Genomic DNA, 53,662 nt, shown 5'->3' with positions numbered 1-53,662 from the left:
GACTTTCCGAACAAGGAACCTAGATTGATCACGAGCGTACTCCCTCAGCTGCTGTCTGCCTGGCAGACCAATGTTTCAACGCCCGCGCGGGGAAAATGTCTTGTTGAGATACAGTAACTTGATGCACATTTATGAGGCACTGCATGAAATCGTAGCGAGAATAGTGCGTGGCGACAAGATATTTCTACATTGGAACATTACAATCCGTCAGGGACGCCACACTCTGATATTTCCTTGGTAATACCCCTTGTCAGGCAGATCACAAAGCGGGTGTCCTGCCGAGTCCGCGCCATACGCAGATACCGTGCCTTATAATGAGGCGGATCAACACAGTGAACTCAGCATGAAATCCTCCCAATCAAAGAATGCTCCGGCAACGAACAAGTACAGCCCGAAACGGCTGATCCTGCTGGCGATCGCCGGCTTGGGCGGCCTTGCACTCGTCGGCATGCTGCTGGTGGTGTTCGCACTGGCCATGGCCTACCCGAACCTGCCGGCGCTCGACACGATCACCGATTACCGGCCGAAGATGCCGCTGCGGATCTTCACGGCCGATAACGTCCTCATCGGCGAGTTCGGCGAGGAGCGCAGGACGCTGGTGCGTTTCAAGGAAATCCCGGACGTGATGAAGAAGGCGGTGCTGTCAATCGAAGACGACCGCTTCTACCAGCACGGCGGCGTCGATTACTGGGGCGTGCTGCGCGCCATGCTGCACAACGCCACCAGCGGCTCGCGCCAGGGCGCCTCGACCATCACCCAGCAGGTGGCGCGCAACTTCTTCCTGTCGAGTGAACAGACCCTGAAACGCAAGGCGTATGAAGCGCTACTGGCGTGGAAGATCGAGAAGAACCTGACCAAGGACCAGATCCTCGAGGTCTACATGAACCAGATCTACCTGGGCCAGCGCGCCTTCGGCTTCCAGTCGGCGGCCCAGATCTATTTCGGCAAGGATCTGCGCGACATCACCGTGGCGGAAGCGGCCATGCTGGCCGGCCTGCCGAAGGCGCCCTCTGCCTACAACCCGGTGGTGAACCCGACCCGCGCCCGCACCCGCCAGCAGTACATCCTGACGCGCATGCATTCGCTCGGCTACATCACGGACGCGCAATTTGAAACCGCAAAGAACGAGGAACTGACCATCAAGACCGACAGCACCGCCTTTGGCGTGCATGCCGAGTACGTGGCCGAGATGGCGCGCCAGCTCGTCTACGAACAGTTCAAGGAAGACACCTATACGCGCGGCCTGAACGTCTTCACCACCATCACCAAGGCTGACCAGGACGCGGCCTACCTCGCCGTGCGCCGCGGCGTGATGGATTACGAGCGCCGCCATCCCTACCGCGGCCCGGAGTCGTACATCGACATCCCGAAGGACAAGACCGAAGCCGATGAGGCGATCGAGGCGGAACTGGCCGAAAAGCCCGACAGCGACGACATCGTCGCAGCCGTCGTGCTGGCGGCTTCGCCCTCAAACGTCACGGCCGTGCTGGCCTCGGGCGAAGAAATCAAGATCACCGGGCGCGGCCTGGCCTTCGCCTCGAACTGGCTGCAGGCCAAGGCCGCGCCGAACCGCCGCATCCGCCGCGGCGCCCTGATCCGTGTCATGCAGGACGAGGATGCGGCCTGGAAGATCACCCAGATGCCGCTGGTCGAATCCGCCTTTGTAGCGGCCAGCACCGAGGACGGCGCGATCAAGGCGCTGGTCGGCGGCTTCGACTACAACCGCAACAAGTTCAACCACGTGACGCAGGCCTGGCGCCAGCCGGGTTCTTCGTTCAAGCCGTTCATTTATTCGGCCTCGCTCGAGCGCGGCCTGTCGCCGGCGACCCTGGTCAACGACGCGCCGATTTCCTTCGACTCGGGCCAGACCGGCGGCCAGGCCTGGGAACCGAAGAACTACGACGCCAAGTACGAGGGACCAATGACGATGCGGCGCGGCCTGACCAAGTCGAAGAACATGGTCTCGATCCGCATCCTGAACCGCATCGGCGCGCGCTACGGCCAGGAATACGCGACCCGCTTCGGCTTCGAGGCCGAACGCAACCCGCCTTACCTGACCCTGGCGCTGGGCGCGGGTGCGACCACGCCGCTGCAGATGGCCGGCGCCTATGCCGTGTTCGCCAACGGCGGCTACCGCGTCAGTCCTTACCTGATCTCGAAGGTGACGGACAGCGCGGGCAAGGTGCTGTCGGAAGCGCGGCCGGAACGCGCCGGCGTCGAAGCGAACCGCGTGATCGACGCCCGCAACGCCTGGCTGATGGACAGCATGCTCCGGGACGTGGCGCGCTACGGCACCGCGGCCAAGGCCCAGCAGATCCTCAAACGCCCGGACATCGCCGGCAAGACCGGCACCACCAACGACTCGATCGACGCCTGGTTCGCGGGCTACCAGCCGAAGCTGGTCGGCATCGCGTGGATGGGCTACGACCAGCCGAAGAACCTGGGCAACAAGGAAACCGGCGGCGGCCTGGCGCTGCCGATCTGGATCGGCTACATGCAGACGGTGCTGAAAACCGTGCCGGTCGAGGAACGCGCCGTGCCGCCGGGGCTGATCATGATGAATGGCGAGTACTACTACGCCGAGAACCCGCCGGGGACCGGAGTCACTTCGCTGGATGTGGGAACGACGCCGGCGCCCGCGCAGCAGAAGGCGCAGGACGCGGTGAGGAATGAGTTGTTTTAAGTGATTTGAAAGAATATTTCAGCAGGAGCACCTGGTTGAAATATTCTTTCGTAGGGTGGGCACTCGGTGCCCACCCTACGAAAATCATCACCCCAGCCTGACCGGCGCCCCGCCCTGTTGCGTCGCCACATCCGACAGCGCCGCGAAGAACTCCGTATCGTCACGGGTATTGCGCCACTCGTCGCCCACGCGCTTGTAGTGGAAACCGCCCGAGCGCGCCGCCATCCACATTTCCTGCAGCGGCGCCTGGCTGTTGACGATGATCTTCGAGCCGTTGGCGATGAACTCGACCTCCAGCACGTTGCCGTTGCGCTTGCACTCGACATCCACGATGTCTTTGTCGTTGAGCTCGTCGAAGCAGGCTTCGATGCGGTTCAGGGTCGAATCGGCCAGGTCCAAAAATTCGGTATCGGTCATGCTACACTCCAAGGTCTTGATCAAACCCTGATTCTAATCGTGAAGTCACCTAACACGCTTCTCATCGCTACTGTTACTGCTGCCGTGCTCGTCGCCGGCTGTGGCCAGACCGGCCCGCTCTACATGCCGCAGCCACCAGCCAGGCCCGCCGCGCAGACCCCGGCGCCAGCCACGCCCGCACCTGCAGCCACGACGCCGGCCCCCGCGCAATCGAACGACCTGCCCACCCCAGTCCCCGTCCAATAAGATTTATGTCGCATTTCTCGTACCAGAACGGCGTCCTGAACGCCGAGAGCACCCCTTTGTCGCGCATTGCGGAGGAATTCGGCACGCCGACTTACGTCTACTCGAAATCGGCCCTGCTGCAGAACTTCGCGGCCTACAGCGACGCCTGCGCCGGCCGTGACGCCCTCGTCTGCTATGCGATGAAGGCCAACTCGAACCTGGCGATCCTCGACCTGCTGGCGCGCCAGGGAGCGGGCTTCGACATCGTCTCGGGCGGCGAGCTGCTGCGCGTGATCGCGGCCGGCGGCGACCCGAACAAGGTCATCTTCTCGGGCGTCGGCAAGACCGAGGCCGAGATGCGCCTGGCGCTGGAAAAGAATATCCTGTGCTTCAACGTCGAGTCGATCCCCGAGCTGCACCGCCTGAACGAGGTTGCCGGCAGCATGGGCAAGCGCGCGCCCGTCTCCTTGCGCGTGAACCCGAACGTCGACGCCAAGACCCACCCGTATATCGCGACCGGCCTGAAGGCGAACAAGTTCGGCGTCGCTTTTGATGACGCGCTGGCGACCTACCGTACCGCCGCTTCCCTGCCCCACCTGGACGTGGTCGGCATCGACTGCCACATCGGCTCGCAGTTGCTGGACGACGCGCCGCTGCTGGAAGCGCTCGACAAGCTGATCGAACTGATCGATACGCTGGACAGCGAAGGCATCCACATCCACCACCTCGACATCGGCGGCGGGCTGGGCGTGGACTACGGCGCGGCCGGCGACAAGCCGCCGGTGCCGGTCGGCGACTACCTGGGACGCCTGTTCGCACGCATCGATGCCTGGCGTACGCAGCGCCACGATGGCCGCGCCGTGAAAGTGATCTTCGAGCCGGGCCGTTCGATCGTCGCCAGCACCGGCGTGCTGCTGACCCGCGTCGAATTCCTGAAGCCGGGCGTGGAAAAGAACTTCTGCATCATCGACGCCGCCATGAACGACATGATGCGCCCGACCCTGTACGGCGCCTGGATGGACATGAAGGCCGTCACGCCGCGCGAAGGCGACGCGAAGAGCGTCTACGACATCGTCGGCCCGGTCTGCGAATCGGGCGACTGGCTGGCGCGCGAGCGCGCGCTGGCAATCGAGCCGGGCGACCTGCTGGCGATGATGAGCGCCGGCGCCTATGGCATGACCATGGCCTCGAACTACAACACGCGCGGCCGCCCGGCCGAAGTGATCGTCGACGGCGACCAGGTGCACCTGGTGCGCCAGCGCGAGAATCCGGCGGAGCTGTTTGCGCTGGAATCGATGCTCAAATAAGCAAGGACAGATCAAGCGCAAGCGCTTGTTAGACTGATAAGATGCTCCGGTTCAACTACCGGAGCATTTTTTTATGCGAGTAGCTGCTGCCGATGCCACCCCGGCGTCCGATTCGCCTGTCACCCCACGCATCGCGCTGCTGCGCACCGGTATCGGCCTGGTCCAGGGCCTGGTGCTCTATCTGCTCTATCTGGTGGGCGACTACGACGTCTGGCCCGCCATCGAGCCGCTGCTGTTCGCACCGATGCTGCTCGTTGCGCTGTTCTGCCCGATCCTGCTGGTGAGCGCCCTCGGCCACCTGACGCGGCGCCAGGCGCTGCTGTGGGTCGGCGGCGCGGCAGTACTGGTGGCCCTGCTCGCCGTGTACGACATCTGGCGCACCGGTACCGAATTGAATGTTGATCCCGGCTCGCATGTGGCCATGCCCTCGGGCCCGCTGATCGCCGTCCTGATCGCCGGCCTGTTCATCGCACATGCGCTGGTGCTGTCGGGCGCGCGCGACCGGCGCCGCATCGCCTCGTACGACACCTATTTCGACCTCGCCTGGAAGCTGGGCGTGCAACTGGCCTTCAGCGGCCTGTTCGTCGGCATCACCTGGCTGGCGCTGACGCTCGGCGCCGAGCTGTTCGAGCTGGTGAAGATCGAATTTTTCTCGGAGCTGATCCGCAAGCCCTGGTTCGCGATTCCGGTGACGGCCTTTGCCTTTTCCAGCGCCCTGCACCTGACCGACGTGCGCCCGGGCATCGTCCAGGGCATCCGCAACCTGCTGCTGGTGCTGGCCTCGTGGATCCTGCCGGTGTTCACGCTGTTTGTCGCCGGCTTTTTGGCCAGCCTGCCGTTCACGGGACTCGCCCCCCTGTGGGCCACGCGCCAGGCCGCCGCCGTGCTGCTCGGCACCGACGCCGCGCTCGTCATCCTGATCAATGCCGCCTGGCAGAATGGCGCCGCATCGGTTGCGCGCCCGATCCGCTTCAGTGCCCGCGTGGCCGCGCTGCTGCTGGCGCCGGTGACGGCAATCGCGGTCTACGCGCTGGCCTTGCGGGTGGGCGACCATGGCTGGACCGACGAGCGTATTTTCGCCGCCGCCTGCATGCTGGTGGCGCTCTGCTATGCGATCGGCTATGCGGCTGCGGCCATGCGCCGTGGCTGGCTTGCCTTGCTGGCACCCGTCAACATCGCCGCTGCGTTCGTCGTGCTGGGCACGGCGCTGCTGCTGTTTTCGCCCTTGCTCGATCCGGCGCGGCTGTCGGTGAACGACCAGCTGGCCCGGCTGGCTGCGGGGAAAATAACGGCGGCGAAATTCGATTTCACCTACCTGCGCTTCAGTGGCCAGCGCTTCGGCCAGGAGGCGCTTGCGCAGCTCGATGCCGATGCGCGGGGTGCGAACGCGGCCCTGGTGCGCTCCCGCATTGCGGCGGTACGCAAGATGGAATCGAAATGGGACAGGCAAGGAGTGGCGCTGGCGCCGCTCGATCTGGCCAGCAACCTGCGCCCGCAACCGGATGGCACCCGCCTGCCCGACAGTTTCATGAGGACGAACTGGAAGGAAGCATTGCAGGGCATTAGCTCGCCCGCCTGCCTGGACGAAGCGGGCGAGCGCTGCGACACCTATCTGCTCGACCTGAGTGGCGACGGCAAGCCCGAAGTGCTGGTGATCGACAAGGACACCGGGACCTCGCTCGTTGCTCAGGAAAATGCCGATGGGCGTTGGCGCGCGGCCGCAACGCTCAGGCTGCCCGGTGCAAACTGCGAGGGGACGGAGGCGATGTGGAAAAGTGGCATAGCACCGCGCGTCATCGCACCACAATTCGCGGACATCGAACTGGCCGGTCGCCGTTTCCAACCGGAGCTTGTTACCCCTGGCGAATTCGGCTGCGGCCGACGGCGCTGGCGCTGACCCGCGTCGCTCAGGCGCGCGCCGCCCCGCGCGCCTTGACCCGGCTCCAGTAAACGCGCAGCGCCAGCAGCAAGGCCACGATCACGGCAAACAGCATCGGCTGCGCCAGGTTGTTCTTGGCCGCCTTCATCCACCAGAAGTGCAGCACCGCGAGCGGCGCGACCAGGTAGATCAGGCGGTGCAGCCACTGCCAGCGCTTGCCGCCCAGGCGTTTGATCATCCCATTGGTGCTCGTTACCGCCAATGGAATCAGCAGCACGAAGGCGGTAAAACCGACCAGGATGAACGGCCGCTTCGCCACATCGCGCAGCATGGCCGCGATATCGAAGAAATGGTCGAACCAGAGGAAGGCGATGAAGTGCAGCAGCGCGTAGAAGAAGGTGAACAGCCCCAGCATGCGGCGCAGTTTCACCAGCCAGTTCCAGCCAGTCAAACGCCGCAGCGGCGTCACCGCCAGCGTGATGCACAGCAGGTAGAGCGCCCAGTCGCCCGTCTCGTGGGTGATGTACTCGAGCGGATCGACCGGCACCTGGCGCAGCACGAGCCAGAGTCCCCACAAAAACGGCAGCAGCGCCGCGACGAACACGGCGCCCTTGATGAGCGAGAGCTGCTTTGGCGAGGGATTGAATGCCATCAATCAGAAGAACTTTTTCAGGTCCATGCCGGCGTACAGCGAAGCGACTTCGGGATAGCCGTTGAACATGAGCGTGTCGCGCTTCTTCTTGAAAAAGCCGTCCTCGCCGATGCGCCGTTCGGTCGCCTGCGACCAGCGCGGGTGATCCACCTTCGGGTTCACGTTCGAATAAAAGCCGTATTCCGACGGCGCCGACACGTTCCAGGCCGTCTTCGGCTGGGTGCTGGTAAAACGGATGCGCACGATCGACTTGGCCGACTTGAAGCCGTACTTCCACGGCACCACCAGGCGCACCGGCGCCCCGTTCTGGTTCGGCAGCACCTGGCCGTACATGCCGACGGTGAGCAGCGCCAGCGGGTGCATCGCTTCGTCGATGCGCAGGCCTTCCACATACGGCCAGTCGAGCACGCCCGAGCGCAGGCCCGGCATCTGCTTCGGATCGGCCAGGGTGGTGAATTCGACAAATTTCGCGTTGCCCGTCGGCTCAACGTGCTTGACCAGATTCGACAGCGAGTAGCCGACCCAGGGAATGACCATCGACCAGCCTTCGACGCAGCGCAGCCGATACACGCGCTCTTCCAGCGGCGCCAGCTTGATCAGGCTGTCGATGTCGAGCCGCATCGGCTTTTTCACTTCGCCGTCGACCAGCACCGTCCAGGGGCGCGTTTTCAGGGTGTGTGCATTCTCGGCCGGGTCGCTTTTATCCAGGCCAAACTCGTAGAAATTGTTGTAGCCGGCCGCATCCTTGAACGGGGTGCGCGGTTCGGTCGTCGACAGGGCGGGATTCGCCTTTGCCGCGAGCTTCTGGCCGCCCGGCGTCTGGGCGAAGGCCTGGCGGTTCGCCATCTCCCACAGCGCGCCGCCGACGGCCGCGCCGGCGGCCATCCTGGCGATGAATTTGCGCCGCTCTTCGTACACCTCGCGCGGCGTGATTTCGGAAGACGACGGTGGATTCACACCGTCGCGGGATGGTTTGATGAGCATCGCTTACTCCAGGCAAGTTGAATCGTAACATTACACGATTTCGTCAAATTGCCTTGCCGCGCAGCCTCGCGCCCGGCAAATCCTCGCCGGGCCGGTTTTCAACGGTTCGGGGCTACCCTCCACACGGTGTTTGCCAGGTCATCCGCGACGATGAGAGCGCCGCGCGGGTCGACCGTCACTCCCACCGGCCGGCCACGGGTTTTACCTTCGCCATCGCGAAAGCCGGTAACGAAGTCGACCGGCGCACCGGAGGGACGTCCGTTTGCGAACGGCACGAAGATCACCTTGTAGCCCACCGGGTTGGCGCGGTTCCAGCTGCCGTGCTCGCCGACGAAGGCTCCCTGGGCAAACGCCGCGCCCATGGTCGGCCGGGAAAAGTCCAGGCCCAGCGCGGCGACGTGCGAGCCCAGGCTGTAATCGGGCTTGATGGCGGCGGCGACCTTCTTCGGGTCCTGCGGCATGACGCGTGGGTCGACGTTCTGGCCCCAGTAGCTGTACGGCCAGCCGTAGAACCCGCCCTCGCGCACCGAGGTCAGGTAGTCGGGCACCAGGTCCGGTCCCAGTTCGTCACGCTCGTTGACGACCGACCACAGCTGCCCGGTCTCGGGGTGCATCGCCAGGGCCGTCGGATTGCGCAGGCCGGTCGCGTACGGCTTGTAGGCGCCGGTCTGGACGTCGATCTGCCACACCAGGGCCCGGTCTACCTCGGCTTCCATGCCGCGCTCCGTGATATTGCTGTTCGAGCCGATCCCGACGTAGACGTAGCGCCCATCGGGGCTGATGGTCATTGCCTTGGTCCAGTGGTGATTGATCTCGGAAGGCAGCTTGGCGATGCTCTTCGGCGGGCCGCCGGCCTTCGTCTGGCCGGGCTGGTAGGCGAAGCTGACCAGCTCATCCTGGTTGGCGACATACAGCGTGTTGCTGGCGAAGGCCAGGCCGTAAGGGGCGTTCAGGTTTTCGGCAAATACGGTTTTCAGCTCGTACACGCCGTCGCCGTCGGCATCGCGCAGCAGGGTCAGGCGATTGCCGCCTTTGACCTTGGTATTGCCTTGCGCCTTGATATAGCCTGCGATCACATCTTTGGGCTTGAGCTTGGCCGCGCTGCCGCCCCGCCCTTCCGCCACCAGGATGTCGCCATTCGGCAAGACCAGGGTTTGGCGCGGGATTTTCAGGTCGGTCGCGATCGCCGTAATGGTGTAACCCTTGGGCACGGTCGGCTTTTGATTGCCCCAGGCCTCTGGCTCGGCAATCTTCATGCTGGGTAACAAGCCGCGTTCCGGCTCAGGCAGTTTGGGGTCTGCCCCGTATGCTTGCGTGCTCGCGCCTTCGTTGGTACAGGCGCTGATCAGCAGCATTATGCCGATCGATGTCAAAGTGTTCAGGCGCTTCATTGTGCACCTCCCGAACGCAGTTTCAGTCCCAACCAGGCTGCGGCGCAAGCCAGCACGGCAACGATGACCGACAAGACCAGGCCGGACGGCATCGCGGCCCAGGCGTCTTTTGCATGTTCAAAAGCATTGACCAATCCAAGCACGAAGGTCGCCAGCAGCAACAGAAAATACGTCATGGGGTGCCCGGCCTTGCGCTGGGCCCGCATCAGGTTTACCAGCGCAAACACCAGAGCGAGGCCGCAGAAGAGCAAGCCGCCGGCAATCAGCCAGGATGCGAAATTGCTCCACTGAATCTGGTAGCTCTTGAAATAGGCAATGTCACTCAGCAATGCACCAAGAAACAGCGGGACGGTCCCGCCAAGCAGGATCGCGTGCAGTGGGCCTGGCGGGCTTCGATAAGCCGGGTTGGCCGTGACTGAAGAAGACATTGAAGCGTCCTTGATGGTGGTTTAGTTAGTCGAATCATATCGACTCCATCAAGGACTTGTCGCAGCGCTGGTTCCAGGAAGATATTTCTCCGCACCACGTGCAGCCGCTTACAGTTCGCCGTAGGAATGCAGGCCCGACAGGAACATGTTCACGCCGATGAAGGCGAAGGTCGTCACGAGTAAGCCCACCACCGCCCACCAGGCCGCCACGCGTCCGCGCAGGCCGCTCATCAGGCGCATGTGCAGCCAGGCGGCGTAGTTGAGCCAGACGATCAGCGCCCAGGTTTCCTTCGGGTCCCAGGACCAGTAGCCGCCCCAGGCTTCGGCCGCCCACAGCGCCCCGAGGATGGTGGCGACCGTGAAGAAGGCGAAGCCGACGGAAATGGACTTGTACATCACGTCGTCCAGCACTTCCAGGCTCGGGATGCGGTCGGCCAGGATGCCGTGCGATTTCAGCAGGTAGGCGGTGCCGACCATGGCGGCCAGCGCAAAGGTGCCGTAGCCGATGAAATTGGCCGGCACGTGGATCTTCATCCACCAGCTTTGCAGCGCCGGCACCAGCGGCTGGATGGCGGCGGCGTCGCGCGACACCGTGTACCAGAGCAGGAAAGCGACGGCCGCGCCGATGATGAGCAGGACGAAAGCGCCCAGCTGGCGCGTCGCATAGTGCCCTTCGTAGTACAGGTAGAACAGCGCCGTGATCAGCGCGAACAGGATGAACACTTCGTACAGGTTCGACACCGGGATGTGGCCGATGTCCGGCCCGATCAGGTAGGACTCGAACCAGCGCACCATCATGCCGATAAAGCCCATCACCACCGCGGCCCAGCACAGGCGCGAGCCGATCGCGCCGCCCGTGTCCGACCTGGCCAGCAAGCCGATCCAGTAGAACACGGTCGAGAACACGAACAGCGCGCTCATCCACAGGATGGCCGACTGGCTCGACAGCATGTACTTCAGGACGAATTTTTGTTCCGCGGCGCCAAGCGAGCCGCCGTACAGCGACACCGCCCACAGCGACAGCAGGGCCACCAGCGGGATCAGCCAGCGCACCGGCTTCCAGTGCCAGCCGAGGGCGGCGAAGGTCGGCGCGGTGAGCAGCAGGATGACGCGCTCGTAGCCGTCCATGTAGGCGGCGTAGCGGTTCAGGGCGAACAGCACGGCGGCCATCAGCGCCGCACCGAACAGCCAGTCGATTGCCGTGAGGCGGCGGAAATAGCCGGGCGTTTCGGTGTAAGTCACGCCAGGCTTGGTCACGCCAGGGTTCGGTCGGGATGCTTCCATGCTTGTCTCCAGTGCTTTTTGTCTCGCCTGCGTTCTCGGCAGCGACTGCCAGCTTACGCCGATTGCGGCAGCTTGGCTGCCAGCTCGGCGAACTCTTTTTCGAAGTCCAGCGTCTTGCGCTGGGTGCTCATCGCCATCAGCGCATGGGCGCCGTTGTCGTTCTGCCGCACCCACACCCACAGGCGCCGCTCGCGGATATAGAACATCGCGAAGATGCCGGCAACGAGCAGCGTGCAGCCGAGGTAGACGATTTTCTTGCCCGGCGAGCGCGTCACCTGCAGCACCGAGGCTTTCACTTCGTTGAACTCTTCCAGTTGCAGGTAGACCGGGGCGCCGTAGAAGAAACTGTCCGACAGCGCATTGGTCGCCAGTTGCAGAAAGCGCGCCTGCGCGTCGTTGCCTTCGACCGGCGCCTCGCCGTCGCGCGCCCGCGCGGCCTGCCACAGGTCCCACAATACGCCGTTGAGCATCTTGATGAATACTCCCGCCGCCTTTTCCTGCTCGGCGGCCGGAATCTTTTCCAGGAACTGGGCCACGGCCACGAAACCGCCCGGCGTGCCGTCGCCGGCGAACATGCCCAGCGTGCGCTCGGCCGAGTGGCGCAGCTGCTCCGAAAATTCCGGCTGGGCTGCCTGGCCGGGGGACACGGCGCGCGCCGCATAGCGCCGCGCGGCCTCGGCGCGCAGCAGCGGGTCAGCCAGCGCCGCGCGCAGGCGCATCCATTCGCGCACGCCGTGCTTGTCGTCGGCAGGAATGCGCAGGAAGCGGAAGGATTCGTTCGGGTTGTCGCGCACGCCGGCCAGATACACCTGGGCGCCCTCGAGCGTCACCGGCTGCATGTAGTTCATGAATTCACGCGCCTGGCCGGTCTGGTCGCGCAGCTTGTACTGCACGCTCGGGCCGACGTTTTTCAGGTCCTTGTTGTCGGCGCTTTTCCCGGCCGAGCCGGAAGCCTTGCCGAGGGTCGCGGCGAACTGTTCGTTCAGCGACTGCCCTTTCGTGACCGCGCGCGGGTCGTTGACGGCGGTGTTCTCGACGTTGAACGGGCGGAAACCCGACCACTCGACCGAGAAGGTGCTGCCCGCCGCCTTCAGCTCGGTGGCGCCATTGACTTCGCCGGCGATGTCGAAGGCGCGCGCCTCCTTGCCGGCCATCGGGAAGCCGGTCAGTTTCAGCTTGGTGCCGCCATCCTCGAAACTCGACTGGTAAACGGCCACGCCCTTGTAGATCAGCGGCTCGTTGACCTTGATCGTCGCCGGGAAGGTCTTGCCCTCCGCGCGGTCGTGCACCACGACGTCGCTGGCGAACAGCTTCGGCATGCCGGTCGAGTAGAAATCGATGTGGAATTTCTTCAGTTCGATCGCGAACGGCAGTTCCTGCAGCAGCGAGCCGCCGCCTTGCGGGATGGTGGCGGTCTGCCCGGTCTGGCCTTCGGCCAGCAGGATGTTGCCGCGGTAGGTCGGGTTCGCGACGCTCAGGCGGTGCTGGCCCGGCACGTCGGCAATCAGGCCGCCGCCCGTGTAGGGGGTTTTGCCAAGAAACCATTGCTGGACGCGGATAGGCAGTTCGGAATCGAGCATCCCGCCCAGCAGGATCACGATGATGGCCGTGTGCGCGAAGATATAGCCGAACTTGTTGCCCGCGCCCTGCTTCGCCACCACCAGCGTGCCGTGTTCCTTCTCGACGATCCTGACCTTGTAACCGGCATGGCCCAGGCGCATGGCGGTCTGCCGGGCCAGCGCGTCCGGGGCCAAAGGCGCCGTCCATTCGGTCTTGTGGCGGAAATTGCGCAGCGACTCTTCACGCACCCCTTCGCGCCAGCTGCGCATGTCGCGCACCATTTTCGGGGCATTACGGATCACGCACAGGCTGGTGGAGACGATCAGGATCAGCAGGATGGCGAGGAACCACCAGCTCGTGTAGACGGTGTAGATGCCAAACGCGCGGAACACTTCGTACCAGAACGGCCCGAACTGGTTCACGTAGTTCGGCATGATGCTGTTCTGCGTGACGACGGTGCCGATGATGGCGGCAATCGACAGCAGCACCAGCAGGCTGATGGCAAAACGCATCGACGACACCAGCTCGACTGCTTCGGCCAGCCAGCGGCGGCGCGTCTTCAATTCAATTCCGGTGGTGCTCATTTCTTCTGGCAACTTCCTCGTGCGGTGGTGGATACCGCAGGCTTGCAGCAGCAAAAGAAAAGGGCGTTGGCTTACGCCGCCGCCCTTTTCTGTTCTTCCATCTTATGTATTACGCAAATTAATCAGCGCAGGCCGGCGATGTAATCGGCCACCGCCTTCATTTCGGCATCCGACATGCGCTGGGCCAGCGCCGTCATCTGCGGGCTGTTGCTGCGGGCGCCGGTGCGGAAAGCCACCAGCTGGGCCACAGTATAGTCCTGCAGCTGGCCCGCCAGGCGCGGATACTGGATCGGAATCCCGCCGCCGTTGGCGCCATGGCAGCTGGCGCAGGCCGCGACACCCTTGTCGGCGATGCCGCCGCGGTAGATCTTGCGGCCAAGTTCAATCGTATCCTTGTTCTTCGCTGCGCCCGGCTTGACCTTCTGGGTCGCGAGGTAAGCGGCAACGTTGCGCTTTTCCTCGTCGGTGAGCATCTTGGCGTAGGTGGTCATGACCGGGTTGACGCGTTGCGGTGTCGTGAAGTCGACCAATTGCTTGTGGGTATAGGCTTCGATCTGGTTCGACAGCTTCGGATTCACCGCGATGGTCGAGTTGCCATTGGCGCCGTGGCAGGACAGGCAGGCCGGCAGGCCACGGGCGGTGTCGCCGCTCTCGTACAGGGTCGCGCCCTTGGCGGCATCGGGTTTGGCGACGCGCTGTGCTTCGGCTGCGCCAGCAATGCCGCCGAGCGCCAGGCCTGCAACCAACAACGATTTCACGAACACCGCGCTAGCGGTCGATACAGACACACGATTCATTCGAGCACCCTGAAAAAGTCGACAACAAATTATTGTAAAGTACAGCGGCCTTGCTGGCACCCTCACAGAAGGGCATCGAGAACCGTCGCGAGCGGAAGGAGATTTGGCTGAGAAGCGCAGCTGTACGGTGGTACAGCGAGCATCGCAAGGCAAATATCCGACGCGCAGTAGGTTATTCGAGGTCCTTCATGGCGCGAACAATAGATAACCCCTTATTGTACAATAGCTTTGTTTCCCTATTGCTTCATTTCATTGCCTTTTTCACCTCTCCCCCCATGTCCAAACTCTGGCAAGCCCGCTTCTTCACGACCGTCAACCAGCTGCGCGATCTCCCCAACACCGTGGTGCCCGAGATCGCCTTCGCCGGCCGTTCCAACGCGGGCAAGTCGACCGCGATTAATATCCTGACCAACCAGAAGGGCCTGGCGTTCGCGTCCAAGACCCCTGGCCGCACGCAGCACATCAATTATTTTTCGATCGGCGGCGCCCACGTCGGCCAGCACCGCAAGGACCCGACCATCGTCGATGAAATCCGCGCCATGCTGGTGGACTTGCCGGGTTACGGCTACGCGGAAGTGTCGGGTAACGCCAAGCTCCACTGGCAAAAGCTGCTGGGCGACTACGTGCAGCGGCGCGAGCAGTTGGCCGCGCTGGTGCTGATCATGGATTCGCGCCGCCCGTTCACCGACCTCGACGTGCAGATGCTCGAATGGTTCGCCCCGACCGGCAAACCGATCCACTGCATCCTGACCAAGGCCGACAAGCTCAACCGCAACGAGCAGGCCAACGTGCTGCGCGAAGCGAAAGGCGTCCTGGAAAGCTATGTCGACGAGGATGGCGAAGGCTTCCCGTTCACGGTGCAGCTGTTCTCGGCCCTGAAGCGCATCGGCATCGAGGAAGCGGACGCCAAGATCCAGGAGCTGGTCGGGCTGGATCGCGAAGTCGAGTTTGACGATGACGAGCCTGCGGCCGACGATGCCGCCGCCGGCGAAGGCAAACCAGACGATTCCATCTGAAGAAAGCGACCTCGATGACCTCGATTACTGCCGCCATGTACCCCGCCACCCGCCTGCGCCGCATGCGCCGCGACCCGTTTTCGCGCGCCCTGATGCGCGAAAATACCGTCACCGCATCCGACCTGATCTACCCGGTCTTCATCCTCGACGGCGAGAACCAGCGCCAGCAGGTGGCCTCGATGCCGGGTGTGGAGCGGGTCTCGGTCGACGTGCTGATGGGCGTGGCCGAGGAATGCGTGGCCCTGGGCATTCCGGTACTGGCGCTGTTCCCTGTCGTCGACGCCTCGCTGAAAACCTATGATGGCGTGGAAGCGACCAATCCCGACGGCCTGGTGCCGCGCGCGGTCAAGGCACTCAAGCAACGGTTCCCGCAGCTGGGCCTGCTCACCGACATCGCGCTCGACCCGTACACCACGCACGGCCAGGACGGCCTGCCCGACGAGACCGGCTATATCGTCAATGACAAGACGATCGAGATGCTGGTACGCCAAGCGCTGACCCATGCCGAGGCCGGCGTCGACGTGGTGGCGCCGTCGGACATGATGGACGGCAGAATCGGCGTCATCCGCAATGCGCTGGAAGAGCGCGGCTTCATCCACACCCGCATCATGGCCTACTCGGCCAAGTATGCCTCGGCCTTCTACGGCCCCTTCCGCGACGCCGTCGGTTCGAGCGCCAACCTCGGCAAGGCGGATAAAAACACCTACCAGATGGACCCGGCCAACAGCGACGAAGCGCTGCGCGAAGTAGCGCTCGACATCGCCGAGGGCGCCGACATGGTGATGGTCAAGCCGGGCATGCCCTACCTGGACGTGGTGCGCCGCGTGAAGGACGAATTCAAGGTGCCGACCTTTGCCTACCAGGTCAGCGGCGAGTACGCGATGATCAAGGCCGCCGCCCAGAATGGCTGGCTGGACCACGACAAGGTAATGATGGAATCGATGATGGCGTTCAAACGCGCCGGGGCGGATGGGGTGCTGACCTATTTTGCGCTGGATATCGCGCGCAAGCTGAAGGCGGGCGGCTAAGTTTCTCTTCGCTCAACAAAAAACCGTGCCGAGGCACGGTTTTTTTACGCTCCAACATCCCTACCTTGCCGGCGGCCTGTACTCCGGGAACATTTCCTTCATCAGGAAAGCCTGCAACTCGGCCGTATCCGCCGGGCGCGCGCTCATCTTCACGACGCGTCCCAGGCGGTGCGAATCCCAGTCGAAGTCGCCGGTCTTTTCGCGCCTGATCAGCTCGATCATCTTCTTGACGACGGCCGTCTCGACATCCGGCTCGCTGCCCTGCTCCACCGTGACTGCGGTCAGCCAGCGGCGCTTGAAGTTCGGGTTCCAGCCGCGGAACTTCAGGTCCATGCTGTGGAAGGTCTTGTTCGAGATCGAGAAGACGCCGCCGGACTCATTGGCGTCATCGGCCCCGCGCTTATTGATCGCGGCGATGTTCGCCAGCGCGTTGCGGGTGCCGCGCGCGGCTTCGCTTTCCTCGGTCGTGGTGCTGGGGTCGGTAGCGCCGCGCGCCTGGCGGCGCTTGGCGAGATATTCCGACATGTCCATCTGGGGCGTGATCTCTTCGCGCTTCGGCTCCGGGGTCGGCTCCTCTTTGGCAACCTCGACCGGCTTTTCGTCGGGAATGGTAATCGTGTCGGGCAGGCGCTCGACACGCGGGCGTGTCGGCGGCGTGGTTTTCGTGGGCTCGGTGGGTTTGCGAACAGCCGACTTCTGCGGCGGCGGCGGCGCCGGTTTCGACAGCGGCGCGACGTAGACAATTTCCTCGCCGGTTGGGCCCGCGGCCTTTTTTTCAGGGCGTTCCGGTTGCCAGAAGTACAGCCCTACCAGCAGCAGGTGCAGGCCGATCGTGATCGCCAGGCCGGTCCGGCTGGTGCGCCGCTTGCCATATTCCAGCACGGTGCTTCCGGGCAGGGGCTGCCCGCAATGTGCGCAGACATCGCTCTCGTTCGTGCAGGTATGGGGGTCGTCACGCAAGTTCAATAGCACTTCCTGGGAAACGGAACTAAGTTGGCGAAAGGCGGCCAGTGCGAAAGTCTACCCGGTTTGGGTCCTTCCCGCACAGCCGCCTTTTACCAGAGCTTACCCGTCAGTCATCCTGACGGTTGTTACCAGATGTTTCAGGCCGCGCGCGACGGGTGCTTGATCGCGGGATGCTGCTCGTGCGCCGCGTGGGCGGATTCGGCCGCGGCTACGTCGTCGTCCGTCATCGGTCCGGTGCCGCTGTACTTGTCGAGGTACAGGTAGATCACCGGCGTGATGTAGAGCGTGATCACCTGCGAGAAGATCAGGCCGCCCACCACGGCCAGGCCCAGCGGCTGGCGCAGCTCGGCGCCGGCGCCAATGCCCAGCGCGATCGGCAGCGCGCCCATCATCGCTGCCAGCGTCGTCATCAGGATCGGGCGGAAGCGCAGGATGCAGGCTTCCCGGATCGCTTCTTCCGGCTTCATGCCCGCATTCCTCTGGGCGTCGAGCGCGAAGTCGATCATCATGATCGCGTTCTTCTTGACGATACCGATCAGCATCAGGATGCCGATCATCGCGATTAGCGTCAGGTCCATGTCGAACAGCCACAAGGTCAGCAGGGCCCCCACGGCCGCCGACGGCAGGCCGGCCAGGATGGTCAGCGGGTGGATATAGCTCTCGTACAGGACGCCGAGCAGCACGTAGATGACGCCAATGGCCGTGATGATCAGGATCAGCTGGCTCGACTGGGTGTCCTGGAACACCGCCGCGTCGCCGCCGTACTGGGTGATGACGGAAGCCGGCAGCTTCATCTCGCGGCCCATCTCATCGATGGCCGCGGTGGCGTCGCCCAGCGGCACGTCGGGCGCCAGGTTGAACGACAGCGTGATCGCCTGCAACTGGCCCTGGTGGTTGATCGCGATCGGGCCGACGGTGCGGCGCACGCTGGCAAAGCTCGACAATTTCACCAGCTCGCCCGACTTCGAGCGCACCGACACCTTGGCCAGCGCATCGTCGTAATAGCGGTCGGCTTCGGCCGCTTCCAGGATCACGTAGTAACTGGCCGCGCTCGAATAGATGGTCGAGACCTGGCGCTCGCCGAAGGCGGCGTACAGCACGGTGCGCACGCTGGCCATGTCGACGCCGAGCAGGGCCGCCTTGTCGCGGTCGATGTCGAGGGTCGCCTGCAGGCCGCGGTTCTGCGAATCGCTGGTGACGTCGCGGAAAATCGGATTGGCGCGCATGCGCTCGAGGAACTGGTCGGCCCAGCCGCCGATCTCGCCGCCGGACACGCTCTGCAGCGAATACTGGTAGCGGCTCTTGCTTTGGCGCCCGCCCAGCTGCAGGTTCTGCACCGGCGACATGTACACCTGCACGCCGGCGATGTTGCGCGTGGCCTTGCGCAACTCGTCAAGAACGACCGGCATCGCCGGACGCTCACTCCTCGGCACCAGCACCAGGAACATGCGGCCGGTATTGCCGCCGCCGGTGAAGGAGGTTACGTCCTGCACGTGCTTGTTGGCCCGCATGGCGTCCACGACATGGCCCTGCAGCTCCATCAGCTTGGCCGACGAGGTGTCTTCCGCCGCCTCGACGGTGACGCGCAGCTGGCCCAGGTCTTCCTCGGGGAAGAAGCCCTTTGGCATGGTCGAATACAGGATGACGGTCAGCACCAGCGTGCCGAAGGCCATCATCAGCACCAGGAAACGGTGGCGCAGCGCGGTATCGAGGGTGCGCGCATAGCCATTGCGCACGCGCGTGAACATGGCTTCGAAGCGGCGCCCGATCCAGGTCATCTCGTGCGGCTCGATGTGGCCGCCGCCCTTGATCAGGCGCGAGCACAGCATCGGCACCAGGGTCAGCGAGACCACCGCCGACACCAGCACCGCCAGACCCACCACGACTGCGAATTCACGGAACAGCAAGCCAATCACGCCCGGCATGAAGAAGATCGGGATGAACACGGCGACGAGCGAAATCGAGATCGAGATGATGGTAAAGCCCATCTCGCGCGAGCCGACCAGGGCCGCATGGAAGGGCTTCTTGCCCATCTCCATGTGGCGCACGATGTTTTCCAGCACCACGATGGCGTCGTCGACCACCAGGCCGACGGCCAGCGTAATGCCGAGCAGGGAGATGTTGTCGAGGCTGTAGCCGAAGGCGTACAGCAGCGACAGCGCGCCCAGCAGTGAAATCGGCACCGTCACGGCCGGGATCAGGGTCGCGCTCAAGCGGTGCAGGAACAGGAAGATCACCAGGATGACCAGGATGACGGTGCCGGCCAGGGTCAGGTTGACGTCGTGGATGGCTTCGCGGATCGAGATCGAGCGGTCGTTCACCAGGTGGATCTTGATCGATGCCGGCAGCTGGGATTCGAATTTCGGCAGCAGCGCGCGCACCGAGTCGACCACCTGCACGGTATTCGCGTTCGGCTGGCGCTGCACCATCAGCACGATCGAGCGCTCGCCGTTCAGGCTGCCCGCGGCTTTGACGGACTGGTAGCTGTCTTCGACATTCGCCACGTCCTGCAGGCGCACCGGCAGGCCGTCGCGGGTGGCGACGATCAGCTGGGCGAAATCGGCCGCCTTCATCAGCTGGCCGCCGCCCTGGATCGTCAGGGTCTGCTGCGGGCCGTCGAGCACGCCCAGCGGCGCATTCGAGTTGGCCGCGCGCAGGGCGGCGGCCAGTTCGTCCATCGAGATATTGCGAGCGTTCATCATGTCGGAACGGGCACGCACGCGCACTGCAAAGCGCTTGCCGCCATTCACCGTGACCTGGGCAATGCCCGGCAGGGTCGAGATGGCCGGCGATACCATGTTCTCGGCGTAATCGTTCAGCTCCGACAGGTTCATCGACGGCGAGGTCATGTGCATGAACAGGATCGGCGAATCGGCCGGATTGACCTTGCGGTAGGACGGCAGGTCCGTCATTTCCTGCGGCAACTGGCGCTGCGCGGCCAGCAGGGCCGCCTGCACGTCCACAGCCGCCTTGTCGACATCGATCTCGTTGGCGAATTCCAGCGTCAGGTTGGTATTGCCCTGGGTGCTGGTCGAGGTGATCAGCTGGATGCCGGCGATCGTCGAAAACTGTTTTTCCAGGGGCAGCGCCACCGAGGAGGCCATCGTCTCGGGGCTGGCGCCGGGCAGGTTGGCGCCGACGTTGATGACCGGGGTGTTATAGCTGGGGAGCGCGGCCACCGGGATGTGCAGGTAGGCCAGCACGCCGACCAGCACCAGGCTGATCGACAGCAGCACCACCATCACGGGGCGGCGGATACACAGTTCGGACAAATTCATGCCGCTTTATCCTTTCCCGCGGTTGCAGCCGGCGCACCCTGCGCGCCCTGTGGTTTGGCGGCTGCCAAACGCACCTTGCCGCCCGGACGCAGGTTCTGCTTGCCTTCGGTGATCACCTGCTCGTTGCCGGCCAGGCCGGTCACCGCCGCGTTCAGGCCGAATGCATGCTGGCGCGTCACCGGCACCATGCGTGCGGTGCCGTCCTGTTCGACGACGTAGACGAAGGTGCCCTGGGCGTTGATGATAATCGCATTTTGCGGGATGACGACGGCGTCCTTGATCGTGCGCACGGTGACGCGGGTATTCACGTACTGCCCCGGCCACAGCAAGCCGTCGCTGTTGTTGAACTGCGCCTTGACGCGGATGGTGCCGCTGGTCGCATCGACGGTGTTGTCCACGAACGACAGTTCGCCGGTGATCGGCTGGGCATCGGCCACGCCGGTGCTCGCTTCAACGGCGACCTTGCCCGCCCTTTGCGCGGCCAGCAGCGAGCCGAGGCTCGACTCCGGCAGCGTGAAGGCGACGTCGATCGGATCGAGCTGGGTAACGCTGGTGAGCGAGACCGACGGCTCGACCAGGCTGCCCGGATAGACGTTGATGGCGCCGACGCGGCCGGCCATCGGCGCGCGGATGCTCGTATAGCTGGCGCTGACCTGGCTGGCACGCACGGCGGCCGAGCTGGCGGCCACGGCGGCACGCGCCGCCTCGACCTGGCTACGCAGCGTATCGACGGCACTCTGGGCGAGGAATTTCTGGGCGACCAGTTCCTGGCTGCGCTTGTACTGGCGCTCGAGGTCGGCCAGGGTGGCGCGGCCGCGCTGGGCCTCGGCCTGCGCCTGGGCCACGCTGGCCTGGTTGCTGCGGTCGTCCAGCGAGAACATCAGCTGGCCAGATTTCACGAACTGGCCTTCCTTGATGTGCACCTGCCTGATCGTGCTGGTGGTCTGCGGGCGCAAATCGACCGTGCGCTGCGGCGTGACGGTGCCGTTGGCCGCCACGTCGACGCCGACATCCTGGCGTTGCGGCGCCACCACGTTGACCGTGGTTGGAGGCATGCCACCCTTGCCGCCAGGCCCGCCCTGCCCGCCCCCGGCTTCGGCCTGGGCATCCCGGTTCATGTACCAGGTGCCAGCCGCACCGGCGGCAACGACGATGGCGATGATTGCTAACGTATTCTTTTTCATTCAAGTCCCTTACCGCGCGTGCCGGCGGCTTTATCAATCAAAATGCAATGCGAAAAGTGCGATGCTACCAACTAAATATGACCGGCGCATGCCACGTTAACTTTTTACCCAGCCTTATTTTCCAGGATAGTACTCCGGCAGCATCAGCGTCACTTCCAGCCCCCCTTCCGGGAGGTTGGCCAGGGTGATGCTGCCGCCGTGCTGCTCCGCGATGTTGCGGGCGATCGTCAGGCCGAGACCGGTGCCGCCGGATTCGCGCGAGCGCGAGGTTTCGACGCGGTAGAACGGATCGAACACCCGCTGCATCTCCGCCTGCGGAATGCCGGGGCCGGCGTCGCGCACGCGGATGCGCGCCGCGCCGTTGACCCGGTCCACCACGACCTGCGCCTTGTGGCCGTACTTGACGGCGTTGTCGATCAGGTTGCCCAGGCAGCGGCGCAGGTCGAGCGGGCGGCCCAGCAGCGCCATGCCCGAGCGCCCGGCGAGCGTCACCGGCTGATTGGCGTCGGCGGCGTCGTCGCAGCTAGATGCGAGCAGCGAATCGAGGTCGAGCATCTGCATGCTCTCGGTGGTGTCCATGCTGCGCGCCAGGTCGAGCCCCTCGCGCACCATCGCCTGCATGGCCGACAGGTCGCCGATCAGGCGTTCCTGGAGCTCGTTATCCGATACTTTTTCCAGGCGCAGGCGCATGCGCGTGAGCGGCGTCTGCAGGTCGTGGGTGATCGCCGCCAGCATCTGCGTGCGCTGGAAGATGTACTTGCGGATGCGCGCCTGCATCGCGTTGAATGCCGCGCTGGCCTGGCGGATTTCGCTGGCGCCGGTGAGGTCGAGCGGTGCGCGGTTGATGTCGTTGCCGAGGTCCTGCGCGGCCTGCGCCAGCTGCTTGAGCGGGCGCGTCGTCATGCGCGCCACCAGGTAGGCGAGAAAGGCGGTGCTGACAAAAAACAGGGCGAGCACGCCGCGGTAGTCGGTCTCGGCCCCCACCAGGGTGCGCGGCGGCAGCACGGCCAGGTGCAGCTGCTCGCCGTCGCGCAGGCGCACGTTAAGGTTCTCGCAGGCGCCGCGCCATTCGGCCTTGAGCAGGCCGTACAGGATCGGCAGGCGTGGCGGATGGGCGCAGGCCGCAGGCGCCAGCGCCGCCGAGCTGATCAGGTAATTTTTCCCCAGGCGCTCGGACAGGGTCCTGGCGAAGGTGGAGGCCTGCGGCGCCTGCGGATGCGGGGCGCCGGCTTCGAGCTGCAGGCCCGGGCGGTTGGCCACGGCCAGGTAGGCGCGGCGCGTCGACGCCGGCACGATCTCGGTGGCCATGATGAGCTGTTCGGCGCGTTCGATCAGGGTCTGGTCGCGCTGGCGCTCGAGCACGCGCTGGCGCTCGACGTCGGCCAGCCACTGGGTCAGCGCGGCCGACACCAGGATCCCGAGCAGCAAGGTGACGAAGACACGGCCCGTCATCGAGCCGATGAAGGCTTTCACGTAGTCGGCTCCACCGTCACCTGGCCGGCCAGCACATAGCCGCCGTTGCGCACGGTCTTGATGATCTGCGGCATGCGCGCATCCTCACCCAGCTTCTGGCGCAGGCGGCTGATCTGGATGTCGATCGAGCGGTCGAACGGGTCGGCGTCGCGGCCCTGCGTGAGGTTGAGCAGCTGGTCGCGGTTGAGCACGCGGTTCGGGTGCTCGAGAAACACGCGCAGCAGGCGGAACTCGGCGCCCGAGAGCATGATCACGAGGCCGTCGGGGTTCACCAGGTGGCGCGCGGTGAGGTCGAGCGTCCAGTTCGAGAAGCGCATCTGCTGCACGTTCTCGGCCGGGGCATTCGAGGGCATCGCATGCGAGCGGCGCAGCACGCTGCGGATGCGCGCCAGCAGTTCGCGCGGCTCGAAGGGCTTGGGCAGGTAGTCGTCGGCGCCCATCTCCAGGCCCAGGATGCGGTCGAGCGGCTCGTTGCGCGCGGTCAGCATGATCACCGGCAGGCTGGAGGTGGCGCGCAGCTTGCGGCACAGGGTCAGGCCGTCGTCGCCCGGCAGGTTCAGGTCGAGCACGATCAGGTCGGGGCGCGACTCGTCGAGGATCTTCCACATCGCCGTGCCGTCGCCGGCGGCCAGCGCGCGGTAGCCATTCGACTCGAGGTAATCGGCCAGCAGCTGGCGGATGTCGCGGTCGTCGTCGACGATGAGGATAGTAGAGGGATTGTCCATGGACGCAATTATCCCTGCTTACTCCGGCAGTGCGCAGCCCATTTGTATCGGTATGTATATGGATTCAGGAAGGAAACATATTGATACAAAGTGCGTGGCAGGGGACATGCTGGGGTTACAGTTTTTCGCCATGATGGGTCCTGTGCAGCGAGCAGTAGATGGACACCTGCGGCACACACCGACTGACTCACACACTCAAGGAAACACATGAACACCCTTCGTAAAAATGTTTTGATCGCCCTGGCCGCCGTCGGTTTCGCCGGCGCCGCCTTTGCCCAGACCGCTGTGCAGCCCGCCGCGCAGCCGGCGGAAGGCCGTCATGGCCACGCCGTCAGCGTCGAGCAGCGCGCCGCCCAGAAGGCCGAGCGCCAGGCGAAACGCGCCGAGCGCCAGGCCCAGCGCGCCGCCAAGCTGCGTGCCGAGCTGAAGCTGACCGCGCAGCAGGAACCGGCCTTTGCCGCCTTCCTCGCCGCCGGCAAGCCGGCCCAGCGTCCCTTGGCACGGGACGGCGGCGAGCGCGCCAGCCTGGCCGCCCTGCCCGCACCACAGCGCATGCAGCAGCGCATCGAGCGCCAGAAGCAGCGCACCGCGCGCATGGAAGCACGCCTGGCGGCCCTGAACAGCTTCTACGCCGTGCTGACGCCCGAGCAGAGGCAGGTCTTCGATAGCAAGGCGCTGCGTTCTGGCGGCAAGCATCGCGGCCACCACGGTCGTCACGGCCACCACGGGCAGCGCGGTGCGGCGATGCAAAGCTAAATTGTTTAGTTGGTAAATCGGGAAAGGGATGCTTCGGCATCCCTTTTTTTGTTGACGTTGTCCCACCGCCGGGACACGAGGTGGACGGCCCGGCCAGGTCTGGCCCGCATTGAGCGCCGCCAAAGGAACGGCGCGCATTGATCCGTCTCGGCCAGGGAAACGCGTCGGCATCGCACAATACTTTCCGCTGAGAAATTCACGAGGCTTCGAAACGCATGCTGCTCCTGACCGCCTTCCTGACGCTTGCCGCCGCCCCTGCCGGGGACGAGGTGCGCCCCGTCGCCGCGGCCACAGCGGCGCGCCCACAGGCGCCGCAGCCGCTCAATGGGGTCGTGACCAACAGCACCGTCACGCTGGCGGGCCAGGCGTTTTACCGGCAGTTCTGCCTGGCCTGGCACGACAAGCCGCTCAACGAGATGTTCGCGATCGCAATCCGCGAGCGCACCTCGGCCCGGCGCGGCAACCAGGTCGTGGTCGAGCATGCCGGGCGGGTGCTGTTCCAGGGCGCCTTGCCGCCATTCGCGGCCGGGCTCAGGCAGGTCAGCCAGCAAGCAGTCGAAGTGTCGTATGAAGCAGTCGTCAACGCCGAGGTGCAGCGCCTGCTGTTCAGCCAGGACGAACTGGCCCCCGATGAAATCTAGCCCGGAGTGCAACATGCATCTGAACCACCCGCGCAGCAATGCCGCCGGTCACCCTATGGTTGCTGCCTTCGCCGTCCTGTGTATCGCTATCGCGATCCCGGCGCCGGCTACCGAACTGGTCTATGTTCCGACGAACCCCGTTTTTGGCGGCAGCCCGCTCAACGCCAACGGCTTCCTGAACGCCGCGCAAATGACCAACAAGCACAAGGAGCCGGTCGCTCCTGTGGGCCGGCAAAATGCGCTGCAGCAGTTCACCGACCTGCTCGAGCGCTCGGTCCTGAGCCAGTTGTCGGCGGCCGCCACCTCCGGGGTCATGGGCGCGGGCGGCAAGCTGCGCCCGGGCACGGTGGAGACGGGGAATTTTCGTATCGACATCGTCGATTCCGGCGGCGGCATCCTGACGATCACCACCACCGACAAGACCACTGGCCAATCCACCTCGTTCCAGGTCGGCGGGCCATGATGGCGCGCCTCATGAAGCCGGCGGCGCTGTTGCTGCTGGCCAGTGTGTTGTTCCTGGCCGGCTGCGTTACCCATCATCCCTCGGAAGCGAACAGCGGCGCGCAGCTGACGCCCGGCACGCGCATGACGCGCGACCTGGCGCGCCTGCCCGCCCCGAAGGGCAAGGTCGCGGTGGCGGTGTATGGTTTTCGCGACCAGACCGGGCAATACAAGCCGGCCCCGGACAGCTCGTTCTCGACCGCGGTGACGCAGGGCGGTGCGGCGATCCTGGTTCAGGCCCTGCTCGACTCGGGCTGGTTCATCCCGGTCGAGCGCGAGAACCTGCAGAACCTGCTCACCGAACGCAAGATCGTGCGCGCGCTGGAAGCGCCGGACAAGAATGCGGCGCCCCTGATCCCGCAACTGCAGCCGGCCTCGATCATCATCGAAGGCGGCATCACGGCCTACGAGAGCAACGTGCGCAGCGGCGGGATTGGCGCGCACTACCTCGGGGTCGGGCTGTCGACGCTGTACCGGGTCGACCAGGTGACGATCAACCTGCGCAGCGTCGACATCCGCAGCGGCAAAGTACTGGGCAGCGTGTCCACCACCAAGGCCATCTATTCCTACGAGGTGCGGCCGACCGTCTTCAAGTTCGTCAACTTCAAGGACCTGGTCCAGTTCGAGGCGGGCATGACGCGCAACGAGCCTGCCCAGCTGTGCGTGCGCGAGGCCATCGAAGCGGGCGTCATCCACCTGGTCGCGCAGGGCATCCGCGACGGTTTCTGGGAACTGAAGGATGAGCGCGACCGCAGCAGTTCCCTGCTCGCCCCTGCCGGCGACGAGCATGCGGCGAGCGCCGCCTTGCCGCCGCCCCCGCCTGAGGTTTCCACCCACGATTCTTCCACCACCTAGAAGGAGTTCCACATGAACGAGGACGACGAGGGCCGCGCCCGGGCCCTGTGGCGCGTGCCGCCCCTACGCAAGGCCTGGGTCCGCACGGCCGTGCTGGCATGGCTGGCCGGTTGCGTGCTGGCCGCCGGCCTGGCCTCGGCCAATGACCTGGCGGGACCGGAATTCGGCGGCAGCGGGCATGGCGCCAGCATCAGCCAGTATGGCCAGCTGAACATGGCGTCGATCGACCAGCGCGAGCCGGGACAATTCGCGCGCCTGGCGCAGGACGGCCTGGGCAACCGGCTGGAGGCCTGGCAGTCGGGCGGACAGGGAAACATGGTCCACGCGAGCCAGGCGGGCACGAACAACGCGGCAATGATTACGCAGTCGGGCAGCTGGCACGAGCTCACCCTCGACCAGCGCGGCGACGCCAATATCGCCAACGTCGCGCAGCATGGCGCCGGGCGCGTGGCGCTGATCGAGCAGTTTGGCAACAGCAACCGGGTGGACCTGGTGCAAGGCCCGTCCTCGCCCGCCATCGCGCTGCGCCAGTACGGAGACAACAACGTCGCAACCCTGATCCAGTACTAGGCCACCGGATCCTTGTCGGGAAGGCCTCTTTCCTTACTTTTCTTTATTGGAGTTCACCATGAAGCACATCACCTTCGTCATCGCCTCCGCCTGCTGCCTCTCGGCCGCCGCGCCCGCCCTCGCCAACGACACCGCCAAAATCGCCCAGGGCGGCACCGGCAACACCGTCATGATCGAGCAGATCGCCACGGCGGGCAACAACCACGCGTCGGTGCGCCAGGGGGAAGGCTGGTACAGCGGCAGCGGCAACCATGCGCAGCTGACGCAGCGCGGCGTCGACAACTCGCGTATCGACGTCGTGCAGTCGGGCTTCAACAACCAGCACATGGTGCACCAGTTCGACGGCACCAACCTGCAGGCGAACGTCAACGTGAACTCGGGGCAGTACGGCAATGGCGGCGGCGAAGGCAACATGGTCGATATCAGGCAGTCCGGTTCGAACGCGCATGCCTGGGTCGAGCAAAGCACCAGCATGTACGGCCGGGCCGAAATCTGGCAGAGCGGCTGGGGCGGATCGACCTACGCCGACATCAACCAGTCGGGGCACGCCAACCAGGCCCGCATCGAGCAGATGGGCGGCGACAACCAGGCCTCGGTCTACCAGTCGGGCAGCAACCTGAACGCGTCGATCATCCAGAATTCGAGCGGCTACCATGGTGGTGGCTACGGCAACAACGCCACCATCCGCCAGGGATTCTGATTGACTGTTTTACTGCTGCCGCGTGCGGGCGAGGTGTTCCTCGCCCTTTTATTTTTCACGCAACGGCCTGGCTCAGTTGAGCTTTTGCAGGGAGCCGAGGAACTTGCCGGCGTTCTGGTAACCGATCACGCGGCTGTCCGGGATCTCGGCGCCATTGGCGTCAAAGAAGATGATGCCCGGCGGTCCGAACAGGCCGAAGCGCTTGAGCATGGCCTTGTCGTGGGCGTCATTGGCGGTGACGTCGACCTGGAGCAGCACCGTGTTCGCCAGCTTCGCCTGCACCGCTGGGTCGACAAACGTCAGTTTTTCCATCTCCTTGCACGACACGCACCAGTCGGCATAAAAGTCGAGCATCGCCGTCTTGCCGCGGTTCGCCGCCAGTGCCGCGTCGAGGTCGGCGACGGTTTTGACCCGTTTGAACTGCAGCGCATGCTGGGGGGCGCCGGTCAGGTGCGCAAGCGGGGCCAGGGCGTCGCGCCCGCCGCTGGCCACACCCACCAGTTGCATCGCGCCCAGCAGGCCGAACGCCGCACCCAGGGCCATTGCCGGCCATGGCCCGCGCCGGCTCAGCAGCCAGGCGCCATAACCGAGCAGCAGTGCCGCCCACAACACCATCTGCAGCGCCGCCGGCAGCACGGGCGACACCAGCCACAGCGCCATGGCCAGCATGAGCACGCCGAAGAAGCGTTTTACCGATTCCATCCAGGCGCCGGCACGCGGCAGCAGGGAGCCGGCCGACACGCCCACCAGCAGCAGCGGAATGCTCATACCGACCGCCATCGAGAACAATGCTGCACCGCCAATCAGCACGTCGCGCGTCTGGCTGATGTAAACCAGGGCGCCGGCCAGCGGCGCGGCGACGCAAGGGCCGACGATCAGGGCCGAGATCGCTCCCATGGCGAACACGCCGGCCAGTTTGCCGGACGCCTGGCGGCTCGATGCGCCGGCCAGCTTCGTCTGCAAGGAGGCGGGCACCTGCAATTCATAAAAGCCGAACATGGACATCGCCATCGCCACGATCAACAGGGCGAAGGTGCCCAGCACCCAGGGGTTTTGCAGGGCGGCGGCGAGACCCTCTCCGATCAGGCCGGCGGCCACGCCCAGCGCGGTGTAGACGATCGCCATGCCCAGCGAATACGTCACCGACAGCATCAGGCCGCGCGAGCGTTTTACTTTACCGCCCTCGCCCACGATGATCGACGACAGGATCGGCACCATCGGCAGCACGCAGGGCGTGAACGCCAGGCCCAGGCCCAGCAGCGCGAACGCGGGCACGATCGCGAGCAGGCGTCCGCCCTGGAGGATGGCGTCGATGCCGGCCATCTCGGACGGCGCCTGGGCGGCGCTGACGGTCGCCGGAGGCGCTGGCGCTGTGGCCGGCGCCTGGCTCATGCCTGCGCTCCCAGGCCCTTCGCTCAGCGGACCGGAAGACAGGATGGACGACTGCTGCGCCGGTGCATTCGCGCCGATCGGCAGGCTCGCCATTGGCGCGGCGCCACCTGCGGCCAGCTGCAGGCTCGCTTCCTGCGGCGGATAGCACAGGCCGGCGTCGGCACAGCCCTGGCTGGCGGCAACCAGCGTGAACGGCCCGGTGCCGTCGACCGGAATACGGATCGTCACCGAGCCCTTGTAGGTCTCGACATCCTTCTGGAAAGTCTCGTCGTATTTCACTTTGCCCGCCGGGATCTGCGGCTCGCCGAGCTTCACGCCTGCCGCCGTGAACTTGAAGCGCTCGCGGTACATGTAGTAGCCGTCGGCGATGGCATAGGTCACGACGGCCGTGCTGTCGCCGTCCATGCGCGCGGAGACGCGGAAAGCGATCGACGGGTCGAGGAACTCCTCGGCGGCGCGAACAGGCGCAGCAAGCAGGGTCGCGAACAGGAACAACAGCGACAGCGCTGAGTACAACGCGGCGGCAAGGCCGCCCCGCGCATGGGACAGAAAACTGGGCATGGCTTCCTTTGGATTTGACTACGCAGCGGAATGGTACACCGCCTGCGTGCCGATGGGTAACGCCCTGGCTGGCCTTCCCGACAGAAAGCGGCAGGCGAAAAAAAACCAGGCACGAGGCCTGGTTTTTTCTTGTCGCACGGAGCGATTACTCAGCGGTCGGAGCTTCTTCAGCCGAGGTCACTTCCGGACGGTCCAGCAGCTCGACATACGCCATTGGCGCGTTGTCGCCCACGCGGAAACCCATTTTCAGGATGCGCAGGTAGCCGCCGTTACGGTTGGCGTAACGTGGGCCCAGTTCAGCGAACAGCTTCTGCACCATTTCGCGGTCGCGCAGGCGGGCGAATGCCAGGCGCTTGTTGGCCAGCGTGTCGGTCTTGCCCAGGGTCAGGATCGGCTCGATGACGCGACGCAGTTCCTTGGCTTTTGGCACGGTGGTCTTGATGGCTTCATGACGCAGCAGGGAAACGGTCATGTTGCGCAGCATGGCGAGGCGGTGGGACGAAGTACGGTTCAGCTTGCGAAGGCCGTGACGGTGACGCATGGTAGTTCCTTTCGAGTGTTTATATTCCAGTTCTTCGATCGTTCATGCACAAGGCATGACCGCGGACCGGTTAAATATGGGTTAATTACTACGGTTTTGTCATCCAAAAAGGATCTGGCTCTGCCAGTCCTTTTGGGCTGATCCCAGCCGAAAGTAGGTGTGTACTTTCGGCTGAATACTTTTTACTTCTCGAGGCCGGCTGGTGGCCAGTTCTCGAGCTTCATGCCCAGGGTAAGGCCACGCGAAGCAAGGACTTCCTTGATTTCGTTGAGCGACTTGCGGCCCAGGTTCGGCGTCTTGAGCAGTTCGTTTTCCGAACGCTGGATCAGGTCGCCGATGTAGTAGATGTTCTCTGCCTTCAGGCAGTTTGCCGAACGGACCGTCAGTTCCAGGTCGTCGACTGGACGCAGCAGGATCGGATCGACCAGCGGAGCGCGCGATGGCGCTTCGGCGGCGGCTTCCGTGCCTTCCAGGGCGGCGAACACGTTCAGCTGGTCAACCAGCACGCGGGCCGACTGGCGAATCGCCTCTTCCGGGGTGATGACGCCGTTGGTCTCGATGTTGATGATCAGCTTGTCGAGGTCGGTACGCTGTTCGACACGGGCCGATTCCACTGCGTACGACACGCGGCGCACTGGCGAGAACGACGCGTCCAGGATGATGCGGCCGATCGTCTTGTTGGTGTCTTCCGACAGGCGACGGACGTTACCAGGCACGTAGCCACGGCCCTTTTCGACCTTGATCTGCATGTCCAGCTTGCCACCGGCGGTCAGGTGAGCGATCACGTGATCCGGGTTGATCAGTTCCACGTCATGCGGCAGGTCGATATCCGATGCCAGGACGGCGCCTTCGCCTTCCTTCTTCAGGGTCAGCGTCACGGAGTCACGGTTGTGGACCTTGAACACGACACCCTTCAGGTTCAGCAGCAGGTCGACGACGTCTTCCTGCACGCCGTCCAGCGACGAGTACTCGTGCACGACGCCGGCGATGGTGACTTCGGTCGGCGCGTAGCCGATCATCGACGACAGCAGCACGCGGCGCAGCGCGTTACCCAGCGTGTGGCCGTAGCCACGCTCGAACGGCTCCATCACGACTTTGGCGTGACCGGCGCCGAGCGCTTCGACATCGATAATACGTGGCTTCAACAAACTATTTTGCATGAAATGTCCTTTTCAATACCCTCGGCTCGTTACACCGATAAGGCTGATGGCTTTGAATTCTCTGAACTGAAAGTACAAAAAGCAGAATCGCCCCCTCGCAAGCGAGCAGGCGAATCTGCTGATCTAACAATTAACGCGAGTACAGTTCGACGATCAGTGCTTCGTTGACGTCGGCGGCGATCTCGTTACGCTCTGGGAACGAACGGAAGGTGCCTTCCATCTTCTTGCTGTCAACCGACACCCAGCTTGGCATGCCAACCTGTTCAGCCAGCGACAAGGCTTCGACGATACGCACTTGCTTCTTGGCCTTTTCGCGAACGGCGATGACGTCGCCGGTCTTGACTGCGTACGAAGCGATGTTCACGACGTTACCGTTGACCGTGAAAGCCTTGTGGCTGACCAGCTGGCGCGCTTCGGCGCGGGTCGAGCCGAAGCCCATACGGTAGGTGACGTTGTCCAGGCGCGATTCCAGCAGCTTGAGCAGGGTCTCGCCGGTGTTGCCCTTGCGGCGCGATGCTTCTGCGAAGTAGCGGCGGAACTGGCGCTCGAGGATGCCGTACATGCGCTTGACCTTCTGCTTTTCGCGCAGCTGGTTGCCGTAGTCCGAGGTGCGAGCACCCGACTTGACGCCGTGCTGGCCTGGCTTGACGTCCAGTTTGCACTTCGAGTCGAGCGAGCGGCGTGCGCTCTTGAGGAACAGGTCAGTGCCTTCACGGCGCGACAGTTTTGCTTTTGGTCCGATATAACGTGCCACGTTGAATCCTTTGATGTATTAATCACGCCCCAGAGGCATCCCGAGGATGCGGCAGGCGCTAGTCCGACCCAGATATGAGCGGACGTGGCTAAAATAACACCCCGAGCAAGAGCCCGAGGCGACAACAGCCGGGCAGTATACCCGAATTCGGGTAACTGCACCGGCGTTTGATGCTGGCGCGGGTATTTAAAACCACAGGACTGCCTAAGCAGTCCGGCAATTATTAGATACGACGACGCTTTGGAGGACGGCAGCCGTTGTGCGGCACTGGCGTCACGTCCTGGATCTCGGTGATCTTGATACCCAGGTTGTTCAGTGCGCGGACAGCCGATTCACGGCCTGGGCCTGGGCCCTTGATGCGCACTTCCAGGTTCTTCACGCCGCTTTCCTGCGCGACCTTGCCGGCTGCTTCAGCAGCGACCTGAGCTGCGAACGGAGTCGATTTACGCGAGCCTTTGAAGCCTGCGCCACCCGACGTCGCCCACGACAGGGCATTGCCCTGGCGATCAGTGATCGTGATGATGGTGTTGTTGAACGAAGCGTGGACGTGGGCGATGCCCTCAGCCACGTTCTTCTTCACTTTTTTACGGACGCGCGCTGCTGCTGCGCTGCTTTGTTGCTTGGCCATGGTCGGTTCCTAGATTATTTCTTCAGCGATTGAGCGGCCTTGCGCGGACCTTTGCGGGTACGAGCATTGGTGCGAGTACGCTGACCGCGCACTGGCAGACCCTTACGGTGACGCATGCCGCGGTAGCAGCCCAGATCCATCAGACGCTTGATGTTCATGGACAGTTCGCGGCGCAGATCGCCTTCCACGACAAACTTCGCGACTTCGTCACGCAGCTTCTCGAGTTCGTTATCGTCGAGGTCCTTGACCTTCTTGTTGGTCGCGATTCCGGTCGCGTCGCAGATTTTCTGCGAGCGTGGACGGCCAACACCGTAGATCGCCGTCAGGCCGATAACAGTGTGCTGATGATTTGGGATGTTAACCCCTGCAATACGTGCCATTCGTTATTCCTCTTAACCTTGACGCTGCTTGTGACGCGGCTCGACGCAGATCACACGGACCACGCCCTTGCGCTTGATGATCTTGCAGTTGCGGCAGATCCGCTTGACTGAAGCATTAACTTTCATTTTGTACTCCTGGTGAGTTTACTTAATATTTTTTACTTGGTGCGGAATACGATGCGCGCCCGGGACAAGTCATACGGCGTCAATTCGACCGTTACCTTGTCTCCCGGGAGGATGCGGATATAGTTCATCCGCATTTTACCCGAGATATGCCCCAGAACCACATGCCCGTTTTCCAGCTTTACGCGAAATGTCGCATTTGGGAGATTCTCCAGAATCTCGCCTTGCATTTGGATGACGTCGTCTTTTGCCATTCGGTATCTTCGCTCCCCGCTTATCGCGTCGGAATCCCGCCCTTGAAATTCGCCTTCCGCAGCAGCGATTCATATTGCTGCGACATGACGTAGTTCTGCACTTGTGCCATGAAGTCCATCGTCACTACCACGATGATCAGGAGCGACGTGCCGCCGAAATAGAAAGGAACTTTCCAGTACGACTGCAGGAACTCCGGCACCAGGCACACGAGGGTGATGTACACCGCACCAGCGAGGGTCAGGCGCATCAGGATCTTGTCGATGTAACGTGCGGTCTGGTCGCCAGGGCGGATGCCCGGAACAAACGCGCCGCTTTTCTTCAAGTTGTCCGCCGTTTCCTTGCTGTTGAAGACCAGCGCGGTATAGAAGAAGCAGAAGAAGATGATCGCCGAAGCATACACCAACGCGTAGATCGGCTCACCGGTCGACAGCGAAGCAGCCAGGTCTTTCAGGAACCCGATGAACGGGCTGCTGGTGTCCTTGCCCCGCGTGTACCAGTCGACGATCGTTGCCGGGAACAGGATGATCGAGGACGCGAAGATCGGCGGAATCACACCGGCCATGTTCAGCTTCAGGGGCAGGTGGCTGGTTTGGCCACCGTACACCTTGTTGCCGACCTGGCGCTTGGCGTAATTCACGAGAATCTTGCGCTGCCCACGCTCAACGAACACCACCGCGTAAGTCGTAAGCGCCACCAGGACCACGATAATGATCGCGGCAATGCTGCTGATCGAGCCGTTCGAGACCAGGGTGAACAGGCCACCCAGTGCCGACGGCAGACCGGCTGCGATACCGGCGAAAATAATGATCGAAATGCCGTTGCCCAGGCCACGTTCGGTAATCTGCTCACCCAGCCACATGAGGAACATGGTGCCGGTCAACAGGGTCACGACCGTGACGAAGCGGAAGCCGAGACCCGGATCGAGCACGAGGCCCGGCTGGGTTTCGAGCGCGGCGGCAATGCCGAACGCCTGGAACAGTGCCAGCACCACCGTGAAATACCGGGTGTACTGGGTGATCTTGCGGCGCCCTGCTTCGCCTTCCTTTTTCAGCGCTTCCAGCTGCGGCGAGACGATCGACCCCAGCTGCATGATGATCGAAGCCGAAATGTAGGGCATGATCCCGAGTGCGAACACGGTAAAGCGTTCAAGCGCGCCGCCCGAGAACATGTTGAACATGCCCAGGACGCCGCTTTCGTTCTGCTTGAACAGCGATGCCAGCGCGACGGGGTCAATCCCGGGGACCGGGACGTGGGCACCGAGGCGGTACACGACCAATGCGCCAAGCAAAAACCACAGCCGACTCCAGGGGAAGCCGGCAGCGGCGCTTTTACCAAGTTGTGAATTAGTCGCCAATTTGTGCTCCGATCAGGGACAGTCGCTTTAAGCGACCGAACCGCCAGCTGCTTCGATAGCCGCTTTCGCGCCCGCCGTTGCCTTCAGGCCCTTGAGGTTCACCGCTTTGGTGATCTCGCCCGACAGGATGACGCGCACATCGCGCGCCAGCACTGGCAGGATGCCTGCTTGCTTGAGCACCAGGATGTCGATGTCGCCGACGGCCAGGTTGTTCAGGTCCGACAGGCGGATCTCAGCCTTGAACGTTGCGTTGAGCGACTTGAAGCCGCGCTTCGGCAGACGACGCTGCAGAGGCATCTGACCGCCTTCGAAGCCGACCTTGTGGAAACCGCCCGAACGCGACTTCTGACCCTTGTGACCGCGACCGGCGGTCTTGCCCAGGCCGGACCCGATACCGCGGCCGACGCGGCGCTTGTAGTGCTTGGCGCCGTCAGCTGGTTGAATGGTATTCAATTCCATTGTTTTCTCCGTTACGTAAGCCCGAAGGCTTACGCGACTACTTTAACGAGGTACGAGACTTTGTTGATCATGCCACGCACCGATGGGGTGTCCTGCAACTCGGCGACCGAGTTGACGCGGCGCAGACCCAGGCCGCGCACGGTGGCGCGGTGATCCTGACGGGTGCCGATCAGGCCCTTGACGAGCTTGACTTTGACAGTGTTTGCCATGTGTGTTCCCCTTAACCCAGGATGTCTTCAACCGACTTGCCGCGCTTGGCAGCGATGTCGGAAGCAGTGCTCATTTTCGACAGGCCGTCGAGCGTTGCGCGAACCAGGTTGTACGGGTTCGACGAACCGGTCGACTTGGCGACCACGTCCGTCACGCCCATCACCTCGAAGATAGCGCGCATTGCGCCACCAGCGATCACGCCGGTACCCGGCTTGGCCGGCATCATCATGACGCGCGAGGCGCCGTGACGGCCAGTAACGGTGTGGTGCAGAGTGCCGTTCTTGAGAGGAACCTTGATCAGGTTGCGACGGGCTTCTTCCATTGCCTTCTGCACACCAACCGGAACTTCCTTCGACTTGCCCTTGCCCATGCCGATGCGGCCATCGCCGTCACCGACCACGGTCAGCGCTGCAAAACCCATGATACGACCACCCTTGACCACTTTGGTCACGCGGTTGATCGCGATCATTTTTTCGCGCATGCCATCATCCGGCTTGTCGCTTGCCATTTTCGCTTGCATTTTTGCCATGACAATTATCCTTAGAACTTCAGACCGGCTTCACGCGCGGCTTCAGCCAGCGCCTTGACACGGCCGTGGTAACGGAAACCGGAGCGGTCGAACGCAACTTCGGTGATCCCTGCTTGCAGTGCTTTCTCTGCGACACGCTTGCCAACCAGGGCAGCGGCAGCGGCGTTGCCGCCCTTGCCAGTCTGGCCTGCCAGTTCGGCGCGCACGTCTGCTTCCAGCGTCGAAGCCGAAACCAGGACCTTCGCATCCGGGCTGATCAGGTTCGCATAGATGTGCAGGTTGGTGCGGTGAACCGACAAACGGTTCACGCCCAGCTGCGCGATCTTGATGCGGGTTTGGCGTCCGCGGCGTAGACGCGATTCTTTCTTGTCCATCGTCAGCTCCGATTATTTCTTCTTGGTTTCTTTAAGCTTGACCACTTCGTCCGAATAACGGACGCCCTTGCCCTTGTAAGGCTCAGGGGAGCGGTAAGCGCGCACTTCTGCAGCAACCTGGCCAACCACTTGACGATCGATACCCTTGATCAGGATCTCGGTCGGGGTCGGGGTAGTTGCAGTGATGCCTTCAGGCATCGCGTGCAGCACCGGGTGCGAGAAGCCCAGGGACAGGTTCAGGGCGTTGCCCTGCACTGCTGCCTTGTAGCCCACGCCGACCAGGTTCAGCTTCTTTTCGAAGCCCTTGGTCACGCCGGTCACCATGTTGTTGACCAAGGCGCGCAGGGTGCCCGACATGGCGTTCGATTCACGGGAATCGTCCACCACGTCAAACGTCAGCGTGCCGTTGTTGTTTTCTACCTTGACCCGGCCGTTCAACGGCTGGGTCAGGGTGCCCAGTGGGCCTTTGACCGTGATCGCTGCTGCAGTGATCGCCACTTCGGCGCCAGCTGGGACAGCGATTGGCATCTTAGCTACTCGAGACATCGTCTACTCCTTAAGCTACGTAGCAGATAACTTCGCCGCCGACGCCAGTGGCGCGGGCTTTGCGGTCAGTCATCACGCCTTGCGGGGTCGACACAATCGCGACGCCCAGGCCGTTCATCACGGTTGGGATCTCGTCTTTGCCTTTGTAGACACGCAGGCCAGGACGGGACACGCGCTCGATGCGCTCGATAACCGGACGGCCGGTGTAATACTTCAAACCGATTTTCAGTTCCGACTTGCCACCTTCGGTGGACACGGCGAAATCCTCAATGTAACCCTCGTCCTTCAGGACGTTGGCAATGGCAACCTTGACTTTCGACGACGGCATTGCGACCGTGGTCTTTTGGACAGTTTGTGCGTTGCGAATGCGGGTCAGCATATCGGCGATAGGATCGCTCATACTCATTGCTTATTCTCCTATTACCAGCTGGCTTTGGTCATACCCGGGATTTCGCCTTTCATGGCGAATTCGCGGAGTTTGGTACGGGCAAGACCGAATTTACGGAAAGTGCCACGTGGACGGCCGGTGATGGCGCAGCGGTTACGCTGACGGGTCGGTGCCGAGTTACGCGGCAGCGCCTGGAGTGCCAGGCGTGCTTCGTATTGCTCTTCTTCCGACTTCGATTGATCGTTGATGATCGCTTTCAGAGCTGCACGCTTTGCGGCGAATTTCTCCACCAGGTCTGCACGCTTCTGTTCGCGGTTAATCAGTGCAAGTTTTGCCATGCTCTTAGTTCCTGAACGGGAATTTGAAGGCGGCGAGCAGCGCTTTGGCTTCTTCGTCGTTCTTAGCGGTCGTGGTGATCGAGATGTTCATGCCACGCAGCGCGTCGATCTTGTCGTAATCGATTTCAGGGAAGATGATCTGTTCCTTGACACCGATGTTGTAGTTGCCACGACCATCGAACGATTTGCCATTGACACCGCGGAAGTCACGCACGCGCGGCAGGGCCACGGTGATGAAACGGTCCAGGAACTCGTACATACGGTTGCCACGCAGGGTGACCATCGTACCGATCGGGTAGCCTTCGCGGATCTTGAAACCTGCGATTGCCTTGCGCGACTTGGTGGTCACTGGCTTCTGGCCGGCGATCTTGGTCAGATCGCTGACAGCGTGCTCGAGCACTTTCTTGTCGGCGATCGCTTCACCAACACCCATGTTCAGGGTGATCTTGGTCAGGCGCGGCACTTCCATCACCGACTTGTAGCCGAATTTCTCGGTCAGGTCAGCGACGACTTTTTCTTTGTAAAACTGTTGTAGACGGGCCATGATCTTAAACCTTCACTTCTTCGCCGGAAGACTTGTAGACGCGGACTTTCTTGCCGTCCTGGTCTTTGAAGCCTACGCGGTCAGCCTTGCCGGTCGCAGCGTTGAACAGCGCGACGTTGGAGACGTGAATCGGCATCGTCTTGTCGACGATACCACCTTGGACGCCGGTCATCGGGTTAGGCTTGACAGCCTTCTTGGCCACGTTGACGCCTTCGACGACGACGTGCTCGGCGTCCACGCGACGCGAAACCACGCCCCGCTTGCCCTTGTCTTTACCGGCCAAAACGATGACTTCGTCGTTTTTACGAATCTTATCCATTGCGACTCCTTACAGTACTTCAGGTGCCAGGGACACGATCTTCATGAACTTTTCAGTGCGCAGTTCGCGGGTCACTGGTCCGAAGATACGGGTGCCGATCGGTTCCAGCTTGGCGTTGAGCAGAACTGCGGCGTTGCCGTCGAACTTCACCAGGGAGCCGTCTTGGCGGCGCACACCTTTAGCGGTACGCACAACCACAGCGTTATAAATTTCACCTTTTTTGACACGGCCACGTGGCGCAGCAACCTTGATGGTCACCTTGATGATGTCGCCAATGCTCGCATAACGGCGCTTGGAGCCGCCCAACACCTTGATGCACAAAACTTCTTTTGCACCAGTGTTGTCGGCCACTTCGAGCCGGCTTTCAGTTTGAATCATAGTATTTTCTTTCCCAACTTAAGCCGAAGAAATCCCACGGTGAACCGTAGGCCTGCGGTCAGTCTTGGTCCCGCCGAAATGCCCCTGCTGGAGCACCACGATTGGGTGATTGGACTTTCCAATTGCTTCGTACAGGCCGCAGTTACCGAGGAAGACAAACTGCGGCAACACATGAACGAAGCCCGCTAGTATCGCAGATACCAGCGGGCCACGCAAGACAAATTTTAATGCTTACAGTACCTGTGCAACCTGCACAACACGGGTCACAGTCCAAGCTTTCGTCTTCGAGATCGGACGACCTTCCGCGATCTCGACCGTGTCGCCGGTCTTGGCCTGGTTGGTCTCGTCGTGCGCGTGATACTTGTTCGAGCGCACGATGATCTTGCCGTACAGCGGGTGCTTCACGTGACGTTCGATCAGTACGGTCACCGTCTTGTCCATTTTGTCGGACACGACCTTGCCGACCAGCGTACGCTTGAGCGCCGTTTTAGTGGTGTCGTTCATTTGGCTTCCTTCTGGTTCATCACAGTCTTCACACGCGCGATGTCGCGACGTACTTTCTTGAGCTGCGCGGTGTTGCCCAGCTGCTGGGTAGCGATCTGCATGCGCAGGCCAAACTGGGCCTTCAGCAGCTCGCTGAGCTCCTTTTGCAGCGCTTCCTGGTCCTTGCCGCGGAGTTCCGTTGCTTTCATATTCAACTCCTGTTATTGGCCGACCTGGCGCACGACGAACGTGGTAGCCAGTGGCAGTTTGGCAGCGGCCAGGCGGAATGCTTCGCGCGCCAGTTCTTCTGCGACGCCGTCCATCTCATACAGGACTTTGCCTGGCTGGATTTCAGCGACGTAGTACTCCGGGTTACCTTTACCGTTACCCATACGGACTTCGGCCGGCTTGTTCGAAATCGGCTTGTCCGGGAAGATACGGATCCAGATACGACCGCCACGCTTGATGTGACGGGTCATGGCGCGACGTGCCGCTTCGATCTGGCGTGCGGTGATACGGCCGCGGGCAACTGCCTTCAGACCGAATTCGCCGAACGAGACCGCGGTGCCACGGGTGTGCGAAATGCCGGTGTTACGGCCTTTCTGCTCTTTACGATACTTCCTGCGCGATGGTTGCAGCATGCTTATTCTCCTGCTTTCTCAGCTGGTGCAGCAGCGGCCGGGGTCGCCAGCTTGACGGCTGGACGCGCACGCACGGTTGGGGCTGCAGCTGGACGGGCGCCGCCGGCCGGACGTGGGCCGCGCGATGGCTTGCCGTCGTCGCGACGTGGGCCGCGTGGCTTCTTCTCGTCTGGCGGGGTGTCGATGACTGGGGCTTCGCCGGTGACCGAACGGTCGCCCTTGTAGACCCAGACCTTGACGCCGATGATGCCGTACGTGGTCGATGCTTCGCTGGTGCCGTAGTCGATATCGGCGCGCAGGGTGTGCAGAGGCACACGGCCTTCGCGGTACCATTCGGTACGTGCGATTTCGATGCCGTTCAGGCGGCCCGACGACATGATCTTGATACCGACCGCGCCCAGGCGCATGGCGTTCTGCATCGCGCGCTTCATTGCGCGGCGGAACATGATGCGCTTTTCGAGCTGCTGCGAAATCGAGTCAGCGATCAGCTGCGAATCGATTTCCGGCTTGCGGATTTCTTCGATGTTGACGTGCACGGGCACGCCCATGATCTTCGCCAGCGAAGTCTTCAGCACTTCGATGTCTTCGCCTTTTTTACCGATCACGACACCTGGACGCGACGAGTAGATGGTGAAGCGCGCGTTCTTGGCTGGACGCTCGATGACGATGCGGCCGACCGAAGCGTTCTTCAGCTTCTTCTTCAGGAAAGCGCGTGCCTTCAGGTCTTCGTTGAGCATCTCAGCGAAGTTGCCGTTGCCGGCGTACCAGCGCGACGCCCAGTTACGGGTGACGGACAGGCGGAAGCCTGTTGGGTGAATCTTCTGTCCCATCGTGTGACTCCTTAGTTACCGACAGTCACGTAGATGTGACAGGATTGTTTAGAAATGCGATCGCCGCGGCCTTTGGCACGTGCCGTAAAGCGCTTGAGGATCGGACCTTTTTCAACGTAGATCTGAACGATCTTCAGCTCGTCGATGTCGGCGCCGTCATTGTGTTCCGCGTTGGCGATAGCCGACTCGAGAACCTTCTTGATGATGGTGGCGCCCTTCTTCGGGCTGAACTGCAGAATGTTGAGTGCTGCGTCAACTTTCTTGCCGCGGATCAGGTCCGCAACGAGGCGGCCCTTTTGTTCCGACAGGCGCACGCCTTTGAGGATTGCTTTAGTTTCCATTATTTTTTCGCCTTCTTGTCAGCGGCGTGGCCCTTGAACGTACGGGTCAGCGCGAATTCGCCGAGCTTGTGGCCAACCATGTTCTCGGAGACGTACACCGGCACGTGCAGCTTGCCGTTGTGAACTGCGATCGTCAGACCGATGAAGTCAGGCGTGATCGTCGAGCGGCGCGACCAGGTTTTGACTGGCTTTTTGTCTTTGTTCGCTTGCGCGGCTTCGACTTTTTTCACCAGGTGGGCGTCAACGAACGGCCCTTTTTTCAATGAACGAGTCATGTGTTATCCCTTATTTCTTGCCGCGGCGCGAAACGATCATCGAAGAAGTGCGCTTGTTCGAACGCGTCTTCTTACCCTTCGTCTGTTGGCCCCAAGGCGACACTGGATGGCGACCAGCTGCGGTTTTACCTTCACCACCACCGTGCGGGTGATCGACCGGGTTCATGACCACACCGCGAACGGTAGGACGAACACCGCGCCAGCGCATCGCGCCAGCTTTACCGATCTTGCGCAGGCTGTGCTCGGCATTGCCGACTTCGCCAACGGTAGCGCGGCACTCGATGTGCACGCGACGGACTTCACCCGAGCGCAGGCGAACCTGGGCGTAGGTGCCTTCACGGGCCATCAGGACAACGCCGGCGCCGGCGGTACGGGCCATCTGGGCACCCTTACCTGGCAGCATTTCGACGCAGTTCATCACGGTACCGACCGGGATGTTACGGATCGGCAGGCAGTTACCCGACTTGATCGGCGCTTCCGAGCCGTTCATGACGCTGTCGCCGACAGCCATGCCCTTGGTGGCGATGACATACTGACGCTCGCCGTCCGCGTAGCACAGCAGTGCAATGTGCGCGGTACGGTTCGGGTCGTATTCGATACGCTCGACCTTGGCAGGAATGCCGTCCTTCTGGCGCTTGAAGTCGACCAGACGGTAGTGTTGCTTGTGACCACCACCGATGTGACGGGTAGTGATGTGGCCGTTGTTGTTACGACCAGCAGTCTTCGATTTCTTCTCAACCAGTGCTGCGAACGGACGACCCTTGTACAGGCCTTCGGTCACAACTTTCACCATGCCGCGGCGGCCTGGGGAGGTTGGCTTCATCTTAACGAGTGCCATTATTTAGCCTCCTCGACAAAATTGATTTCCTGGCCTGGCTTCAGGCACACGAAAGCACGCTTGGTGTGGTTGCGACGACCGTTGAAACGGCCCGAACGCTTTTGTTTGCCTTCGCGGTTCACGGTTTGCACCGATTCCACTTCGACCTTGAACAGCAGTTCGACGGCAGCCTTGATTTCCGGCTTGGTCGCGTCAGGCAGGACCTTGAAGACGATCTGCTCGTTCTTTTCCGCGACGAAGGTGGCTTTCTCGGAAATGACCGGAGCCATCAGCACCTTCATCAGGCGCTCTTCGCTAAATTTGATTGCGGTGCTCATGCGTACATCTCCTCGATCTTGGCCAGTGCAGCTTTGGTGACCAGGACTTTCTTGTAGAACACCAGCGACATCGGGTCGGCTGCTTTCGGCTCGACAACCAGCACGTGCGGCAGGTTACGCGATGCCAGCAGCAGGTTTTCTTCGATGGTGTCGGTGATCACCAGGACCGATTCCAGGCCCATGCCCTGCAGCTTTTGCGACAGCAGCTTGGTCTTTGGGGCTTCGATCGACAGGTTCTCGATGACGACCAGGCGGCCTTCGCGGGCCAGCTGCGAGAAGATCGAGCAGATACCTGCGCGGAACATCTTCTTGTTCACTTTGTGGGTGAAGTTCTCGTCAGGCGAGTTCGGGAAGATACGGCCACCGCCGCGCCACAGTGGCGACGACGACATACCAGCACGAGCGCGGCCGGTACCTTTTTGGCGCCATGGCTTCTTCGTGGTGTGGCTGACTTCTTCACGGTCTTTCTGCTTGCGGTTACCGCTACGTGCGTTGGCAGCGTAGGCGACCACGACCTGGTGAATCAGGGCTTCGTTGTACTCGCGACCGAACACTTCGTCGGTAGCTGCAACGTTGGCGCCGGCTTGACCTTGCTCATTCAGGAGCTGAAGTTCCATAATTAAGCTCCTTTCTGTGCTTTGGTTTTGACGGCTGGCTTGACGATCACTTGACCGTTTTTCGCGCCAGGCACTGCACCCTTGACGAGCAGCAGTTGACGCTCAGCGTCGATACGTGCGATTTCCAGGTTCTGGGTGGTGACGGTGACGTCGCCCATGTGACCGGTCATGCGCTTGCCTGGGAACACGCGGCCTGGATCCTGCGCCATACCGATGGAGCCTGGAACGTTGTGCGAACGCGAGTTACCGTGGGTCTGACGACCCGATGCGAAGTTGTGACGCTTGATGGTACCGGCGTAGCCTTTACCGATCGAGGTGCCTTGCACGTCGATCTTCTGGCCCACTTCGAACAGCGAGACATTGACTGCGTCGCCAGTTTTCAGTTCGGCTGCCTTGGCAGCGTCGACGCGGAATTCGCGCAGCATGGTGCCAGCTTCGACGCCTGCTTTTGCGTGGTGACCCGCAACTGCCTTGGTCACACGGGAAGCGCGACGTTGACCGAATGCGACCTGGACTGCGGCGTAGCCGTCAGTTTCAGGAGTTTTGATTTGTGCGACACGGTTGTTCGACACGTCGAGCACGGTAACTGGGATCGAATCCCCGTCATCCGTGAAGATGCGCATCATGCCAACCTTGCGACCGAGAAGGCCCAAGCTCATTTTTTCTCCATTCCCACCTACGATTGGGCGGGGGTAGTTGAACTACTAAAACGTACGGACTCTGCAACGACGAGTCCATACCGAAGCCGGCTAGTATAGCGCGCAAAAGGGCTTGACGCAACAAGTTAATCGAGGGTATGTCGATACCTGTTGCGCGTTTTTCGCAGGATCTTGGAGAAGAAGGAATCTGGCCTGGCTGGCCAGCACAGAAAAGGCACTGGTGCGCCTTTTCTCTACAGAATCGCGTGGTGGATTCTGCGAATATTTGAAATGTTCTGGTGGGCGGTGCAGGATTCGAACCTGCGACCCCTTGGATGTCGACCAAGTATTCTAACCAGCTGAACTAACCGCCCGGGGAGCCGCATTATGCCAAGGCTTGGACAGGTTTGCAATAGCTGAGTTGTGCGCGGGGGTGTGTTGCTGTCCGTGGGGCTGTTGCCTGCCCCCGCCCAGCCCGCCTAAGCCTGCCGTAAGCCCCCATGTGTAAAATCCGTCAATTAGCGCTATATTCACGCCAGCGCCCGCGCACAACGCGAGCGCCTGCGCCACACCACCGGTTCATTCCCCACGAAAGGAGCTGTAATGGCAATCAGTCTGCAAAAGGGTGGCAACGTCAACCTCAGCAAGGAAGCACCGAACCTCACCAAGGTCGTCGTCGGCCTCGGCTGGGACCCGCGCCCGACTGACGGCGCTGCCTTCGACCTCGACGGCTCCGCCTTCATGCTCAAGTCCGACAGCAAGGTGCGCGCCGATACAGACTTCATCTTCTATAACAACCTGAAGTCGAGCGACGGCTCGGTGGTCCACAACGGCGACAACACCACCGGCCAGGGCGAAGGCGACGACGAGACGGTGACGGTCGACCTGGCACGCGTGCCCGCCGACGTCGACAAGATCTCGTTTTGCGTCACCATCCACGACGCCGAGAGCCGCCGCCAGAATTTCGGCATGGTCGGCAAGGCCTTCATTCGCTGCCTGAACGCCAACGGCAACGCCGAGCTGGCGAGGTATGACCTGTCGGAAGACAGCTCGACCGAAACGGCGATGATCTTCGGCGAACTGTACCGCGCTGGCGGCGACTGGAAGTTCCGCGCCGTCGGCCAGGGCTACAATGGCGGCCTTGGTCCTCTGGCGCGCTCGTTCGGCGTCAACGTTTGACGTAACTGGCCTGGATTCTCGCCCCGCTGGCCACGGGGCCTCCCTGCAACAGAAGGTTTACATGCGCGTCTGGTTCAATCGCACCTTCTCGTCCGTGTATGCCGCGATCGACCTGATCCGCGAAGCAGACACCGACGGGCGGTTCCACATCATCCACAGCAATCCGAATGCGCGCACTCCCGCAGCACGCCTTGCCCACGAATTCCACCCTGAACCGACCGGGCTCGCGCCAGGCGAGTACGTCGAATGGTGCCTGGCGTTCTGCCGCGAGCAGCGGGTCGACATCTTCGTGCCGGGCCGCGAGGCGACGCTGCTGGCCGGCGTCCACGCCCGCTTCGAGGCGATCGGCACCCGCGTGCTGAGCGCGGCGTCGGAAGAAGCGCTGCAATTCATCCACGACAAGGCCCGCTTCTATGCCGAGACCGTCCTTCCCGGTGCGCCGGTGGCCGAGTTCCGGCGATTCGAAGATGCGGCCGGCTTCGAGCGAGCCTACGACGTTCTGCGCGCGCGCCACGCCAAGCTGTGCGTCAAGCCCTCGCATTCGATCTATGGCCTCGGCTTCGCCGTGCTCGACGAAGAGCGCAACGCCGCCCAGCTCCTGATGGCGGGCACTGAGTATCACGTGTCGCTCGCCGACTTCCGCCGCGGCCTGGTCGAGATGGGGAGCTTTCGCACGATGCTGCTGATGGAATACCTGGACGGGCGCGAATACAGTGTCGACTGCGTGGGCGACCAGGGCCGCCTGGTCACCGCGGTGGTGCGGCGCAAATCGAACCAGTCCGGCGCCGGGCAACGGATCGACCAGCGCGCCGACATCCTGGAGGCGACCGCACAGCTCTGCAGCACGCATGGACTGAACGGCATCTTCAATGTCCAGTTCAAGGAGGCCGCTGGAAAACCACGGCTGCTTGAGATTAACCCGCGCATGTCGGGCGGGATCGGCATGGCCTGCATCGCCGGCCCGAACCTGCCCTGGATCGCCCTGCGCGGCTTCGCCGAGGGCTTCGATGGCCTCGACATCGCCCCCGTGCGCAACGGCATGCGGGTGGGCGAACAGGCGCACGCCGTGGAGCTGGCATGAACGCGCGCACCGACGTGCCCCTGCCCCTGCGCATGCCCACGCAGCTGAGCGAGCAGCTGCCGACCGGCCTGCTCGACGTCGAGCTCCATGATGGCGCCAAGGAACTCGACGCGCTGCTGGGTTTTGCCGCGCGTGCGAACGCGAAGCGCGGCTTCCTGTTCGTCAGCAAGGTGCTCGGCAAGCACTGGCCGGTGAAGCCGCAGCGCATGCTGGACGTCCACGCGCGCCTGGCCTCCGGCGTGCCGGAGGGCGATGGCCCGGTCGTCTTCATCGCCATGGCCGAAACGGCCGTCGGCCTGGGACAGGGCGTGTTCGAAGCCTGGCTGCGCGCCCATCCGGGTCGCGCGGCTCTGTTCCTGCAGACGACGCGCTACCGCGTCGGCACCGGTCCGATCATCGAATTCGAGGAAGCGCACAGCCACGCGCCGCGCCAGTTCCTGCACATGCCCTCTGGCGAGCCTGAGCAGGCCCTGCTCCTGACGGCGCGCACCATCGTGCTGGTCGACGACGAAGCGAGCACCGGCAATACCTTCCTGAACCTGACCCAGGCCTGCCTGCGCCTGAACCCCGGATTCGCACGCGTGCACCTGGCGGTGATCGCCAACTTCATGGGGCAGGCGGCGACGCATGGCCTGACGGAGCGCTTCGGGCTGCCGGCAACGATGGGCGCGCTGCTTGGCGGCGAATACCGCTTCCAACCGGCCGCTTGCCCGGTCGACGCCGCCCCGGCCCAGCGCTATGACGCACAGGCCGAACGCGGCGCCAGCACGGCATTCGGCCGGCTGGGCCTGGCGCGCGCCCTGCGTGCGCCGGAAGCGCTGGCAGAGCGGCTGGCAGGCGAGATCGCCCCGGCTGAAAAAGTGCTGGTGCTCGGTACCGGCGAATTCATGCATGCGTCCACGCTGCTCGGCGCCGCACTCGAGCGCCGCGGCCTGGACGTGGCCGTGCAATCGACCACGCGCTCGCCGATCCTGACCTGGGGTGCGGTGTCACATGCCCTGACCTTCCCCGACAACTACGGCGAAGGTATCCCGAACTTCCTGTACAACGTCGCGCCCGGCCAGTACGACCACGTGCTGGTCTGCCACGAGACGCCTGCCATCGACGCCCTGCACGCGTTCGCGCGCGACTTGGATGCGCGCCTGTTCCACTTTCATACCGAGGACCACGTTGAAGAAGTTCCTGTTCGCTGACCTGGACGACACCCTGTTCCAGACGCTCGAGAAATGCGCGACCCGCGACGCCCTCGAGCCGGCCGCGTATTACAGCAATGGCAGCATCTGCTCATACACGACGGCCGCCCAACGCGCCTTCTTCGCCTTCGCCAGCGAGGGCATGACCGTGATCCCGACGACCGCGCGCAGCCTGGATGCCTTCCGCCGTGTCGAGCTGGGTTTTACCAGTTATGTCGTGCTCAATTTCGGCGGCGTCATCCTGCAGCCCGACGGGACGATCGACCGCGACTGGCAGGGGCAGATGCACGCGCTGATGACGGCCGCCCTGCCCGGCCTGCAGCAGTTGGCAAGCCGCATCGATGCCTGGGCGGACAAGACCGGCTACGGCGGCCGTGCGCGCCTGGTGGAAGACGCCGGCACGCCCTTCTTCATCGTGATCAAGGATCCGGACAAGGTGGCGCTGAACCTGGAGCGGGTCGAGCGCGAGGCGGTGCTGCCGTGGATCGCCGACGAGGGCCGCGACTACTGCGTCCACCGCAACGGCAACAACCTCGCGATCCTGCCCAGGGCGCTGGACAAGGCCGAAGCCGTGCGTTACGTCACCGAACGGCTGCGCCGCGAACACGGCGACATCGTCACCTTCGGCATGGGCGACAGCCGCTCGGATGCGCGCTTCATGGCCGATTGCGACTACGCGATCATCCCGCGCCGCACCCAGCTCGCAAAACTGACGGTGGAGGCGCTGTGAATTTCTCCGGCAGCTATCGCTCAGCCGACGTGACCTTCCTGCTCAAGCGCCTGCCACTAGGCGATTTCGTCGACCTCCACGAAAAGGAAGCGCTGATCCAGTCGGGCAAGCGCCATTACAGCGAAATGCTGTCGCCAGAGCGCCTGCCTTCGAAGCGCTACCTCGACGTGTTCGACGAAGCCTGCCGCGCCAATGGCGGGCGCATGGCGGGCGACTGCGTGCACCTGGCCGAACTCATCGCGGCGCGGCGCGACGGCGACGTGACGATCGTCTCGCTGGCGCGCGGCGGCACGCCGGTCGGCGTGGTGCTCAGGCGCCTGCTCGAGCGCATCCACGGGCGCGGCGCGACGCACTATTCGGTATCGATCGTGCGCGACCGCGGCATCGACGCCAACGCCCTGCGCCACATCCTCGCCCAGGGCCATGCGGCCGGGTCGATCGTGTTCGTCGACGGCTGGACCGGCAAGGGCGTCATCGCGCGCGAGCTGGCCGCATCGATCGACCGTTTCAATCGCGAGCATGAAGTGACCATCGACGGCGGCCTGCACGTGCTGTCGGACCTGGCGGGCGCCGCCAGCGTCGCCGCCTCCTGCGATGACTACCTGATCCCGTCGAGCATCCTGAACGCGACGGTCTCGGGGCTGGTCAGCCGTTCGGTACTGAACGAATCGATCGGCCCCGGCGACTTCCATGGCTGCGTGCTGTACGAGGCATTCGCCGCGCACGACCGCTCGCAGGCGTTTGTCGACGAGCTGGAACGCCTGGCACTGGCGCACACTTACACGGCCACTCCGCCGGCAGTCGATACCCGCGCCGCGGCAGAGCGCTCGCGCGCCTACATCGAGGCCGCCATGCGCCGTTACGGCATCGATGACGTCAACCTCGTCAAGCCCGGCATCGGCGAAGCGACCCGGGTGCTGCTGCGGCGCGTGCCGCGCCTGCTGGTGCTGCGCGAGGCCGCCGGCAGCGCGACGGCGCACCTGCGCCTGCTCGCCGAAGAAAAACAGGTGCCGGTCGAGATCGACGCGGCGCTGCCTTACCAAGCTGTTTCCCTGATCAGGAGTGCATCGGATGCTTAAATCGATGGGTGCGTCGCTGTACGTGCCTTCCAATCACAAAGCCCTGCTCGAGATTGCAGACGGCGAGAAGCTGCCGCAGGCGCGCTCGCTCATCTTCTGCACGGAGGACTCGGTCTCCGACCGCGACCTGGGGTTTGCCCTGTTCAACCTGTCGGTCGTGCTGCAGAACATGCGCGCGGAAGTGGCAGCGGAACGTTTTGTGCGTGTGCGCAATCCCGAAGTGATGGCGCGCGTGCTCGCCATGCCCGGCGTGCACAAGCTGACCGGCTTCGTCATCCCGAAGGCGACAAGCCATAACTTCGAAGCCTATTACCGGCAGGTGCGCGATACCGACCACATGCTGATGCCAACGCTCGAGACGATGGAGGTCTTCAGCGAGCGCGAGATGGAAGCCTTCCGCGACCTGCTGCAGTCGCCAGGCGTGCGCAACCATATCCTGGCGCTGCGCATCGGCGGCAACGACCTGCTCGCCCTGCTCGGCCTGCGCCGCCCGCGCAACATGACGATCTACCGCACCCCGCTCGGGCCTGTGATCGCGCGCCTGGTGACGATCTTCCGTCCCTACGGCTTCATGCTCACCGCCCCCGTGTTCGAACACCTCGACCTGCCGGAACTGCTGGACCAGGAGGTGCTGGAAGATATCGCCTACGGCATGGTCGGCAAGACCGCGATCCACCCGAGCCAGATCACGCCGATCGAGCAGCATTACAAGGTCAAGCCGCAGGACCTGGCCGCGGCGCATGCGATCCTCGACGAGAACAGCCCGGCCGTCTTCAAGATGCACGACTCGATGTGCGAAGTGGCGACGCACCGCGCCTGGGCCGAGCGCACCGTCGCGCAGTCGCGCCTGTTCGGCGCGCACCATCCCGTAAACACCATTGAAAGGGAAAGCACATGAATACATTCTCACGCGGCCAGAAAGGCAAGCTGGCGGAGCTGGGCGTCGGCAGCAGCTTCCCGGTCGAGGTCGACATCAGCGCCGCCGGTTTTTCCGCCGACGTCTCCTGCTTCGGCCTGGACGGCAGCGACCGCCTCTCGGACGACCGCTACATGGTCTTTTACAACCAGCTGGCGAGCCCCGGCGACGCCGTGCGCCTCGAGCTGAGCGGGGGCAAGGCCCGCTTCAACATCAATCTCGACGCCTTACCAGGCACGATCGCCAAACTGGTCTTCGTGGCTGCCATCGACGGCGCGCAGACCATGCGTTCGCTCGGCGCGAGCAGCCTGAGCGTGGGCAGCGCCCTGCGCTTCCCGTGGTCGGGCGCGGATTTCGGCGACGAGAAGGCGGTGATCGTGGCCGAGATCTACCGGCGCGACGGCCAGTGGCGCTTCGGCGCCGTGGGCCAGGGCTTCAATGGCGGCCTGTCGGCGCTGCTCAAGCATTTCGGGGGCACCGAGGCCGCGCCTGCCCAGTCGGCGGCGCCAGCGGCCCTTCAGAGCGCACCTGCAGCCGCTCCTGCAGCCGCTCCCGCAGCGCCAAGGGTATCGCTGTCAAAAGTCACGCTCGAAAAGCGCGGCGACAAGGTTTCGCTCGACAAGCGCGGCAGCGCGGGCTTCGGCCGAATCCACGTCAACCTGAACTGGAACCAGTCGGGCAACGTCGCCCCGGCGCCCGCGCCCGTGCCGGAAAAGACGGGGCTGCTGGGCCGCCTGAGCGGGGCGATCAGTGGCGCAACGGGCGGGCGCCGGCGTTCGGGCGGCATCGACCTCGACCTGGGCTGCATGTTCGAGCTGGCTGACGGCCGCAAGGGCCTGGTGCAGGCGCTCGGCAACGCCTGGGGCGACTACAACGGCGCGCCCTACATCAAGCTCGATGCCGACGACCGCACCGGATCGTCGAGCAATGGCGAAAACCTGTGGATCAACGGCGACCAGTTCGCGCAGATCCGCCGCGCGATCATCTTCTCGTTCATCTACGAGGGCGTGCCGAACTGGTCGGCCACCGACGGCGTGGTGACGATCGCGGTGCCGAACCAGGCGCCGATCGAGGTGCGCCTCGACCAGGGGGGCAGCCAGATGATGTGCGCGATCGCCATGATCGAGAACCAGGGCGGGCAGCTGCAGGTAACCAAGATGGTCGAATACTTCGAGCAGCAGGGCCGCACCAGCGCGCACGAGCTGATGGACCGGCGTTTCGGGTTTGGCTTGCGCTGGAAGACGGGCTTGAAGGATTGATCGTTCGCGACCGGCCGGACGCTGCTCCGGTCAGGTCATTGGAACGGTATCGAAATAGTGTTGCAGCACCAGGATCATCGCTGCCACGAACAAACCGCCGGCACAGACATTAAAGACCTTCACGAGTTGGTTGGCGATTCGCCGGTCCGGCCAGGTGCACTGATGAACGTGACCAGGAAACATAAGCCCAGTGCGGCTGAGCCTAGTTTCATCGGCAAGGGTTTCAAGGCGACAATCCCGAACCCGGCGAACATCAGCACCAGCAGAAGCAGCAGAAAAGAAACAGGCGTCGACCAGATCGTTTTCATAGTCACCTACAGCGTTCAGGCTGCCAGGGCGTGCAGCAACTGTTGCGGGCGATCGAGATACAGGAACACATAACGCACGCCGCTGCGCTCGATCCCGTGATGCGTGATCGTGCAGGCCGCATCGGCGCGCAGGCGCAGCACGAGGTTCGGCTTGTCGAAGGGCGTGATGTTGACCGCCTCGATGTCGCGGTACGGGTGCGCGCGGCGCCATTGCAGGACCGGCTGGCGCAGGGCCTGTGCGTCCTCGATCGCGTCCAGCGGAATGCAGGCGCTGGCGCGTGCGCCGACCTGCAGGTCGAGATGGGTGGCGGTCAACACGTGATACCCGTCGCGCACGCGCCAGCGGTCGCCCAGCAGCCACGCGAGGGTGTAGATGCTGCCCAGCGCGACCGCGAGATGGATGTTGCGTACCATGGCCGCATCCTTGAAAAACAGCGGCACGAGCGCCGCATCGAGCGGCAGTTCGACCAGCACGGTCAGCAGGCCAAAGCCGACCGCCGCCGAGTAGGCGCCCTGCTCGACGTAGGTGAGTTTCAGGCCGCTCGGACGTGCCGGCGTGGGCTGGCGGCGCAGCCAGCAGAAAAAGTCGCGCCAGATAGCCCGGTCCAGGCGCGCCAGGCCGATCAGTCCGGGGGGCAGGCAGGCCGCCAGCCATCGGCCCCAGCCGGCCCCTTGCCGGCGCAGCGCGCGCATCCTGGCCGCGACATCGGGAATCGAAGCCAGGTCCTTGGCGGCCAGCAGCATCAGCGGCAGCGCGAGCCCCAGCGCCTTGACCGGTGCGCGCCATGCATCAGGTGTAACCACCAGCAGCAGCGTCAGGCCCAAGAACAGCAGCCAGGCGTATCCCAGCACCGTTAGCCAGTTGGTCTCGTTCAGTTGCCTTGCGTATCCCGTTATTGCGCCCCGTGCCACTCTCATGCTGCCCTCGCCTGTCGCGTTATCAAAAAACCACGATACCAATCTTAGCATGATTAACGCAGGGCAACGCGAGGATTACTTGATGCATCAGGCGAAAGGACGGCGCCCCAAACGCATCAGGGCCGGGAAGGCTCGCCAAATGGCGGTCCTTCCCGGCCCTGATTGTCTCACTGGCCCGCGGATTACTCCGCGTAGGCCGAAAACGGTATTACTGCAGCTTGATTTCGACGTCGACGCCAGCTGGCAGGTCCAGCTTCATCAGTGCGTCAACGGTCTTGTCGGTAGGATCGACGATGTCCATCAGGCGCTGGTGCGTACGGATTTCAAACTGGTCGCGCGAGGTCTTGTTGACGTGCGGGGAACGCAGGACGTCGAAACGCTGGATACGGGTCGGCAGCGGGACCGGGCCCTTGACCACAGCGCCGGTGCGCTTGGCGGTGTCGACGATTTCCAGTGCGGACTGGTCGATCAGCTTGTAGTCGAACGCTTTCAGGCGGATGCGGATTTTCTGGTTTGCGGACATGCGATTTCCTTGATAAAGAGCGAGCCGGCGTATTGCCGGCAATGATTTGTCATGTACTACAGGGAGTTTCGAGAAACCGTCGCGAGCGGAAGGAGTTTTGGCCGAGAAGCACAGCTGTACTTGAGTACAGCGAGCATCGCAGGCCAAAAATCCGACGCGCAGCAGGTTTATCGAATTCCCGACGGTGCTGCAAAGGAGCGAGAGTATATCACCGTTCCTACTTGAACAGAGGGGGCAGAATTTAAATTCTGCCCCCTCTTGTTGTGCCGGCGGAACGCTGTCCCGCCGGCGATCACAGGCTAATTAGGCCAGGATCTTGGCAACCACGCCGGCGCCGACGGTACGGCCGCCTTCGCGGATTGCGAAGCGCAGGCCTTCT

At 63.2% G+C, this 53,662-nt stretch carries 66 protein-coding genes and 1 tRNA gene (1 of these 67 cut by a window edge); 19 read left to right on the top strand and 48 right to left on the bottom strand.

Going from position 1 to position 53,662, the window contains the following annotated elements; translation table 11 throughout:
• Positions 1-32, bottom strand: partial view of a pilus assembly protein PilM gene (locus ACFPN5_RS07185; RefSeq protein WP_379781581.1) — the beginning only. Its footprint begins 1,033 nt before the window's first position; only the first 32 of its 1,065 coding nucleotides appear in the window; its start codon is at positions 30-32; its stop codon lies beyond the left edge, outside the window.
• A 311-nt stretch (positions 33-343) separates the two neighbouring features.
• On the opposite strand from ACFPN5_RS07185, the gene ACFPN5_RS07180 reads away from it, so the two are divergent.
• Entirely contained in the window at positions 344-2,683 is a 2,340-nt protein-coding gene (locus ACFPN5_RS07180) for a penicillin-binding protein 1A (RefSeq protein ID WP_379781579.1), read from the top strand.
• Positions 2,684-2,770: 87 nt separating this feature from the next.
• On the opposite strand, the gene cyaY is transcribed toward ACFPN5_RS07180, so the two are convergent.
• Entirely contained in the window at positions 2,771-3,100 is a 330-nt protein-coding gene (gene cyaY, locus ACFPN5_RS07175; protein WP_379781577.1) for an iron donor protein CyaY, read from the bottom strand.
• Positions 3,101-3,139: 39 nt separating this feature from the next.
• Between cyaY and lptM the strand changes: the two genes are divergently transcribed.
• The 3 genes from lptM (at position 3,140) to ACFPN5_RS07160 (ending at position 6,529) form a co-directional block, all read left to right on the top strand.
• Entirely contained in the window at positions 3,140-3,346 is a 207-nt protein-coding gene (lptM, locus tag ACFPN5_RS07170) for an LPS translocon maturation chaperone LptM (protein ID WP_379781575.1), read from the top strand.
• 5 nt (positions 3,347-3,351) lie between these two features.
• Positions 3,352-4,632: a diaminopimelate decarboxylase gene (gene lysA, locus ACFPN5_RS07165; protein ID WP_379781573.1), complete on the top strand. Its 1,281-nt coding sequence runs from the start codon at positions 3,352-3,354 to the stop codon at positions 4,630-4,632.
• A 73-nt stretch (positions 4,633-4,705) separates the two neighbouring features.
• Positions 4,706-6,529 (top strand): DUF4153 domain-containing protein, encoded by a 1,824-nt coding sequence (locus ACFPN5_RS07160; RefSeq protein WP_379781570.1) that lies wholly within the window; start codon positions 4,706-4,708, stop codon positions 6,527-6,529.
• 10 nt (positions 6,530-6,539) lie between these two features.
• Here the strand turns inward: ACFPN5_RS07160 and ACFPN5_RS07155 are convergent, their stop codons facing one another.
• The 7 genes from ACFPN5_RS07155 to ACFPN5_RS07125 all read right to left on the bottom strand — a co-directional run bounded on the left by ACFPN5_RS07155 (position 6,540) and on the right by ACFPN5_RS07125 (position 14,191).
• Complete coding sequence (locus tag ACFPN5_RS07155; protein ID WP_379781568.1) at positions 6,540-7,163, bottom strand: protein-methionine-sulfoxide reductase heme-binding subunit MsrQ; 624 nt, start codon at positions 7,161-7,163, stop codon at positions 6,540-6,542.
• Positions 7,164-7,166: 3 nt separating this feature from the next.
• Positions 7,167-8,147 carry a protein-methionine-sulfoxide reductase catalytic subunit MsrP gene (msrP, locus tag ACFPN5_RS07150; RefSeq protein ID WP_379781566.1) on the bottom strand — a complete coding sequence of 327 codons (981 nt, stop codon included), beginning with the start codon at positions 8,145-8,147 and terminating at the stop codon, positions 7,167-7,169.
• Positions 8,148-8,245: 98 nt separating this feature from the next.
• The gene (locus ACFPN5_RS07145; RefSeq protein ID WP_417568504.1) at positions 8,246-9,502 is read right to left on the bottom strand and encodes a PQQ-dependent sugar dehydrogenase; all 1,257 of its coding nucleotides are present in this window, start codon (positions 9,500-9,502) and stop codon (positions 8,246-8,248) included.
• 32 nt (positions 9,503-9,534) lie between these two features.
• Entirely contained in the window at positions 9,535-9,966 is a 432-nt protein-coding gene (locus tag ACFPN5_RS07140; protein WP_379781562.1) for a DUF2231 domain-containing protein, read from the bottom strand.
• Positions 9,967-10,074: 108 nt separating this feature from the next.
• Complete coding sequence (ccsB, locus tag ACFPN5_RS07135) at positions 10,075-11,250, bottom strand: c-type cytochrome biogenesis protein CcsB (RefSeq protein WP_379781560.1); 1,176 nt, start codon at positions 11,248-11,250, stop codon at positions 10,075-10,077.
• A 53-nt stretch (positions 11,251-11,303) separates the two neighbouring features.
• Entirely contained in the window at positions 11,304-13,394 is a 2,091-nt protein-coding gene (locus ACFPN5_RS07130) for a cytochrome c biogenesis protein ResB (protein ID WP_379781558.1), read from the bottom strand.
• 122 nt (positions 13,395-13,516) lie between these two features.
• Entirely contained in the window at positions 13,517-14,191 is a 675-nt protein-coding gene (locus ACFPN5_RS07125; protein WP_379781556.1) for a c-type cytochrome, read from the bottom strand.
• 275 nt (positions 14,192-14,466) lie between these two features.
• Here ACFPN5_RS07125 and yihA point away from each other — a divergent pair, with 275 nt between their 5' ends.
• Both yihA and hemB read left to right on the top strand, forming a co-directional pair.
• Positions 14,467-15,207, top strand: a complete 741-nt coding sequence (gene yihA, locus ACFPN5_RS07120) for a ribosome biogenesis GTP-binding protein YihA/YsxC (RefSeq protein WP_379781553.1) — start codon at positions 14,467-14,469, stop codon at positions 15,205-15,207.
• Positions 15,208-15,221: 14 nt separating this feature from the next.
• On the top strand, positions 15,222-16,235 hold the full coding sequence (gene hemB, locus ACFPN5_RS07115) for a porphobilinogen synthase (RefSeq protein ID WP_379781551.1): 1,014 nt from the start codon (positions 15,222-15,224) through the stop codon (positions 16,233-16,235).
• A gap of 60 nt (positions 16,236-16,295) precedes the next feature.
• On the opposite strand, the gene ACFPN5_RS07110 is transcribed toward hemB, so the two are convergent.
• From ACFPN5_RS07110 to ACFPN5_RS07090, 5 genes are all read right to left on the bottom strand, one after another.
• Complete coding sequence (locus tag ACFPN5_RS07110) at positions 16,296-17,201, bottom strand: hypothetical protein (RefSeq protein WP_379781549.1); 906 nt, start codon at positions 17,199-17,201, stop codon at positions 16,296-16,298.
• 137 nt (positions 17,202-17,338) lie between these two features.
• Positions 17,339-20,479, bottom strand: coding sequence for an efflux RND transporter permease subunit (locus ACFPN5_RS07105; RefSeq protein ID WP_379781547.1), 3,141 nt, complete (start codon positions 20,477-20,479; stop codon positions 17,339-17,341).
• A complete protein-coding gene (locus ACFPN5_RS07100) occupies positions 20,476-21,663 on the bottom strand; it encodes an efflux RND transporter periplasmic adaptor subunit (RefSeq protein WP_379781545.1) in 1,188 nt (395 codons plus the stop codon). Before ACFPN5_RS07100 ends, ACFPN5_RS07105 begins: the two co-directional genes overlap by 4 nt.
• Positions 21,664-21,777: 114 nt before the next feature.
• Positions 21,778-23,136 (bottom strand): ATP-binding protein, encoded by a 1,359-nt coding sequence (locus tag ACFPN5_RS07095; RefSeq protein ID WP_379781543.1) that lies wholly within the window; start codon positions 23,134-23,136, stop codon positions 21,778-21,780.
• Positions 23,133-23,861, bottom strand: coding sequence for a response regulator (locus tag ACFPN5_RS07090; RefSeq protein WP_379781542.1), 729 nt, complete (start codon positions 23,859-23,861; stop codon positions 23,133-23,135). Before ACFPN5_RS07090 ends, ACFPN5_RS07095 begins: the two co-directional genes overlap by 4 nt.
• 207 nt (positions 23,862-24,068) lie before the next feature.
• Here ACFPN5_RS07090 and ACFPN5_RS07085 point away from each other — a divergent pair, with 207 nt between their 5' ends.
• The 6 genes from ACFPN5_RS07085 (at position 24,069) to ACFPN5_RS07060 (ending at position 27,884) form a co-directional block, all read left to right on the top strand.
• Positions 24,069-24,617: a Spy/CpxP family protein refolding chaperone gene (locus ACFPN5_RS07085; RefSeq protein WP_379781540.1), complete on the top strand. Its 549-nt coding sequence runs from the start codon at positions 24,069-24,071 to the stop codon at positions 24,615-24,617.
• Between the two features lie 215 nt (positions 24,618-24,832).
• On the top strand, positions 24,833-25,258 hold the full coding sequence (locus ACFPN5_RS07080; RefSeq protein WP_379781538.1) for a CsgE family curli-type amyloid fiber assembly protein: 426 nt from the start codon (positions 24,833-24,835) through the stop codon (positions 25,256-25,258).
• Between the two features lie 13 nt (positions 25,259-25,271).
• Complete coding sequence (locus tag ACFPN5_RS07075) at positions 25,272-25,721, top strand: curli assembly protein CsgF (RefSeq protein WP_379781536.1); 450 nt, start codon at positions 25,272-25,274, stop codon at positions 25,719-25,721.
• Positions 25,718-26,614 (top strand): CsgG/HfaB family protein, encoded by an 897-nt coding sequence (locus ACFPN5_RS07070; RefSeq protein WP_379781534.1) that lies wholly within the window; start codon positions 25,718-25,720, stop codon positions 26,612-26,614. The genes ACFPN5_RS07075 and ACFPN5_RS07070 overlap by 4 nt, the downstream gene beginning before the upstream one ends.
• Positions 26,615-26,626: 12 nt before the next feature.
• Complete coding sequence (locus tag ACFPN5_RS07065) at positions 26,627-27,184, top strand: hypothetical protein (protein ID WP_379781532.1); 558 nt, start codon at positions 26,627-26,629, stop codon at positions 27,182-27,184.
• 58 nt (positions 27,185-27,242) lie between these two features.
• Complete coding sequence (locus ACFPN5_RS07060) at positions 27,243-27,884, top strand: hypothetical protein (protein ID WP_379781530.1); 642 nt, start codon at positions 27,243-27,245, stop codon at positions 27,882-27,884.
• Between the two features lie 72 nt (positions 27,885-27,956).
• Here the strand turns inward: ACFPN5_RS07060 and dsbD are convergent, their stop codons facing one another.
• From dsbD to ACFPN5_RS06910, 30 genes are all read right to left on the bottom strand, one after another.
• Entirely contained in the window at positions 27,957-29,837 is a 1,881-nt protein-coding gene (gene dsbD, locus ACFPN5_RS07055; RefSeq protein WP_379781528.1) for a protein-disulfide reductase DsbD, read from the bottom strand.
• A 145-nt stretch (positions 29,838-29,982) separates the two neighbouring features.
• Positions 29,983-30,378 carry a 50S ribosomal protein L17 gene (rplQ, locus tag ACFPN5_RS07050; protein WP_005663400.1) on the bottom strand — a complete coding sequence of 132 codons (396 nt, stop codon included), beginning with the start codon at positions 30,376-30,378 and terminating at the stop codon, positions 29,983-29,985.
• Between the two features lie 182 nt (positions 30,379-30,560).
• Positions 30,561-31,538: a DNA-directed RNA polymerase subunit alpha gene (locus ACFPN5_RS07045; RefSeq protein WP_026354946.1), complete on the bottom strand. Its 978-nt coding sequence runs from the start codon at positions 31,536-31,538 to the stop codon at positions 30,561-30,563.
• Positions 31,539-31,668: 130 nt separating this feature from the next.
• Entirely contained in the window at positions 31,669-32,292 is a 624-nt protein-coding gene (rpsD, locus tag ACFPN5_RS07040; RefSeq protein ID WP_379781526.1) for a 30S ribosomal protein S4, read from the bottom strand.
• A 223-nt stretch (positions 32,293-32,515) separates the two neighbouring features.
• A complete protein-coding gene (rpsK, locus tag ACFPN5_RS07035) occupies positions 32,516-32,920 on the bottom strand; it encodes a 30S ribosomal protein S11 (protein WP_005663404.1) in 405 nt (134 codons plus the stop codon).
• Between the two features lie 14 nt (positions 32,921-32,934).
• A complete protein-coding gene (gene rpsM / locus ACFPN5_RS07030; protein ID WP_056337616.1) occupies positions 32,935-33,300 on the bottom strand; it encodes a 30S ribosomal protein S13 in 366 nt (121 codons plus the stop codon).
• A 12-nt stretch (positions 33,301-33,312) separates the two neighbouring features.
• On the bottom strand, positions 33,313-33,426 hold the full coding sequence (gene rpmJ, locus ACFPN5_RS07025; RefSeq protein WP_005663407.1) for a 50S ribosomal protein L36: 114 nt from the start codon (positions 33,424-33,426) through the stop codon (positions 33,313-33,315).
• 32 nt (positions 33,427-33,458) lie between these two features.
• The gene (gene infA / locus ACFPN5_RS07020; RefSeq protein ID WP_005663428.1) at positions 33,459-33,677 is read right to left on the bottom strand and encodes a translation initiation factor IF-1; all 219 of its coding nucleotides are present in this window, start codon (positions 33,675-33,677) and stop codon (positions 33,459-33,461) included.
• 20 nt (positions 33,678-33,697) lie between these two features.
• Positions 33,698-35,032, bottom strand: a complete 1,335-nt coding sequence (gene secY / locus ACFPN5_RS07015) for a preprotein translocase subunit SecY (RefSeq protein WP_379781524.1) — start codon at positions 35,030-35,032, stop codon at positions 33,698-33,700.
• A gap of 27 nt (positions 35,033-35,059) precedes the next feature.
• Entirely contained in the window at positions 35,060-35,491 is a 432-nt protein-coding gene (gene rplO, locus ACFPN5_RS07010; protein WP_379781522.1) for a 50S ribosomal protein L15, read from the bottom strand.
• A 29-nt stretch (positions 35,492-35,520) separates the two neighbouring features.
• Positions 35,521-35,700 carry a 50S ribosomal protein L30 gene (gene rpmD, locus ACFPN5_RS07005; RefSeq protein ID WP_379781520.1) on the bottom strand — a complete coding sequence of 60 codons (180 nt, stop codon included), beginning with the start codon at positions 35,698-35,700 and terminating at the stop codon, positions 35,521-35,523.
• 11 nt (positions 35,701-35,711) lie between these two features.
• Positions 35,712-36,230: a 30S ribosomal protein S5 gene (rpsE, locus tag ACFPN5_RS07000; RefSeq protein WP_379781518.1), complete on the bottom strand. Its 519-nt coding sequence runs from the start codon at positions 36,228-36,230 to the stop codon at positions 35,712-35,714.
• A gap of 11 nt (positions 36,231-36,241) precedes the next feature.
• Positions 36,242-36,604 (bottom strand): 50S ribosomal protein L18, encoded by a 363-nt coding sequence (rplR, locus tag ACFPN5_RS06995; protein WP_379724223.1) that lies wholly within the window; start codon positions 36,602-36,604, stop codon positions 36,242-36,244.
• 12 nt (positions 36,605-36,616) lie between these two features.
• A complete protein-coding gene (gene rplF, locus ACFPN5_RS06990; RefSeq protein ID WP_379781516.1) occupies positions 36,617-37,150 on the bottom strand; it encodes a 50S ribosomal protein L6 in 534 nt (177 codons plus the stop codon).
• A gap of 10 nt (positions 37,151-37,160) precedes the next feature.
• On the bottom strand, positions 37,161-37,556 hold the full coding sequence (rpsH, locus tag ACFPN5_RS06985) for a 30S ribosomal protein S8 (RefSeq protein ID WP_192056827.1): 396 nt from the start codon (positions 37,554-37,556) through the stop codon (positions 37,161-37,163).
• Between the two features lie 14 nt (positions 37,557-37,570).
• Positions 37,571-37,876, bottom strand: a complete 306-nt coding sequence (gene rpsN / locus ACFPN5_RS06980) for a 30S ribosomal protein S14 (RefSeq protein WP_379781514.1) — start codon at positions 37,874-37,876, stop codon at positions 37,571-37,573.
• A 4-nt stretch (positions 37,877-37,880) separates the two neighbouring features.
• Positions 37,881-38,420 carry a 50S ribosomal protein L5 gene (rplE, locus tag ACFPN5_RS06975; RefSeq protein WP_379781512.1) on the bottom strand — a complete coding sequence of 180 codons (540 nt, stop codon included), beginning with the start codon at positions 38,418-38,420 and terminating at the stop codon, positions 37,881-37,883.
• 4 nt (positions 38,421-38,424) lie between these two features.
• Positions 38,425-38,739, bottom strand: coding sequence for a 50S ribosomal protein L24 (rplX, locus tag ACFPN5_RS06970; protein WP_379781510.1), 315 nt, complete (start codon positions 38,737-38,739; stop codon positions 38,425-38,427).
• 9 nt (positions 38,740-38,748) lie between these two features.
• On the bottom strand, positions 38,749-39,117 hold the full coding sequence (gene rplN, locus ACFPN5_RS06965; protein ID WP_182990707.1) for a 50S ribosomal protein L14: 369 nt from the start codon (positions 39,115-39,117) through the stop codon (positions 38,749-38,751).
• 231 nt (positions 39,118-39,348) lie between these two features.
• Positions 39,349-39,621: a 30S ribosomal protein S17 gene (gene rpsQ, locus ACFPN5_RS06960; RefSeq protein WP_020655684.1), complete on the bottom strand. Its 273-nt coding sequence runs from the start codon at positions 39,619-39,621 to the stop codon at positions 39,349-39,351.
• Positions 39,618-39,809 carry a 50S ribosomal protein L29 gene (gene rpmC, locus ACFPN5_RS06955; protein WP_379724242.1) on the bottom strand — a complete coding sequence of 64 codons (192 nt, stop codon included), beginning with the start codon at positions 39,807-39,809 and terminating at the stop codon, positions 39,618-39,620. The genes rpsQ and rpmC overlap by 4 nt, the downstream gene beginning before the upstream one ends.
• 12 nt (positions 39,810-39,821) lie before the next feature.
• Positions 39,822-40,241, bottom strand: coding sequence for a 50S ribosomal protein L16 (gene rplP, locus ACFPN5_RS06950; protein WP_005663456.1), 420 nt, complete (start codon positions 40,239-40,241; stop codon positions 39,822-39,824).
• Between the two features lie 2 nt (positions 40,242-40,243).
• Positions 40,244-41,071 carry a 30S ribosomal protein S3 gene (gene rpsC, locus ACFPN5_RS06945; protein WP_379749605.1) on the bottom strand — a complete coding sequence of 276 codons (828 nt, stop codon included), beginning with the start codon at positions 41,069-41,071 and terminating at the stop codon, positions 40,244-40,246.
• Positions 41,072-41,082: 11 nt separating this feature from the next.
• Positions 41,083-41,415, bottom strand: coding sequence for a 50S ribosomal protein L22 (gene rplV / locus ACFPN5_RS06940; protein WP_183555278.1), 333 nt, complete (start codon positions 41,413-41,415; stop codon positions 41,083-41,085).
• Complete coding sequence (rpsS, locus tag ACFPN5_RS06935; RefSeq protein ID WP_056337578.1) at positions 41,412-41,687, bottom strand: 30S ribosomal protein S19; 276 nt, start codon at positions 41,685-41,687, stop codon at positions 41,412-41,414. The genes rplV and rpsS overlap by 4 nt, the downstream gene beginning before the upstream one ends.
• A 10-nt stretch (positions 41,688-41,697) precedes the next feature.
• Positions 41,698-42,525 (bottom strand): 50S ribosomal protein L2, encoded by an 828-nt coding sequence (rplB, locus tag ACFPN5_RS06930; protein ID WP_379781508.1) that lies wholly within the window; start codon positions 42,523-42,525, stop codon positions 41,698-41,700.
• Positions 42,525-42,842, bottom strand: a complete 318-nt coding sequence (gene rplW / locus ACFPN5_RS06925) for a 50S ribosomal protein L23 (RefSeq protein ID WP_182990702.1) — start codon at positions 42,840-42,842, stop codon at positions 42,525-42,527. The genes rplB and rplW overlap by 1 nt, the downstream gene beginning before the upstream one ends.
• Positions 42,839-43,459: a 50S ribosomal protein L4 gene (gene rplD / locus ACFPN5_RS06920; protein ID WP_379781506.1), complete on the bottom strand. Its 621-nt coding sequence runs from the start codon at positions 43,457-43,459 to the stop codon at positions 42,839-42,841. The genes rplW and rplD overlap by 4 nt, the downstream gene beginning before the upstream one ends.
• 2 nt (positions 43,460-43,461) lie before the next feature.
• Positions 43,462-44,118, bottom strand: a complete 657-nt coding sequence (gene rplC, locus ACFPN5_RS06915; RefSeq protein WP_056337567.1) for a 50S ribosomal protein L3 — start codon at positions 44,116-44,118, stop codon at positions 43,462-43,464.
• Positions 44,119-44,394: 276 nt separating this feature from the next.
• Positions 44,395-44,471: transfer RNA gene (locus tag ACFPN5_RS06910), tRNA-Val, on the bottom strand.
• A 229-nt stretch (positions 44,472-44,700) separates the two neighbouring features.
• Between ACFPN5_RS06910 and ACFPN5_RS06905 the strand changes: the two genes are divergently transcribed.
• The 7 genes from ACFPN5_RS06905 (at position 44,701) to ACFPN5_RS06875 (ending at position 51,534) form a co-directional block, all read left to right on the top strand.
• Positions 44,701-45,276 carry a TerD family protein gene (locus ACFPN5_RS06905; protein ID WP_379781504.1) on the top strand — a complete coding sequence of 192 codons (576 nt, stop codon included), beginning with the start codon at positions 44,701-44,703 and terminating at the stop codon, positions 45,274-45,276.
• Positions 45,277-45,337: 61 nt separating this feature from the next.
• Positions 45,338-46,357, top strand: a complete 1,020-nt coding sequence (locus tag ACFPN5_RS06900; protein ID WP_379781502.1) for an ATP-grasp domain-containing protein — start codon at positions 45,338-45,340, stop codon at positions 46,355-46,357.
• Positions 46,354-47,550, top strand: coding sequence for a phosphoribosyltransferase domain-containing protein (locus ACFPN5_RS06895; RefSeq protein WP_379781500.1), 1,197 nt, complete (start codon positions 46,354-46,356; stop codon positions 47,548-47,550). The genes ACFPN5_RS06900 and ACFPN5_RS06895 overlap by 4 nt, the downstream gene beginning before the upstream one ends.
• On the top strand, positions 47,528-48,280 hold the full coding sequence (locus tag ACFPN5_RS06890) for a hypothetical protein (protein WP_379781498.1): 753 nt from the start codon (positions 47,528-47,530) through the stop codon (positions 48,278-48,280). Before ACFPN5_RS06895 ends, ACFPN5_RS06890 begins: the two co-directional genes overlap by 23 nt.
• Positions 48,277-49,359, top strand: a complete 1,083-nt coding sequence (locus ACFPN5_RS06885) for a cysteine protease StiP family protein (protein WP_379781496.1) — start codon at positions 48,277-48,279, stop codon at positions 49,357-49,359. The genes ACFPN5_RS06890 and ACFPN5_RS06885 overlap by 4 nt, the downstream gene beginning before the upstream one ends.
• Complete coding sequence (locus tag ACFPN5_RS06880; RefSeq protein ID WP_379781493.1) at positions 49,352-50,257, top strand: HpcH/HpaI aldolase/citrate lyase family protein; 906 nt, start codon at positions 49,352-49,354, stop codon at positions 50,255-50,257. Before ACFPN5_RS06885 ends, ACFPN5_RS06880 begins: the two co-directional genes overlap by 8 nt.
• A complete protein-coding gene (locus ACFPN5_RS06875) occupies positions 50,254-51,534 on the top strand; it encodes a TerD family protein (RefSeq protein WP_379781490.1) in 1,281 nt (426 codons plus the stop codon). Before ACFPN5_RS06880 ends, ACFPN5_RS06875 begins: the two co-directional genes overlap by 4 nt.
• Positions 51,535-51,653: 119 nt before the next feature.
• Here ACFPN5_RS06875 and ACFPN5_RS06870 read toward each other — a convergent pair whose 3' ends face one another.
• The 4 genes from ACFPN5_RS06870 to ACFPN5_RS06855 form a co-directional block, all read right to left on the bottom strand.
• On the bottom strand, positions 51,654-51,842 hold the full coding sequence (locus ACFPN5_RS06870) for a hypothetical protein (protein WP_379781487.1): 189 nt from the start codon (positions 51,840-51,842) through the stop codon (positions 51,654-51,656).
• A gap of 15 nt (positions 51,843-51,857) precedes the next feature.
• Complete coding sequence (locus ACFPN5_RS06865; protein WP_379781485.1) at positions 51,858-52,760, bottom strand: hypothetical protein; 903 nt, start codon at positions 52,758-52,760, stop codon at positions 51,858-51,860.
• A gap of 208 nt (positions 52,761-52,968) precedes the next feature.
• Positions 52,969-53,283 carry a 30S ribosomal protein S10 gene (rpsJ, locus tag ACFPN5_RS06860; RefSeq protein WP_136219921.1) on the bottom strand — a complete coding sequence of 105 codons (315 nt, stop codon included), beginning with the start codon at positions 53,281-53,283 and terminating at the stop codon, positions 52,969-52,971.
• Between the two features lie 303 nt (positions 53,284-53,586).
• A partial coding sequence (locus ACFPN5_RS06855; protein WP_465263164.1) for an EF-Tu C-terminal domain-related protein occupies positions 53,587-53,662 on the bottom strand: 76 nt, incomplete at its 5' end.

The sequence above is a fragment of the Massilia niabensis genome, from assembly GCF_042655085.1.
GTDB lineage: Bacteria > Pseudomonadota > Gammaproteobacteria > Burkholderiales > Burkholderiaceae_D > Telluria > Telluria niabensis.
The sequence above is the reverse complement of the archived record's forward strand: the minus strand, read 5'-3'. Positions and strand labels throughout refer to the sequence as shown.

Excerpts from the sequence above, each read along its gene's own strand:
- rpsS (WP_056337578.1), bottom strand. The coding sequence starts at position 41,687 with ATGACTCGTTCATTGAAAAAAGGGCCGTTCGTTGACGCCCACCTGGTG.
- rpmD (WP_379781520.1), bottom strand. The coding sequence starts at position 35,700 with ATGGCAAACACTGTCAAAGTCAAGCTCGTCAAGGGCCTGATCGGCACC.
- rpmJ (WP_005663407.1), bottom strand. The coding sequence starts at position 33,426 with ATGAAAGTTAATGCTTCAGTCAAGCGGATCTGCCGCAACTGCAAGATC.
- ACFPN5_RS06895 (WP_379781500.1), top strand. The coding sequence starts at position 46,354 with ATGAACGCGCGCACCGACGTGCCCCTGCCCCTGCGCATGCCCACGCAG.
- rpmC (WP_379724242.1), bottom strand. The coding sequence starts at position 39,809 with ATGAAAGCAACGGAACTCCGCGGCAAGGACCAGGAAGCGCTGCAAAAG.
- ACFPN5_RS06900 (WP_379781502.1), top strand. The coding sequence starts at position 45,338 with ATGCGCGTCTGGTTCAATCGCACCTTCTCGTCCGTGTATGCCGCGATC.
- rpsE (WP_379781518.1), bottom strand. The coding sequence starts at position 36,230 with ATGGCAAAAATGCAAGCGAAAATGGCAAGCGACAAGCCGGATGATGGC.
- ACFPN5_RS07180 (WP_379781579.1), top strand. The coding sequence starts at position 344 with ATGAAATCCTCCCAATCAAAGAATGCTCCGGCAACGAACAAGTACAGC.
- rplN (WP_182990707.1), bottom strand. The coding sequence starts at position 39,117 with ATGATTCAAACTGAAAGCCGGCTCGAAGTGGCCGACAACACTGGTGCA.
- rpsJ (WP_136219921.1), bottom strand. The coding sequence starts at position 53,283 with ATGTCCGCAAACCAGAAAATCCGCATCCGCCTGAAAGCGTTCGACTAC.
- ACFPN5_RS06875 (WP_379781490.1), top strand. The coding sequence starts at position 50,254 with ATGAATACATTCTCACGCGGCCAGAAAGGCAAGCTGGCGGAGCTGGGC.
- rpsK (WP_005663404.1), bottom strand. The coding sequence starts at position 32,920 with ATGGCCAAGCAACAAAGCAGCGCAGCAGCAGCGCGCGTCCGTAAAAAA.
- hemB (WP_379781551.1), top strand. The coding sequence starts at position 15,222 with ATGACCTCGATTACTGCCGCCATGTACCCCGCCACCCGCCTGCGCCGC.
- ACFPN5_RS07045 (WP_026354946.1), bottom strand. The coding sequence starts at position 31,538 with ATGCAAAATAGTTTGTTGAAGCCACGTATTATCGATGTCGAAGCGCTC.
- ACFPN5_RS07145 (WP_417568504.1), bottom strand. The coding sequence starts at position 9,502 with ATGCTGCTGATCAGCGCCTGTACCAACGAAGGCGCGAGCACGCAAGCA.
- ACFPN5_RS06865 (WP_379781485.1), bottom strand. The coding sequence starts at position 52,760 with ATGAGAGTGGCACGGGGCGCAATAACGGGATACGCAAGGCAACTGAAC.
- cyaY (WP_379781577.1), bottom strand. The coding sequence starts at position 3,100 with ATGACCGATACCGAATTTTTGGACCTGGCCGATTCGACCCTGAACCGC.
- ACFPN5_RS07155 (WP_379781568.1), bottom strand. The coding sequence starts at position 7,163 with ATGGCATTCAATCCCTCGCCAAAGCAGCTCTCGCTCATCAAGGGCGCC.
- ACFPN5_RS07090 (WP_379781542.1), bottom strand. The coding sequence starts at position 23,861 with ATGGACAATCCCTCTACTATCCTCATCGTCGACGACGACCGCGACATC.
- ACFPN5_RS07100 (WP_379781545.1), bottom strand. The coding sequence starts at position 21,663 with ATGAAAAAGAATACGTTAGCAATCATCGCCATCGTCGTTGCCGCCGGT.
- ACFPN5_RS07130 (WP_379781558.1), bottom strand. The coding sequence starts at position 13,394 with ATGAGCACCACCGGAATTGAATTGAAGACGCGCCGCCGCTGGCTGGCC.
- rplD (WP_379781506.1), bottom strand. The coding sequence starts at position 43,459 with ATGGAACTTCAGCTCCTGAATGAGCAAGGTCAAGCCGGCGCCAACGTT.
- ACFPN5_RS06905 (WP_379781504.1), top strand. The coding sequence starts at position 44,701 with ATGGCAATCAGTCTGCAAAAGGGTGGCAACGTCAACCTCAGCAAGGAA.
- rpsM (WP_056337616.1), bottom strand. The coding sequence starts at position 33,300 with ATGGCACGTATTGCAGGGGTTAACATCCCAAATCATCAGCACACTGTT.
- rpsC (WP_379749605.1), bottom strand. The coding sequence starts at position 41,071 with ATGGGACAGAAGATTCACCCAACAGGCTTCCGCCTGTCCGTCACCCGT.
- ACFPN5_RS07075 (WP_379781536.1), top strand. The coding sequence starts at position 25,272 with ATGCATCTGAACCACCCGCGCAGCAATGCCGCCGGTCACCCTATGGTT.
- ACFPN5_RS07070 (WP_379781534.1), top strand. The coding sequence starts at position 25,718 with ATGATGGCGCGCCTCATGAAGCCGGCGGCGCTGTTGCTGCTGGCCAGT.
- ACFPN5_RS07125 (WP_379781556.1), bottom strand. The coding sequence starts at position 14,191 with ATGAATCGTGTGTCTGTATCGACCGCTAGCGCGGTGTTCGTGAAATCG.
- infA (WP_005663428.1), bottom strand. The coding sequence starts at position 33,677 with ATGGCAAAAGACGACGTCATCCAAATGCAAGGCGAGATTCTGGAGAAT.
- rpsQ (WP_020655684.1), bottom strand. The coding sequence starts at position 39,621 with ATGAACGACACCACTAAAACGGCGCTCAAGCGTACGCTGGTCGGCAAG.
- rplC (WP_056337567.1), bottom strand. The coding sequence starts at position 44,118 with ATGAGCTTGGGCCTTCTCGGTCGCAAGGTTGGCATGATGCGCATCTTC.
- ACFPN5_RS06880 (WP_379781493.1), top strand. The coding sequence starts at position 49,352 with ATGCTTAAATCGATGGGTGCGTCGCTGTACGTGCCTTCCAATCACAAA.
- ACFPN5_RS07105 (WP_379781547.1), bottom strand. The coding sequence starts at position 20,479 with ATGAATTTGTCCGAACTGTGTATCCGCCGCCCCGTGATGGTGGTGCTG.
- rplO (WP_379781522.1), bottom strand. The coding sequence starts at position 35,491 with ATGGAATTGAATACCATTCAACCAGCTGACGGCGCCAAGCACTACAAG.
- rplE (WP_379781512.1), bottom strand. The coding sequence starts at position 38,420 with ATGGCCCGTCTACAACAGTTTTACAAAGAAAAAGTCGTCGCTGACCTG.
- rplP (WP_005663456.1), bottom strand. The coding sequence starts at position 40,241 with ATGCTGCAACCATCGCGCAGGAAGTATCGTAAAGAGCAGAAAGGCCGT.
- ccsB (WP_379781560.1), bottom strand. The coding sequence starts at position 11,250 with ATGGAAGCATCCCGACCGAACCCTGGCGTGACCAAGCCTGGCGTGACT.
- dsbD (WP_379781528.1), bottom strand. The coding sequence starts at position 29,837 with ATGCCCAGTTTTCTGTCCCATGCGCGGGGCGGCCTTGCCGCCGCGTTG.
- rplW (WP_182990702.1), bottom strand. The coding sequence starts at position 42,842 with ATGAGCACCGCAATCAAATTTAGCGAAGAGCGCCTGATGAAGGTGCTG.
- ACFPN5_RS06870 (WP_379781487.1), bottom strand. The coding sequence starts at position 51,842 with ATGAAAACGATCTGGTCGACGCCTGTTTCTTTTCTGCTGCTTCTGCTG.
- ACFPN5_RS07065 (WP_379781532.1), top strand. The coding sequence starts at position 26,627 with ATGAACGAGGACGACGAGGGCCGCGCCCGGGCCCTGTGGCGCGTGCCG.
- rpsH (WP_192056827.1), bottom strand. The coding sequence starts at position 37,556 with ATGAGTATGAGCGATCCTATCGCCGATATGCTGACCCGCATTCGCAAC.
- ACFPN5_RS07160 (WP_379781570.1), top strand. The coding sequence starts at position 4,706 with ATGCGAGTAGCTGCTGCCGATGCCACCCCGGCGTCCGATTCGCCTGTC.
- lysA (WP_379781573.1), top strand. The coding sequence starts at position 3,352 with ATGTCGCATTTCTCGTACCAGAACGGCGTCCTGAACGCCGAGAGCACC.
- rplF (WP_379781516.1), bottom strand. The coding sequence starts at position 37,150 with ATGTCTCGAGTAGCTAAGATGCCAATCGCTGTCCCAGCTGGCGCCGAA.
- rplR (WP_379724223.1), bottom strand. The coding sequence starts at position 36,604 with ATGGACAAGAAAGAATCGCGTCTACGCCGCGGACGCCAAACCCGCATC.
- yihA (WP_379781553.1), top strand. The coding sequence starts at position 14,467 with ATGTCCAAACTCTGGCAAGCCCGCTTCTTCACGACCGTCAACCAGCTG.
- rplQ (WP_005663400.1), bottom strand. The coding sequence starts at position 30,378 with ATGCGTCACCGTCACGGCCTTCGCAAGCTGAACCGTACTTCGTCCCAC.
- ACFPN5_RS07080 (WP_379781538.1), top strand. The coding sequence starts at position 24,833 with ATGCTGCTCCTGACCGCCTTCCTGACGCTTGCCGCCGCCCCTGCCGGG.
- ACFPN5_RS07140 (WP_379781562.1), bottom strand. The coding sequence starts at position 9,966 with ATGTCTTCTTCAGTCACGGCCAACCCGGCTTATCGAAGCCCGCCAGGC.
- rplB (WP_379781508.1), bottom strand. The coding sequence starts at position 42,525 with ATGGCACTCGTTAAGATGAAGCCAACCTCCCCAGGCCGCCGCGGCATG.
- rplX (WP_379781510.1), bottom strand. The coding sequence starts at position 38,739 with ATGGATAAGATTCGTAAAAACGACGAAGTCATCGTTTTGGCCGGTAAA.
- rpsN (WP_379781514.1), bottom strand. The coding sequence starts at position 37,876 with ATGGCAAAACTTGCACTGATTAACCGCGAACAGAAGCGTGCAGACCTG.
- msrP (WP_379781566.1), bottom strand. The coding sequence starts at position 8,147 with ATGCTCATCAAACCATCCCGCGACGGTGTGAATCCACCGTCGTCTTCC.
- ACFPN5_RS07085 (WP_379781540.1), top strand. The coding sequence starts at position 24,069 with ATGAACACCCTTCGTAAAAATGTTTTGATCGCCCTGGCCGCCGTCGGT.
- ACFPN5_RS07060 (WP_379781530.1), top strand. The coding sequence starts at position 27,243 with ATGAAGCACATCACCTTCGTCATCGCCTCCGCCTGCTGCCTCTCGGCC.